This is a genomic window from Streptomyces sp. P1-3 (assembly GCF_050613155.1).
Classification (GTDB): Bacteria; Actinomycetota; Actinomycetes; order Streptomycetales; family Streptomycetaceae; genus Streptomyces.
Genome location: NZ_CP192512.1, coordinates 6,262,644 through 6,318,919, shown reverse-complemented (window position 1 = coordinate 6,318,919; position 56,276 = coordinate 6,262,644). Strand labels below are relative to the sequence as shown.

Here is a 56,276-nt window from a genome sequence, read left to right as displayed (position 1 = left end):
GCCCGCCAGGTTCACGTGCAGCGGCAGCGGGTTGACGAAGTAGCCGTAGACGCCGGCGAACTCCTCCTGGGTGCGGCCGGTGACGGGACTGCCGACGATGATGTCGTCCTGTCCGGAGTACCGGTGGAGCAGCACGTAGTAGGCGCTGAGCAGGACCATGAACACGGTGACGTTGTGCTCGCGGGCCAGGGCGTGGACGCGGGCGCTGAGGTCGGTGTCGAGGACGAAGAACTCGGACGCGCCGTTGTGCGTCTGGACGGCGGGGCGGGGCTTGTCGGTGGGCAGGCTGAGGATCGGCACCTCGGCCGGCAGGTGGGACGTCCAGTAGTCGAGCATCCGGCGTGCGTCGCGTCCGGCGAGGAACTGGTTCTGCCAGTTGAGGAAGTCCAGGTAGCGGGCGGTCACCGGGGGCAGTTCGGCCTGCCGGCCCTGGCGCAGCCCCTCGTAGACGGCGAGGAGCTCCTCGATGAAGGTGAAGGTCGAGATGGCGTCGGAGACGATGTGGTGGACGGCCTTCATGATGATCCAGCGGTCCTTCGCCCGTTTGAACAGGCGGAACCGCACCAGCGGGTCCCGCTCCAGGTCGTAGGGCTTGCGGTACTCGCGGATGATCATCTGGTAGATGTCGTCCCAGGCGCGGTCCTGGACGTCGAACAGGGCGAGGTCCGGCTCTGTGGCGGAGGAGATCTTCTGCACCGCCTGGCCCTTGTCGAGGACGAAGTTGGCGCGCAGGCCGGGGTGCCGCTCGATGACGGTGCGCACCGCCTGGAACATCAGCTCCGGGTCGAGTTCGACCCGTACCTCCACGGCGCCGCCGATGTTGTACGCGAAGCCGTCCGGGTTGAGCTGTTTGAGGAACCACAGGGCCTTCTGGTTCTGGGTGAGCGGGTAGTGCCGCTCGTCGGTGTACAGCTCGACGGCCGCCGTGTCGACACCGTCGTCGCCGGCGGCCGAGACCAGCTCCGTCAGCAGGTCGTGGAGCTGGGCGGTCAGCTCCTGGACGGGGGCGTTGCCGAGCAGTGCCACCACTGGGAGCGCGACGCCCAGTTCGGTGTGGATACGGGCGCGCAGTTCCATCGCCAGGAGGGAGTCCAGGCCGAGCGCGCCCAGCCCGGCGGCGGGGTCGACCTGTTCGCGGGTGACGCTCATGACGCCCGCGACGAGGCCGGTGAAGTGCTCGGCGAGGAGTGCCCGGCGCCGTTCGTCGTCCGCGGTGCGGAAGGCGTCGAGGAAGCTGCTGGTCTCGCCCGTCCCGGTGCTGTCCCCCGCGGCGGCGAGGTCGGCGACCAGCGGCGGCGGCGAGGCGTACCAGGAGAGGAAGACCGGCCAGTCCACGACCGTGGCGACCATCAGCTGGGCCCGGTCCTGACCGATGACGCGCTCCAGTACGGCCATGCCGGCGTCGGGGGACAGCGAGCTCATGCCGCGGCTGTTGCGGTAGTGGTCGATGAGCCCGAGTTCCTCGATCATGCCGGTGGCCCAGGGGCCCCAGTCCAGGCTCAGCGCGGGCAGGCCGTGGGCGCGCCGGTGGTGTGCGAGGGCGTCCAGGAAGGCGTTTCCCGCGGCGTAGTTGGTCTGCCCGGCGGTGGTGAGCAGGGAGGCGATGGAGGCGAACAGGACGAAGTGGTCCAGCGGTTCGTCGCTCAGGTGGCGGTGGAGCAGATAGGCGCCGACGGCCTTCGGGTCGTACACGGCGTCGAAGACCTGGCGGTCCATCTCCGGCAGGAGGGTGTCGCGGACCTGGCCGGCGAGGTGGAAGACGCCGCGGATCGGCGGGGCGTCGGTGCGCCGGTACTCCGCCAGCCACGCGGTCAGGGCCGCCTCGTCGGTGATGTCGAGGGGGGCCGGGATCGGCTGGGCGCCCAGCGCTTCCAGTTCCTTGAGGAAGCGGACGCCGCGGCCGGCGGCGGTGTCGGGGTCGGTGTGCCGCCACTGGTCGCGCGCGGGCAGGGTGGTCCGTCCTACGAGGATCAGCCGGCGGGCGCCGCGTTTGACGAGGGTGCGGCACAGCAGTCGGCCGAGGGCGCCGAACGCGCCGGTGACCAGATAGCTGCCGTCGGGGCGCAGCCGCAGCGGCAGCGGGTGGGTGAGGCCGGTGGCCTGCGCGAGCCGGCTGGTGTAGCGGCGGTCGCCGCGCAGGGCGATCTCGTCCTCGGCGGCCTCGGTGATCTCGCGCAGCAGGTCCCGGGCCTCGGTGCGGCGGGCCTCGGGGTCCGTGCCGTGGGCGGGGTCGAGGTCGATCAGGGTGCCGCGGTGGTCGGTCAGCTCCTGGTACCGCAGCACCCGGCCGACGCCCCAGGCCGGGGCGGCGAGTGGAGCGGCGGTCTCGTCGGGGCGGAGGGCCTGGGCGCCGCGGGTGACGATGTGCAGTCGGCTGCCGGACCCGGTGGCCGCCAGGGCCTGGGCGAGGGCGATCAGGGAGTAGGTGCCGGTGCTGTTGTGGGCGTCGAGGGCGGCGCGGTCGGTCGCGTCGAGGGGCGGCAGATCGAGGTTCCACAGATGGACGACGGTGTCGAACGGGGCGCCGCCGTCCGCGCCGTCCGCGTCCGCGGCGGTGCCGAGTTCGGTGAGCAGCCGGGTGAGGTCGGCCGCCGAGCCCGGTTCGACGGTGGATTCGCGCCGGTCGTCGCCGAGGTGGTAGCCGGTGCCGGGGCGTACGAGGTGGCAGCGTCCGCCGTCCGCGGTGACCAGGGCCGCCAGTTCGTCGGCGAGGCCCTGGGCGTCGGCGAGGATCAGCCAGTGGCCTCCCCCGCGCGCGGGCGGTTCGGCGATGCGCGGGATGTCAGCGGATGCGGTCGCGGCGGTCTGGGCGGTCAGGGGCCGTTCGGTCCAGGCGACTTCGGTGAGCCACTTGTCGATGGTGCGGCGGGCGACGGTGGTGGACGCCTTTTCGACGTCGGCGGCGCGGAATCCGCTGATCCGGCCCAGTGGTGTGCCGTCGTCGGCGTACACGGCGATGTCGCCGAGGAGTTCGTCGCCGTCCCGGCGGGTGATCACGGCGTGCGCCCACAGCGGCTGGTCCCCGACGGCGTCGAAGCGCACCTCGCCGATGGACAGCGGCAGCCGGATGCCGGTGCCGCCGCCGGTGTCCGCCCGCAGGATCTGCGGCGTCAGCAGGGACTGGAAGCAGGCGTCCATCAGGACGGGGTGGACGTGGTGGCGGGCGGCGTCGTCGCCGATGGGCGCGGTGGGGCGGATTCTGGCCAGCGCCTCGTCCGCGCCGATCCACACCTCCTCGATGCCCTGGAACGCCGGTCCGTAGTGGTAGCCCAGGGACGCGAGGGCGGCGTAAACGCCGGGGCCCTTGAGGTGGCGGTCGGCGCGCTGCCGGATCGCGGCGGGCTCCAACGCGGCCGTGTCGCGGCGGCGCTGCCCCGCCCGTACGACGCCGCCCGCGTGCACCGTGCGGTCGTCCGGGTCGCCGGTGACGGTCGCGACGGTGAACGCGGCGCCTTCGGAGGAGAAGGACAGCTGGACGGTCCTGGCCTCGCCGTCGGGGAGGAACAGGGCCTTGCGCAGCTCGATGTCGGCGAGTGCCGCCCCGGTGCCGCCGGTCATGGCGCGTACGGCCTGGATCGCCATCTCCAGGTAGCCGGCGGCCGGGAAGAGCGCGTTGCCCTGGATGCGGTGGTCGTCGAGATAGGGCATCGCCTCGACGTCGAGCCGGGCCTCCCAGGTGGGTTCGGCGTTGGCCATGCGGCGGCCGAGCAGCGGGTGGTCCTGCTCGCCGAGCCGGATCTGCCGCACCGGGGCGGGCTCGACCCAGTAGCGGTCGCGTTTGAAGGGGTAGCGAGGCAGCGGTACGGGGCGGCCCGCGGGGTGCAGTACGTCCCACGCGATGTCGACGCCGGCGTTGTGCAGGGCGGCCAGCGACAGGGTGAAGCGGGTGGTCTCGTCCTCCTGGCGGCGGATCGAGGGCAGCGTCGTGGACTCGTCGGGTGCGCCGCCGGTGCCGCGGGCGGCGAAGCATTCGCGGATGACGTGGCCGAGGACGGGGTGCGGTCCGATCTCCAGGAAGAGGCGGAGGCCGTCGTCGGCGAGGCGGTCGACCGCGGCGCGGAAGTGGACGCTGTCGCGGACGTTCTTCCACCAGTAGGCGGCGTCCAGCTCGGTGCCGTGCGCGGTGTCCCGGACGCCGGTGAGGTACAGCGGCAGCCGGGCGGGGCGGGGCCGGATGTCGGCGAGGGAGGAGAGCAGTTCGTCCTTGATGAGGTCCATGCGGGCGCTGTGGTACGGCACGCGCACCTGGAGGAACTTGGCGAAGACCTGCTCGGCCTGGAGCTCGGCGGCCAGCCGGGCGAGGGCGTCTTGGTCCCCGGCGAGGGTGATCGCGGTCGGGCTGTTGACGGCGGCGATGGAGACGGCGTCGCCGTAGGGGCCCACCCGCCGTGCCGCTTCCTCCTCGGTCAGGCTGACGGCGAGCATGGTGCCGGTGTCGACCAGCTTCTGCTGGAGCCTGCTGCGGTGGACGACGACCGTGACCGCGTCCTGGAGGCTGTAGACCCCGGCCTCGTAGAAGGCGGCGACCTCGCCGGTGCTGTGCCCGACGACGGCGTCGGGCGTCACGCCGTACGACCGCCACAGCGCGGCGAGACCGGCCTGCACCGCGAAGTTGGCGGGCTGGGCCAGCCAGGTCTGGCTCATCTGGGAGTCGGCCTCGTCGGCGTGCATCTCCTCGATGAGGGACCAGCCGGTGAGCTTGCCCATCTCTCGGTCGATGCGCTCGACCGTCTCGCGGTAGACCGGTTCGCTCTCGAAGAGCTGGCGGCCCATGGCCCACCACTGCGGCCCCATGCCGGTGAAGACCCAGGCCAGGCGGCGTCGCGCCGGGTCCATCGTCTGACCGAGGACCACATGGGGGTGGGTCTCGCCGCGCGCGTGGGCGGCCAGGGCCTCGTCGAGTGCGGCGCGCGATCCGTAGACCACCGACAGGCGGGCCTCGTGGTGCTGCCGGCGGTGGGCCAGGGTGTGGCCGAGGTCGGCGAGCGGCACGGGGGGCGCGCCGTGGGCGCCGGCGAGCTCCTGGCGGATGCCGTGGGCGACTTCGGGCAGGACGGCCGGGTCGCGCGCGGTCAGCGGGAGGATGGACAGCCCGGTGCGCTCCGCCGTCTCGGCCGCCCGCGACGGCTGGGCAGGCCGTGGTTGCGGGGCCTCTTCGAGCAGGACGTGGGCGTTGGTGCCGCCGAACCCGAAGGAGTTCACGCCTGCGCGCGCGGGCCCCTCGTGCTCGGGCCACGCGGTGGGCCGGGTGGGGATCCGGTACGGCAGCGAGTCGAGGTCGATCTCCGGGTTGATCCGGTCCAGGTTGATGTGCGGCGGGATCGTGCGGTGCTTCAGGCACAGGGCGGTCTTGATCAGCCCGGCGATGCCGGCGGCGGACTCGGTGTGCCCGATGTTGGTCTTGACCGAGCCGACGTAGGTGGTGCTGCCCGGCGTACGGCCGATGGACAGGGCGCGGCCGAGCGCGGCCGCCTCGACCGGGTCGCCGACGGGGGTGGATGTGCCGTGCGCCTCGACGTACTGGAGGCTGCCGGGCGCGATGCCCGCTTCGGCGCAGACGCGCTCGATCAGGGAGACCTGGGCGTCGGCGCTGGGGACGGTGATGCCGTTGGTGTGCCCGTCCTGGTTGACACCGCTGCCGATGATCACCGCGTGGACGGGGTCGCCGTCGCGCAGGGCGTCGTCCAGCCGCTTGAGCGCGACGACGCCGACTCCCTCGGCGCGGACGTAGCCGTCGGCGGCGGCGTCGAAGGTGCGCGACCGGCCGTCCGGTGACAGGAACCCGCCCTTGGTCTCGGCGATGGTGTACTGCGGTGCCATGTGCAGCAGCGTGCCGCCCGCGAGCGCGAGGCCGATCTCGCCGCGGGCCAGGCTCTGGCAGGCGAGATGCACGGCCACTAGGGAGGAGCTGCACGCGGTGTCGATGGAGAGGCTGGGGCCGCGGAAGTCGAAGCAGTACGAGATGCGGTTCGACACCATCGTCATCATGGTGCCGGTGGCGGTGTGGGCGGCGAGGGTGTCGAAGCTGAGGTCCGAGAACTGAAGGATCTTGTAGTCGAGGGTGAACGCGCCGACGTAGACGCCGATGTCGGCGCCCGCGAGCTCGGCGGGCTTCTGTCCGCCGTCCTCCAGCGCTTCCCAGGCCACCTCCAGCAGCTTGCGCTGCTGCGGGTCCATGTGGTGGGCCTCGCGCGGGCTGATGCCGAAGAAGGCCGGGTCGAACTCGTCGAATCCGTCGATGTAGCCGCCGCGGCCGCCGACCAGCCGGCCGGGCTTGGCCTTGTCCCGGCTGCCCAGCGTCGCCACGTCGTAGCGGTCGGCGGGTGCCGGGGTGATGCAGTCCTTGCCATCGATCAGGTTCTGCCAGAACGTCCGGTGGTCGGACGCGCTTCCGGGCAGTCGGCAGCCGATTCCGATGATCGCTATCTTGTCGCGAAGTACTGCATTGCGTGGGTCCGTCACCGTCAAGTCCTTGAGTCTGGCGCTGCGGCGCGAAGCATGGGATGGGCGATCGCCAATTGCTAGGTCATGCGTGCCAATTGATAGCCGCAGCGACTTGAGGGGCACTCAAAATGAACGGCGGACGGCGCTCCGTTTGGACGGAGATCCGGCACGACTGGGGATGGGCGCCGGACCTCCGCCATTCGGCGGTCCCGCTGGGGTCAGGGCACGCCGAAGGGAACCGGTTCGCGGGGTGAGGTGCGGAACCCGATTCCGTGTCATGTCTATCCAGGCCGCCGAACGCCCGCAACGAACCCTTCAGGAAGCTGCCAGTGGCCTGTGCGGAACCGTCATCTCTTCGGATCCGACAACGCGGGGAACGGCCGGTGCGGTACGGCGGGCGCCGGCCCGTTGCCGCAGCCCGCCGGCCCGTGGGCGGCGGTGCGGTCGTACAGCGCCATGAGGCGGTGGGCGGTGCGCTGGATCGCGTAGCGCTCGACCGCCGGGGGAACGGGGAGCCGGCGCGGCCCCGTCGCGGCGTGGTCGCGCAACGCGGCGGCCAGGGCGGCCGGGTCGGCGGCGATCCGGCGGGCACCGGGGGCGGCGTCGGGCGGCAGTTCGTCGACGGCGGGGCAGACGGTGTACAGGACGGGCAGCCCGGTGGCGAGGGCCTCGACCACGGCGAGCCCGAACGCCTCGTCGGAGGAAGGCGAGACGAAGACGTCCATGGCGGCCAGGAGTGCGGGGATGTCGGCGGGCGGGTCCCCCGCCGTCTCGACCGCTCCGTCGCGCTCGCCGAGCAGCCGCACCCGGTCGGCGGCGCCGAGCCGGACGGCCAGGGCGCGCAGCCGGTGGCGTTCGGGTCCGTCGCCGACGAGCAGCAGCCGCGCCTCGGGCACGTCGGCGACCGCGCGCAGCAGCAGGTCGTAGCGCTTGCGGGGCACCAGGCGGCCGACTCCGCCGACGACGAAGTCGCCCGGCTGGAGCCCGAGCCGGGCGCGGGCGGCGGCGCGGGCACCGGGTTCGAAGCGGAAGTGGCGGGCGTCGATGCCGTGCGGGATGAGGTGGACCCGGCTGCTGGGCACTCCCCATGCGCGCAACCGGTCGGCGACGGCCGCGGAGACGGCCACGGTGGCCGAGCCCAGCCGCTCGGTGGCGCGGTAGAGGCCGCGGGTGGCGGCGGTCGGCGGGCGGCTCGTGCCACGGGCGCCGCCCAGGGTGTGCTCGGTGGCGATGACGGCGGTCACGCCCGCGAGGCGGGCGGCGATCCGGCCGTGGACGCAGGCGCGGGTCAGGTGGGTGTGCACCAGGTCGTAGCCGCCGGCCCGAATCGTCCGCACCAGGCGGGGCAGGGCGGTCGGATCGCGGTCGCCCCCCATGCCCAGGTGGGTGACGGGCGTGCCGTCGGCGCGGATGCCGTGGGCGACCGCACCGGGGTCGGTGAGGGTGACGACGTCGCAGCGTACGGGCAGGTGGCGTAGCAGGAGCCGCAGTTGCTGCTCGGCGGCGCCCGCGCCGAGGCCGGTGATGATGTGCAGGACCCTCATCTGGCCGCTCCGGTCGGTTCGGTGTAGCCACCCGGCGTACGGACGGCGTGGGTGCACCCCGTGCGGTACATCCGTCGCATCATCCGTACGCCGGGTTCCCTGTGCTCATTACCGGCGCCTCCGCTTTGCGCGTCCGCCTGAGCGGGCGGCGGCGCCGGTCGTCGACGCGCCTCATCATCAGACCCCTGCGGTGGCCTGGGGTGGGGCACGGGGCCGACGCCCGGGTACGGCGGCCGGCACCGGCTCGCGGACGGGTTCGGTGGCCGCCATGTCAGCTCCTGCCGCGCCGGAGCACGAAGCGCGCGGTGCGCAGCAGAACGCGCACGTCGCCCCAGAGTGTCCAGGTGTCGATGTAGTGGTTGTCGAAGCGCGCCCGGTCCTCGATGGAGGTGTCGCCGCGCAGCCCGTGCAGTTGGGCCAGGCCGGTGATGCCGACGGGCATCCGGTGCCGGAACGCGTAGCCGGGGTGCGTCTGGCTGAACTGCCGTACGAAGTGGGGGCGCTCGGGGCGGGGGCCGACCAGGCTCATGTCGCCGCGCAGAACGTTCCACAGTTGCGGCAGGTCGTCCAGCCAGGAGCGGCGCAGCAGGCGCCCGACGGCGCCGACCCGCTGTTCGGCGGCGGCGTTCCACACGGTCGCGGACGCCTCGGCGTCGGTGTCGGCGTCGGTGCCGGCGGGCAGGGTGCGGAACTTCAGCATGACGAAGGTGCGGCCGTGGCGGCCGACCCGTTCCTGGCGGAAGATCACACCGCGGCCGACGGCGAACCGTACGGCGACGGCGCACAGCAGCATCAGGGGCAGCGCGGCCAGCAGCATGGGCAGGGCGATGGCGATGTCCAGGGCGCGTTTGCCGAGGACGGCCAGGCGGCGGGCGCGCGGGGGGTCCAGACGGCGGTAGGTGTAGCCCCAGATGTGGTCGGTTCCGCCGCCGGGGAGCCATACGGTGCAGCCCTGCCCGGTGAGCAGGCGGACGAGGGTGGCGCGAGAGGGGGCGCTTTCGGGTCCGCGGGTGAACACCGCGTGCCGTACGGCGTTGCGGGTGACGGTGCGGGCGATGTCCTCGGCCGAGTTCAGGACGGGCAGCGGGTGCGGGGCCGGCTCCGGCCCGGCAGCGGTAGGGCCGGTGGCGGGGGCGGCAGGGCCGACGGTGGGGGCGGCAGGGCCGGTGGCGATGAGGCCGACCGGCCGCATGCCGTACTCGGGGAGCCCCTGCAGCGCCTCGGCCAGCCGCCACGCGGCCGGTCCCCCGCCGACGATCAGCGTGGGTCGCGGATGGCGGCGGCGGTCCCGGCGCAGCGCCCGGTAGACCACGCCGCGCCCGACGCAGACCAGTAGCCAATGGGTGGTCACGAGGATGCCCAGAAGCAGCCATCCGAGGGCTCGGGCCGGATCGACACTCGCGACGACAGCGGCCGCCAGCAGCCAGGCGAGCACGCAGTGGCGCAGCAGGCGCGGCGCCTCGTCCAGGGCGGAGACCTGCCGTCCGGGCCGGTGGAGGCCGCCGCGCGCGGCCAGGCATACGGCGGCGACCATGGCCGGGCCGAGCGCGACGGCCGCCCGGCGGGGATCGCCGAGCAGTGGCGCGGCGGAGGCGACGGCGGCGGCGCAGTCGACGGTGACGAGCCGGGCGGTGGCGCGGACCACCCGGGTGGGCGTGCCGCGGCGGGCGGGGGCGGGACCGGGACCGGAATCGGGGTCAGGACGGCGCGGGGCGTGCACGGCGGCCGCCTGCCGGGGCGCCGTGGCGTGCGGTGAGCGGAGCTGCCCGGGCGGAGGGGCGCCCGCGTTGCCGGTGGTCATGGCGCGTCCGCCTCCCCTCGCTCGGCGAAGGGGCGCGCGACGGCGAGCGGGAGGGCATCGGCACGTGGGCGCGCGGCGGCCGGTGGCAGGGCGACACGTGGGCGCGCGGCGACACGGCAGGGGCCATCGGCCGACTGGGCGCGCACCAGGCCGGTGATCAGCGGACCGGTGCCACCGCCCCCGGACCGGCTGACGTGCGGCACGGTCAGCGTCCGTTCGGGGTGGCGACGGTCGGCCGAGGACCGGGCCCCGCGCGCGGCCCGGAAGGAAACACGCATCAGTCGTCCTCCGATTTCCGCACGCCAAATTGCCCTAGATCGTTACATGTGCAGAGATGTAAATCGGGCAGGACGCGCCCGCACGACCGCCGGAGTGATCACCCGTTCGGCACCACCACAGGGCGCGCCGCAAGTCCGATTTACGCAGATAAGCCCGTTGTGATTGTTAAATTCTCGTCTTGGGCGATCAGCGGATGGTATCGCCCGTCCGGCTTATCGCCCGTGCGACATCGCGTGCGTCGGCTCGTGCGTCACCACGAGCGCCGTCACGTCGGTCACCCGGGCGGTTCCGACCCTGACAGCCCTGCGGGAGTGGCCTGATGACATCGCCGAGCCCAGTCCGTGCCGACGGCGCGGCGGGCATGGAGGACGCGCCGGACAGACCGGCGTACGCGTACGACCGCTACAGCAAACTGGCCGGGCCGCTCGTGGACCCGGAGCCGGGCCGGCCGTACCGCGTGCGCTACCGGAGCCTGCTGGCGAAGCAGCCGCACCGCTTACGCGCGGCACTGCTGCTCTGCGCGGCGCCGCTGTGCTCGGGCGTGCTGCTCCTCTGGCTGCTCCAGCCCGCGCACTGGGTGCAGCGCCCGGACGTGCCCAGTTGGGAGCGGACGGCGGACCTGGTGATGGTCATCTCGATCGGCCTGATCGAGTTCTTCCGCCTGTTCACCGTCATCTCCAACGCCCACGCCACGCTCATGGCCCGCGACCCGGTGCCGGTGCCCGCCGAGCCCGGCACCCGGGTCGCCTTCCTGACCAGCTTCGTGCCGGGCAAGGAGCCGCTGGCGATGGTCCGGGCCACGCTGGAGGGCGCGGTACGGCTGCGGCACCGGGGCACCGTCCACGTCTGGCTGCTGGACGAGGGTGACGATCCGGCGGCCAAGGAGCTGTGCGCGCGGCTGGGGGTGCGCCACTTCTCCCGCAAGGGGGTGGCGAAGTGGAACCAGCCCGCGGGCACGTTCCGGGCGAAGACCAAGCACGGCAACTACAACGCCTGGCTGGACGCGCACGGCGACGGCTACGACTTCATGGCCTGCGTGGACACCGACCACGTCCCGCTGCCCAACTTCCTGGAACGCATGCTCGGCTACTTCCGCGACCCCGATGTCGCGTTCGTCGTGGGCCCGCAGGTCTACGGCAACTACGACGCGCCCGTGACCAAGGCGGCCGAGAGCCAGCAGTTCCTCTTCCACGCCCTGATCCAGCGGGCCGGGAACGCCTACGGCGGGGCGATGTTCGTCGGCACCAACAACGCCGTACGGGTCAGCGCGCTGAAGGGGATCGGCGGGCTCTACGACTCGATCACCGAGGACATGGCCACCGGATTCGAACTGCACCGCCACCGCAACCCCGCGACCGGCCGGAAGTGGTCCTCGGTCTACACCCCCGACGTCCTCGCCGTCGGCGAGGGCCCGTCGTCCTGGACGGACTTCTTCACCCAGCAGCTGCGCTGGTCGCGCGGTACCTACGAAACGGTGTTCAAGCAGTTCTGGAAGGGCGCGTGGCGGCTGCCGCCCGGCAAGTTCCTCAATTACGGGCTGATGGTCGCCTACTACCCGATGACAGCACTCAACTGGCTGCTCTCGGCACTCTCCTGCACGCTCTTCCTCGCCGTCGGCGCCGCCGGGGTGCGCATCTCCCCCGAGGTGTGGCTCATGCTCTACGGCGACGCGGCCGCGCTCCAGATCGGGCTCTACGTGTGGAACCGCCGGCACAACGTCAGCCCCCATGAGCCGGAGGGCTCCTCGGGAGCGGCCGGCATGGTGCTCTCCGCGCTCTCCGCGCCGATCTACGCCAAGTCGCTGTACGACGCGGTGCTGCGGCGCAAGAGCCGCTTCGTGGTGACGCCCAAGGGCAACTCCGCCAGCCCGGACCGCCTGGCCACCTTCCGCATCCACCTCCTGTGGTGCGCCGTCTTCGGCGGGTCGGTCATCGCCTCCTTCATTCTTGGCCACACCCACACGACCATGATCGTGTGGGCGCTGCTCGCCGTGGTGCTGTCACTGGCGCCCGTCGCGGTGTGGGTGGCCGGGCTGCGCAAGGGCCGAGTGCGGGCCACGGCGTTAGCCGTACCGACCGCGCGGAGCGACAAGGCCGGCGCACGGAGCACCGTGCCGGAGCCGCCCACCGGTCCGCCCGACGACCGCAGGCCCGCTCCCCCCTGGGCCCCGGAAGAGGACCCGCTGTGCCGGATCTGAGCGAGCGGCACCGGGCACCCGCCCGGGCTCCGCCGACGGGGCACCCACCCCCTTCGATGATGCGATCGGGTGATAACGCGCATCCATGGACGATTCCGTTCGTTGAGAAGATTGCCCCATTCACGGCAAGTGAGAGGAATATGGCGATGAAGCGATTCGTCAAGGCGGCGGGCATGACGGCTGCCAGCTGTGCCCTGGTCGTCAGTGGCGCGGGTGTCGCCGCGGCAACCCCGGACGAGGGCCAGACGAAAGGCCGGTACGTCGTCACGTACAAGAAGGCCCCGAAGAAGGCCAAGAAGCGTCACCACCACCACGACCACGGGAAGGGGGCTTCCGCCAGTGGCGTGGCCGTGGGCTCGCCCGGCTTCCTGAGCGGCAACGTCATCCAGGTGCCGATCAACGTGCCGATCAACGCGTGCGGCAACCAGGTTCCCGTCATCGCGCTGCTCAACTTCGCGCACTCCGGCAAGTGCATCAACAAGTGACCTGACACTCCATCGCGACCGGGCCGCCGGAGCACCCTCCGGCGGCCCGGTCCGTCATCCGGCCTGCTGCGCGGGCCCGGTTCGGGGAGCCTCGGGGCAGGGATCTAGGATCACGCCGGTGACCAGCCATTCCACCGCCCCCTGCCGAGTGACGGTCTGCCGCGGCTGCTGCTGCGGCGACCCGCGCAAGATCCCCGGCGTCGACCACTCCGCCCAGATACCGCGGCTGCGCGCCGCCCTCGGGGATGCCGCACAGGTCCGCGCCTCGGACTGCCTGGACGTCTGCGACCAGGCCAACGTCGTGGTGGTCCAGCCGTCGGCGGCGGGCAGGGCGGCCGGCGGGCGGCCGGTATGGCTGGGTCTGGTCAACGACGACGACGCGCTGGACGACATCGCGGCCTGGCTCCGCGCGGGCGGCCCCGGGCTCGCCGAGCCGCCCGGCGTACTCGACCTCTACACCATCACCGTCTCGCGCAGGGTGCGCGCCGCGGTGGAGGACTGACGCGGCGTCAGCCTCCCCCGGCGACGGTGCTCAGCCCACCGCCTTCGCCGCCGCGCGGCCCGCCGTCCGCCCGGAGAACAGGCAGCCGCCGAGGAAGGTTCCCTCCAAAGAGCGGTAGCCATGCATACCGCCGCCCCCGAACCCGGCCGCCTCTCCCGCCGCGTAGACACCGGGCAGCGGCGTACCGCCGTCGGCGAGCACCCGCGCGGACAGGTCGGTCTCCAGGCCGCCGAGCGTCTTGCGGGTGAGGATGTGCAGCCGTACGGCGATCAGCGGGCCCGCCGCGGGGTCGAGGAGGCGATGCGGGGCCGCGGTGCGGATCAGCCGGTCGCCGAGGTATCTGCGGGCGCCGCGCAACGCCGTGACCTGGAGGTCCTTGGTGTAGGGGTTGGTGATCTCGCGGTCGCGCGCGGCGATCTGCCGGTGCAACTCGGCCTCGTCGATGAGCGGTTCCCCGGTGAGTTCGTTCATCCGGCGCACCAGGGCGGTCAGCGACCGCTCCACGACGAAGTCCGCGCCGCGGTCCATGAACGCCTGGACCGGGCCGGGGATGCCGGATCGCGCGCGCCCCAGCACCTCGCGCCAGCTCTTCCCCGTCAGGTCGGGGTTCTGCTCGGAGCCGGAGAGCGTGAACTCCTTCTCGATCATCTTCCGGGTGAGGACGAACCAGGTGTGGTCGTGGCCGGTGTGCATGATGTGTTCGAGGGTGCCGAGGGTGTCGAAGCCGGGGAAGAGCGGCACCGGAAGGCGTCTGCCGCGCGCGTCGAACCACAGCGGCGAGGGGCCGGACAGAATGCGGATGCCGTGCTGGGGCCAGATCGGGTCCCAGTTCTGGACGCCCTCGGTGTAGTGCCACATCCGGTCGCGGTTGATCAGCCGGGCGCCGGCCGCCTCGGCGACGCCGAGCATCGCCCCGTCCACATGCGCGGGCACGCCGGAGACCATGGTCTCGGGCGGTGTGCCGAGCCGCCGCGGCCAGTTGCGGCGCACCAGGTCGTGGTTGCCGCCCATGCCGCCGGAGGTGATGATCACCGCCTGGGCGCGCAGCTCGAAGGCGCCGGAGACCTCGCGGCTGCTGGGCGTGCCCCGTTCGGCGTCGCTGGGTTCCAGGATCTCGCCGCTGACGGTGTCCACGACGCCCGCGGTGCGCGACAGCCGGGTGACCCGGTGCCGGAAGCGCAGGCTGACCAGGCCACGGGCGGCCCCGGCGCGCACCCGCCGCTCGAACGGGGCGACCAGGCCGGGCCCGGTGCCCCAGGTGATGTGGAAGCGGGGTACGGAGTTGCCGTGCCCGGTGGCGTCGTAGCCGCCGCGCTCCGCCCAGCCGACGACGGGGAACAGCCGTACGCCCTGGCGGCGCAGCCATGACCGCTTCTCGCCCGCCGCGAAGTCGACGTACGCCTCGGCCCAGCGGCGCGGCCAGTGGTCCTCGGGGCGGTCGAACCCCGCCGTGCCCAGCCAGTCCTGCCAGGCCAGCTCGTGACTGTCGCGGATGCGCATCCGGCGCTGCTCGGGCGAGTCGACGAGGAACAGGCCGCCGAAGGACCAGTGCGCCTGGCCGCCGAGGGACTGCTCCGGCTCCTGGTCCAGCAGGATCACGCTGCGTCCGGCCTCGGCCAGTTCGGCTGCGGCCGCGAGCCCCGCGAGCCCCGCACCCACCACGATCACATCCGCGTCGTACGCCATGCTGCGATCTTGCATACCGACCGGTAGGGCGTCAACCGTCTGGCAGTACCCGTCTGATCTGCTTGTATGGCGCCATGTCCGCATCACAGCAGCAGCCGCGCTCCGCCGACGAACTCCTGGACATCGTGGACGAGCGGGACCGCGTGGTGGGCCAGGCGCCGCGCGGCGAGGCGATGGCCCGGAGGCTGCGGCACCGCTGCGTCTTCGTGCTGGCCCGGGACGCGGCGGACCGGATCTTCGTCCACCGCCGCACCGCGCAGAAGCTGGTCTTCCCCTCCCTGTACGACGTGTTCGTGGGCGGGGTCGTCGGCGCGGGCGAGTCCTACGACGAGGCGGCGCTGCGCGAGGCGGAGGAAGAACTGGGGGTCTGTGGGCTGCCCGCGCCCGTACCGCTGTTCACCTTTCTGTACGAGACGCCCGAGCACACCTGGTTCAGCCGGGTCTACGAGGTGCGCTGCGACCTGCCGGTGGCGCCGCAGGCCGAAGAGATCGCCTGGCACGCCTTCCTGACCGAGGAGGAGCTGGCGCTGCGGTTGGCCGAATGGGAGTGGGTGCCGGACGGCAGGGAGGCGTACCGGCGGCTGCTGACGCACCGCCGCACGTAGGCTCGTCCTATGATCCGCGTCCCTCGGTCCGGCACCCGGTCCGACACTCGGCCCGAGCCCCGGTCCGAGACCCGGTCCGGCGCCGTCCGCGGCAGACTGGCCGCCGCCGTCGCGGGCGTGCGGCTGTGGTTCGCGCCCGCGCGGGTGCGGGCCGAGGGCGCCACCCCCGACTACCGCTTCTCGCTGGCCAACGAGCGCACCTTCCTGGCCTGGCTGCGGACCTCGCTGGCGCTGGTGGGCGGCGGTATCGCGGTGGACCAGTTCCTGCCCGACATGGCCCGGCCGTGGCGGCTGGCGCTGGCCGCCGCCCTGCTGGCAGGCGGTGCGGTCTGCGCCGTACGGGCGGTCAACCACTGGGTGCGCTGCGAACGGGCGATGCGGCGCGGCGAGGACCTGCCGGCCTCCCGGTTCCCGGCGGTGCTGGGGGTGACGGTCGGTGTGCTCGCGGCGGGGATGGTGCTGGTCGCGGCGTTCGGCTGGGCCCGCTGATGACGCGGGCGGCGCGGGATCCGGGACTCCAGCCGGAGCGCACCCGGCTGGCCTGGCGGCGTACGACCTTGGCGTGTGCGGTGGTGTGCGTACTCGGCGTACGGCACGCGCTGCGGGCCGCGCCGGGGCCGGTGCCGCTGCTCGCCACGGCGTTGACCGCGCTGGTCTGGCTGGTCTTCCTGCGTGCGGCGCACCGGCGCATCCGGGCGATGGCCGCGCCGCGGCCGCCCGCGCTGTCCGCGCGGGCGGCCGTGGTCGCGGCAGGGTGCGCGGTCGCGCTGGCGGTGCTCGGCGCGACCGTGCTGATCTGACCCGTCAGACCCCGGCCCGTTCGGCCGACTCGGCCTTCTCGGCCTGGTCGGCGGCGGGCTGCTGATCGGCGGCCGCGTGACCGCGGATCCGGCGCAGCCCCACCGCCGCGACCACGGCGACCAGGGCGAACGCGGCTCCGGCGAGGACGAAGCTCAGGGTGAACTGCGACTCGGCGGGCAGCTGCGGGACACCGGGCGGCAGGTTCTCCACGCTCTTGGAGGCGAGCACCGTAGTGATCATGGCGCTGCCGATCGCGCTGCCGGTGGACCGGGCGATGGAGTTGATGCCGTTGGCGATACCGGTCTGCCGCGGCGGGACGCTGGCGACGATCACCGCGGGCATCGCGGCGTAGCCGAGGCTGATGCCCGCGCCGACCAGCATGCCGGCGCCGATGACCGAGGCGGTGTGGGAGTGGTCCAGGGAGATCCACACGAATCCCGCGGTGCCGATGACCGAGGCGAGGATCAGCACCAGGCGCGGCCCGTGGCGCCGTACGAGCTGGCCGCCGATCGGGGCGGACAGCAGCGAGACGATCGTGCTGGGCAGCAGGAACTGCACGGAGGCGCGGAGGATGGAGGCGTCGAAGCCGTACCCGACGAGCGCGGACGGCATCTGCGCCAGGTACGAGACGCCGATGAACAGGGCGAACATGCCGAAGCCGACGAGCAGGCCGGCGATGTTGGCGAACAGCACCGGGGGGTGCGCGAACATGCGCATGTCGACGAGCGGCTCGCGGACCTTGCGTTCCACGAGGACCCAGACGACGGCCATGATCACCGCTCCGGCGAAGCCACCGAGCGTACGGGCGCTCGTCCAGCCCCACTCGTGACCCTGGGTGATCGGAAGCAGCAGCAGAACGAGGGTCGCGCCGAGAGTGAGGGCGCCGAGCACGTCCGTGCGGCCACCGGTGGTCTCGCGGGTGGCGGGCACCAGGAAGACGACGGCGAGCAGGGCGGCGACGGCGAGCCCGGTCGCCAGCCAGAAGGCGCTGCGGTAGTCGGCGTCGTCACCGGAGGTGAGCAGGCCGGTGGCGACCAGGGCGAGGCCACTACCGAAGGCGAGGGTGCCGCTGACCAGGGCCATCGCCCCGGGAAGCTTGGCGGGCCGGACCTCCTCGCGCAGTACGGACAGCGCGAGCGGGAAGATCGCCGTGGCGGCGCCCTGGAGCACCCGGCCGACGAGCAGCCAGGCCAGGGAGTGGGTGGTCGCGGCGAGCACGGAGCCCGCGACCATGACGATCAGGACCCCGACCAGGGTGGACTTCTTGCCGTGCTGGTCGCCGAAGCGGCCCAGCAGCGGGGTGAAGACGGCAGCGGAGAGCAGGGTGGCGGTGGTGACCCAGCTGACCTGGGCCGAGGTGATGTCGAGGTCGTTCTGGATGCGGCCGAGGATCGGCACCACCAGGGTCTGCATCATCGACACGACCATGGCGGCCAGGCTGAGCGCGAAGACGATCACCGTCTCGCTGCGCCGCCCCTCGGCCGCGTCGGTGGCTGGTGCGTGGCTCATGGAGGTCCTTCTTGCTACTTCGCGACCTTGTTGCTTCGCGACTCGTTACTTGGCGACATGGATGCTTGAAGTCATCAAGCAACTAGGAGAAGGTAGACCTCGATGTTTGAGGTAGTCAAGTTAATGGTTGAACTTCTTAATTACCTTGAGTTACAGTCGGTGCATGAGCGCCAGCGCCAGCACCCCGCACGCCCCCTCGAAGATCGAGCTCCTGGAGCTCCTCGCGGCGATCGGCACCGCCCAGTGGCGGGACTTCGCCGCCGCCGCGGCACGCCACGGCCTCACCGGGAACCAGGCCAAGGTGCTCGATCACCTGCGGAGCGACCCGCTGCCCATGCGCGGCCTCGCCGAGCGGCTGATCTGCGACGCCTCCAACATCACCGGCATCGTGGACCGGCTGGAGGACCACGGCCTGGTGCGCCGCGAGCCCTCGCCCACCGACCGCCGCGTCAAGAACGTCACGATCACCGACGAGGGCCTGGAGACGATCCGCCGGGTGCGCGCCGAGATGCAGGCCACGCACAGCGCGCTGGACACCCTCGACACCGAGGAGAGCGCGACGCTCTACGCCCTGCTGGACCGGCTGCGCCCCAGCATGGAGCGGTCCGTCTGACACCGCGCGCGACCCCGGTCGACCCCCGGCCGGATTCCCGCGCGCTCTGGACTCCATACCGACCGGTCGGCATGATGGCCCTCATGAGCCAAGGAACTCCCCCCGGACTCGACCTGGAGCGCCTGCGCGCGCACCTGGACCGTGAGCGCCCCGGCCTGGTGCACGGCCCCCTGAGCGCCGAGCTGATCGAGGGCGGGCGGTCCAATCTCACCTACCGGGTCACCGACGGCAGCGCCCGCTGGGTGGTCCGCAGGCCGCCACTCGGGCACGTCCTGGCGACCGCTCACGACATGGCGCGCGAACACCGGGTGATCAGCGCGCTGCACCCGACGGCCGTGCCCGTGCCGGAGCCGGTGCTGCTGTGCGAGGACGCGACCGTCATCGGATCGCCCTTCTACGTCATGGAGTTGGTTGCCGGCACCCCGTACCGTACCGCCGGGCAGCTGGCCGCCCTCGGCCCGGGGCGCACCCGTGAGGTCGTACTGTCCCTGGTGGACGCCCTGGTCGCCCTGCACTCCGTCGATCCGGCCGCCGCCGGACTGGAGGGTTTCGGGCGGCCCGACGGCTTCCTGGAACGGCAACTGCGCCGCTGGGGCAAGCAGCTGGCGGCGTCGCGCGACCGCGAGCTGCCGGGCATCGACACCCTCCACGAGGGGCTGGCCAAGGCGCTGCCCCGCTCCCCCGCGCCCACCGTCGTACACGGCGACTACCGCCTGGACAACGTGCTGGTGGGCGCCGACGACCGGATCACCGCGATCCTCGACTGGGAGATGTCGACCCTCGGTGATCCGCTGACCGACCTCGGACTGCTGGTGATGTACAGCAGGCCGCTGGACCTGGCCGACTCGCCGGTCAGCACCACCGCGGGCGCGCCCGGCCACCCCGACCCGGCCGAGCTGATCGAGCGGTACGCGGCCGGATCCGGCCGCGACGTCTCGGACATCGCCTGGTACACCGCCTTCGCCTGGTTCAAGCTCGCGGTGATCCTCGAAGGCATCCACTACCGCTTCACGCTCGGCCAGACCGTCGGCGCGGGCTTCGACCGCATCGGCGACCTCGTCCCGGTGTTCATCCGCAACGGCCTCACCACCCTTCAGGAGAGCTGACGCCCCATGGACTTCTCATACGACGCCCGGACCGAGGAGCTGCGGGCCGCTCTGCTCTCCTTCATGGCCGAGCACGTCCACCCGGCCGAGCAGGTCGCCGAGGAGCAGCGGGCGGCGCTGGCCTCCCCGTGGGACACCCCGCCGGTGGTCGAGGAGCTGAAGGCCGAGGCCCGCAAGCGGGGCCTGTGGAACCTCTTCCTCCCCGACAGCGAGTACGGTGCCGGCCTGACCAACGCGCAGTACGCGCCGCTCGCCGAGATCACCGGCCGCAGCCCGCAACTGGCCCCGACCGCGCTGAACTGCGCCGCGCCGGACACCGGCAACATGGAGGTGCTCGCGCAGTTCGGCTCCGCTGCGCAGCGCGAACGGTGGCTGAAGCCGCTGCTGGCGGGCGAGATCCGCTCCGCGTTCGCGATGACCGAACCCGAGGTCGCCTCGTCCGACGCCACCAACATCGAGACCCGGATCGAACGCGACGGCGACGAATACGTCATCACCGGCCGCAAGTGGTACATCTCCGGTGCGATGAACCCCGACTGCGCGATCTTCATCGTGATGGGCAAGACCGACCCCGAGGGCGCGGACATCCGCCGCCAGCAGTCGATGGTCCTGGTCCCCCGGGACACCCCGGGCCTCGAAGTGCGCCGCGCCATGCGGGTCTTCGGCTACGAGGACCACTACCACGGCGGCCACGCGGAGGTCCTCTTCGACCGGGTGCGGGTCCCGGTGACCAACCTCATCGGCGAGGAGGGCGGCGGCTTCGCCATCGCGCAGGCCCGGCTCGGCCCCGGCCGCATCCACCACTGCATGCGGCTGATCGGAATGGCCGAGCGGGCGATCGAGCTGATGTGCCGCCGCGCCACCTCCCGTACGGCCTTCGGCAAGCCGCTCGCGGCGCAGGGCGTGGTCCAGGAGTGGATCGCCGACGCCCGGGTCGCCGTGGAGCAGCTGCGGCTGCTGGTCCTCAAGACCGCCTGGCTGATGGACGCCGTGGGCAACCGCGCCGCGCACACCGAGATCCAGGCCATCAAGATCGCCACGCCGCGTACGGTCGTGGGCATCCTGGACCGCGCGATCCAGCTGCACGGCGCGGGCGGCCTCAGCCAGGACCTCCCGCTGGCGGAGCTGTGGGCGGCGGCGCGGACGCTGCAACTCGCGGACGGCCCGGACGAGGTGCACCAGAGGTCGCTGGCGCGACGTGAGCTGAAGAAGTACGCCTGACGCGCACGCACGCCTGTCCTTCCGGCTCACTCTGGTGGCGGCTGCTCGCCGGGGATCACCAACGGCGTACGCGTGCCGTTGCTCCCCGGCGGCGTAGGTGTGCCGTTGCTCTCCGCCGGCGTGCGCGTGCCGTTGCTCCCCGGCGGCGTGCGCGCGCCGGGGGGCGGCGGATAGAACTGCTGAGCCCAGTGCCGGAACGGGCCGATCGGCCCGTCGCCCTTGGCCAGCCCGGGCGGCATCCGGTACTCCTTGGTGTCCCAGATCGGAAAGTCCACGGCGGTGAACTCGCAGCTGAACCGGAACATCGGACGGGCCAGCAACCGGGCCAGCGAGCGGCTCACGAGCCGCGCCAGGCGCGGTGGCAGCCGGGAGGGCTCCGTCACGGCGAACCGCGTGGACTGCCGGAACTGCATCCGATTGGGCGCGATCATGGTGGCCATGATCTTCGTGCACAGCTCAAGGCCCATCCCAGGGGTGCGGATATCGGTGTGCAGACAGCTCAGGCCGTATCCGTCGACCTCGATCTCGATCTGATGCCGACCCAGTACGGAGAACTCCCCCAAGGCCCGCATCGACACATGGAACGTCACGCCGTCATAGGCGACCGGAGCCCCCAGTTCGGCATTGGTCAGGTCGTGCAGTACGGCGAAATGCCCCAGGTCCACGGAGTTCTCGATGACCTCCTGGGCATGACCGGCCATCTCCCAGGTGGCACTGTGCGGACGCAGGTGTCCCAGTGAGTGGAAGGCCGGGATCTCCCAGTCCGGCTGCCGTCCGTCGTGATGCCGCCAGACGAAGATCGCACCGTTGACCTCCCGCACCGGCAGCTGGGTCAACGACACCTTGGGCGGCGGCGCGTCGTACGCGGTGCGCACACAGGAGCCGTCCGGGCCGAAGGCGAAGTTGTGGAACGGGCACACGAGGTCGTTCCCCTCGACCGAGCCCAGACCGAGATGCGCGCCCAGGTGCGGGCAGAACGGCCGGATGGCCCGGACCTCGCCGGTGCGCGGCCGGTACAGCACCACGTCCTGGCCCATCAGCGGCCGGGTCAGAACGGCTCCGGTGCCCAGTTCCTCGGAGAAGGCGACCGCGGACCAGCCCGCCGGATACGGCAGACGAGGTTCCAGCGCCACGTCGGCGGAGGTGAGGCCTTGGCTGATACGTCGTCCGTATTCACGCGTGATTCTCATCAGTCCTCCGGACCCTGCGTCGAGGAGACAGCGCGCGCGTGTCCCGGTCCTAGGGCCTACAGCTCCGTGCTTGAGGGCAGCTGGGAACTCTCCGGAGGACGGTCAGGACCAGCCACGGCGAGCCCGATGCGCTCACGGACCGGGCCGCAGCGCGCGCAGCAGCAGGTCCGCCAGATGGTCGGCGACCTGCTGCGGCGAGAGCGGGCCGTCCGGCCGGTACCAGGCGCCCAGGTGGTGGACCGAGCCGAAGTGGTAGTCGACCACCAGGTCGGCCGGGGTGGCGTCGCTGAACACCCCGCTGCGCTGGCCCTCCTCGATCAGTTCCCGGAAGCGCTCGTGGTAGCGGCGCCGCTCGGCCCGTACCTGCTTCAGCTTCTCGGGGCCCAGGTGGTGCATCGACCGGAAGAAGATCGTCGCGTCGTCGAGGTTCTCGATGGTGGTGACCACGACGTCGGCGGCGGCGTCGCGCAGCCGCTTCTCCACCGGGGCGTCGGCGTCCGCGAAGGCGTCCAGGCGCTCCTGCTGGAGGCGCAGCACCCGGCCGTACACCTCGTGCAGCAGGTCGTCCTTGGAGCCGAAGTAGTGGTACAGAGCCCCCTTGGTGACCCCGGCGGCCTCCACGATCTCCTGGACCGACGTCCGGTCGTAGCCGCGCTCGGCGAAGAGGCGGGTGGCGGCGGCCAGGAGCCGCTGCGGAACCGGTTTCGCATCGCCGTCCGTCGTTCTGGCCATCGTCGCCACCTGCCTCTCGTGCGTGTGCTCACTGACGGGAACGCAGTTCCCGCCGGAGGATCTTCCCACTGGTGGTCTTCGGCAGCTCCGGGAGGACCTCCACCTCGCGCGGGTACTTGTACGCGGCGAGCCGCTCCCGGCAGTACCCGGACAGCTCCTCCCCTGCCGCCCGCGCGCCCGGCCGCAGGCTGACGTAGGCCTTGACCGTCTCGCCCCGATAGGGGTGGGGGACGCCCACGACGGCGGCCTCACGGACCGCCGGATGGGTGTACAGCACGTCTTCCACCTCGCGGGGCCACACCTTGAAGCCGGACGCGTTGATCATGTCTTTCTTGCGGTCGACGACATACAGCCAGCCGTCCTCGTCCATGAAGCCGATGTCGCCGGTGCGCAGCTCGCCGCCGGGCAGGGCCGCCGCGGTGGCCTCTGGGGCACGCCAGTAGCCGGGGACGACCATGGGGCCGCGTACGGCGATCTCGCCGTGCTCCCCGAAGGGCACGTCCCGGCCGCTGTCGTCGATGATCCGCACCACCGTGTCCGGGCCCGGGACGCCGACCGCGAGGGTGCCGGAGACCGGGTCGACGGGTGCCTCGGTGCCGCGCGGCACGCTGGCGCAGGGCGCGGAGCACTCGGTCAGGCCGTAGCCGTTGTGCAGATACGGGCCGTACTCCGACCGGAACCGCCGGACCAGGGCGGGCGGCAGCGGCGCGCCGCCGGAGGACATCATCTGGAAGGAGCTGAAGTGGTCCCGGTCGGCCTGGGGGTGGGCCATGAGCGCCATGAAGGCGGTGGACGGGCCGACGGTGTAGACGGGGCGGTGCTCGGCGAAGGCGTCGAGGACGACGCCGGGCTCGAAGCGGTAGGCCAGCGCCAGGGTGCCGCTACCTGCGAAGCAGGCGGAGAGCTGGCAGACCATGCCGGTGATGTGGAACAGCGGGGCCAGCGCGAAGAAGGTCGCACCGTCGGGCAGCGCGTGGCCGACGCGCTGCCGGTCGGCGTTGTAGACGAGGTTCCCGTGGGTGTTCATGGCGCCCTTGGGCAGGCCGCTGGTTCCGGAGGTGTAGCTGATCAGGGCGATGTCGTCTGGGGCGACGTCGACGGCGGCGGGCGGCCGGGCGCCGCCGCGCGCGACGGCGAGGAGGTCCTCGGCGCCGTCCGCCGGGTCCTCGGTGGCGCCCTCGGTGTTCAGCACCCGCCGGTCGTCGCGGGTCTGGAAGTCGCCGTCGCGGGCTGTGAAGGACCAGGTCACCGGGGAGTCGGCGGCCGTCTCGCGGACGTAGGCGCGCCAGGCGCGGTCGCCGCAGACCAGCGCGGTGACGTCGGCGTCCCGCAGGATGTGGGCCAGTTCGCCCGCCTTGTACATCGGGTTCACCGGGACGACCGCGCCGCCCGCCTTCCACGCGCCGAGCAGCGCGAGGACGAAGTGCGGGGTGTTCTGCAGCATGACCGCGAGCCGGTCGCCGGGCCGGAACCCGCGCCCGGCCAGGTGCCCGGCCACCGCGTCGGTGAGGGCGTCGACCTCCCGGTAGCTCAGCCGGCCGTCGAAGTAGGCGATCGCCGGGTGGTCCGGCGTCGCCCGCACGGCGTCGCGGAAGGCGTGCAGCACACTGGGGCGCGCCCGCACGGGCGCCCGCTGCGCCGGGTTGAGTCGCGCGAGCCACGGCTGGTCCTGGTACGAGGTCACTGGGTACGGCCCCTGTCTGCCGGAGGGTGTGCCGAGTGCGGGCCGTCCCTGGCCGACGTCGGCGCCTGGCGGTGCGATGGTACGTAAGGACCCGGAGGGCGTCGTTCAGCCGGTGGTCTCCTCGAGCCTCCGCTGGATGTGGTTCATCTTCTCCAGCCAGCGGTCGGTCTCGGTGGCGCGCGCCGCGTAGAACCGGCCCACCTCGGGGTGCGGGAGGATCAGGAACCGCTCGGCGGCCATGCCGGCGAAGACGGCTTCGGCGACCTCCTCGGGCTCGATCGCGGTGGGCGCGAGCACCAGGTCGCCGGTGGGGCCGGTGGAGCGCAGCATGTCGGTGCGGACGCCCTGCGGGCACACGGCGTGCACCCGGACGCCGCGGTGCCGGTAGGTCGCGGAGAGCCATTCGGCGAAGGCCAGCGCGGCATGCTTGGAGACGCTGTAGGGCGCGGAGCCGACCATGGTGAGCAGTCCGGCGGCCGAGACGGTGGCGATGAAGCGTCCTTCGCCGCGCTCCAGCCAGTCCGGCAGCAGTTCGCGGGCGGCCCGTACATGTGCCATGACGTTGACGTCCCAGGCTCCGGCCCACACCTCCTCGAGGGCCTCGGGGCCGCCGGTGGGGGCGATCCCGGCGTTGGCGCAGTAGATGTCGACGGTGCCGCCCAGCGCCTCGCGGGCGGCGGGGACGACGCCGGAGGCGTCGCCGGGTACGGCCGTGCCACCGATCTCGTCGGCGACCGCCGCGGCCTTGGCGGCGTCGATGTCGTTCACCACGACCCGGGCGCCTTCGGCGGCGAATCGGCGGGCGAGGGCGGCGCCGATGCCACCGCCCGCCCCGGTGACGACGACACCCTTGCCGTGAACGGTCTCCACGTCTGGCTCTCCCTCACGTCCGGCTCGACCGGCCTCGCATACTAACCAGTCGGTTTGCCAGAGTGGAAGGGGTCCGACCGGATGACGGTGGTGCTGGCCCTACCTGAAGACGGGTACATACCGGATGGTCCCGCCCGCCGTCCCCCAAGGACCCTTGAGCCATGAAACGGCATCGATCCATGAAGCGACATCAGCCCGCCTTCGTCACGACACTGATGGTCTGTCTGGGAGTTTTCATGACCGCAGGGTTACCGGCGTCGGCGGCCTCTGCGAGCCGGGAGGACGCCGCCTCACCGCCCCGAGAGGGCGAGGGCGGTGCCATCGCGGCCATCGAGCGCGCGGCCCATCCCCTGCGGTCCACCAAGCCGTCCGGCCCGCTGGACGATCTGCGGCCGCTCGGGTCCATGGTGGGAGACGCGAAGATCGCGGGGGTCGGCGAGGCCACCCACAGCTCGCACGAGTTCTTCACCATGAAGCATCGCGTCTTCCGGTATCTCGTCGCGGAGAAGGGCTTCCGCACCTTCTCGCTGGAAGCGCCCTGGAGCACCGGGCTGCGGCTCAACGACTACGTGCTGCACGGCAAGGGCGACCCGCGGCGCATCATGAGCGAGGACTTCCAGGAGTCCTACCTCTTCTGGAACACCCGCGAATACCTGTCCCTCGTCAAGTGGATGCGCGCGTACAACCGGGCCCACCCGCACGACCCGGTCCGGTTCATGGGGAACGACGCCGCGTACGCCGGGCCAGAGCTCTACGACAGAGTGACCGCCTACGTCCGCCAGGCCCGCCCCGAGCTGCTTCCCGAGTTCACCAGGCTCTACCGCGGTCTGCGCCCGACCACGGACACGTACACGTATATGAGGGCCTATGTGGCCAAGCCCCCGGCCGAGCGGCGCGAGATGGCATCGCGGACGGGGCAGGCGCTGGAGCTGCTGCGGCGCGCCCGTCCCGCGTCCGGCGGAGCGGCCCATGACGGGTACGCGTGGGCGCTGCGGCACGCGACGGCCCTCGACCAGACCGCCCGGTTGTACGCCTTCGACCCCAAGGATCCGGGCGAACTCGCGAAGGCGATGGTCTTCCGCGACCGGACCATGGCCGAGAACACGGCCTGGTGGCAGGAGCGGACCGGGGACAAGGTCATGCTGTCCGCGCACAACGGGCACGTCGGCTACGAGTCGGTCTACCCGGACCGGTATCCCAAGACGCAAGGCGGCTTCCTGCGCGACCGGCTCGGCCCGGACTACGTCACCGTCGGGCTCTCCTTCCACCACGGCTCGTTCAACGCCACGGAGGCGGATGACCCGCTGATCGACGAGGAGGTCCGGAAGGTCACCCTGGGGGCCGCCGCGCCCGGGAACAACGAGCCCACCCTGGACCGGGTGCGCTACGACGACTACCTGCTGGACATGCGCACCGCTCCCGCCGAGGCGCGCGACTGGCTCGGCGTCTCCCGCCCGACGCGCGAGATCGGCACCGCCTACCCCTGGCCGGACGCCCCGGTGGCGCTGGCGCGCTCGTACGACGTGCTCATCCATCTGCACGAGGTCCGGGCGGCGGACCGGTTGCCGCACTGACCCCGGCCCGGCGGTGGCGGGCGTGCTCCCGCAGCAGGCCCTCCCAGAGGAGGTTGAGCGGATGGGCCGCCGCGCACCCGGCGCGCTCACCTCGGCGGGTGAACGCCCCCACCAGGACCTCGAGTCCCGGACCTCCCGCGTCGTCCACGACCTCCACGACCCGCAGCGGCGGCGTTGTCTCGGCCTCCGGCATCCGGCGGTCGGCGATCGCCTCACCGATCCCCCGGGTGACGAGCAGAGCACCCCGCACCACCCGGGAGGTCAGCAGTTGCAGGCCGTAGTGCAGGGTGTCGATCTCGGCGGCGGTGCGCAGCCGCTGCCGGTAGCGGCCGCCGAACCAGCCGCGCAGGACATCGGCGATGAGCCCGGACGAGGGGACGGCGAGCGGCAGCCGGGGCAGTTCGCGGACGGCGAGCCGGGGACCGGACAGGGCGCCGACGGGGAGATTGGTGACCAGGGACAGTCCGCTGCGCCGCCACTCCAGCACCTCGTAGCCGTCCAGCCGGGGGTCCGGGCCCGGGGTGGTGAGCACGCTGCCGCAGACGAGGTCGAGTCCACCGGTGTCCAGGGAGCGGAGCAGATCGGCGGTGCGCACATGGGCGACCTTGAGCCGTACGCCCTGCTGGGCGAAGGCGTCGGTGACGTGGTCGACCGCGTTCAGCAGATAGCCGAGCGTGTAGCGGGTGGAGCCCACCGCGAACCGGATGTCCTGCCGGCGGCGGCAGCCGTCGATCCCGGCCAGCCAGTCGGCCAGCGTGGACCGTGCCAGCTCGGCGAGTGACGCGCCGGTGGGGGTGAACCTCACCTTCTCGCCGCGCCCCTGTCCGACCACCAGCGGCTCACCGCACAGCGCGCCGTACGTCCGGTTCATCGTGTCGAGCTGCTTCTGCACACTGGCCTGGCCGCGGCCGAGCAGGCGCGCGGCACCCAGCGCGGTCCCGGCCTCGCGCACCGCCAGCAGGGTGCGGAGCTGGTCCATGGTGGTGTCCAGCAGCGCCGCGGGGTACCGCGCCCGGCCGGGCGCGGGCGTGCGGTGTCCCTGTACCGGCTGCATTCGCGCCATCATGTGCGGCGAGGACGGCGCCGGTCAACCACACGCCCCCGCAGGCGAGTTCAGCGGTGCGCGGGGAACTCCACGACCTGCTGGTAGGTGGGCCGGTTCTGCCAGTGGACGGCATGCTGGGTGATGCCGCCCAGAGCACGGTGGATGATCGCGTCCGCGCACCACTGGTCGCCCGCCGCGCAGTGCGCGTCGCCGGGGTAGACCTCGGTGGCGGGCTTGTCCAGCGCCCGCTTGAAGGTCTCCAGCAGGGTGTCGCGGCAGGCCGCCAGGTCGCCCGCGCCGCAGTACGAGCGGGCCAGGCCGCCCTTGACGTCCTCGCCGAGGACCGCGCGCAGGTCCTTGTCGACGTAGGACCACCAGCCGTACTGGAAGGAGGACCCCGCGTGGGAACCGGTGGGCCCGTGCCCGGCCGACGGCGACTCGTCGACGGGGAGGCTCGCGCGCAGCCGGTCGTACAGGTCCTGGCCGAGTCCGGGCGCGAAGGCGGCGTCCACCAGCAGCGGCCACCAGGCGTCCATGACGCGGACGGCGTCGGCGTGCCCGTAGGCGTGCGAACCCGGCGAGGTCTCGCGCCGCTGGGACCCCGCGGCCTGCCAGGAGTCCAGCTGCCCGACGGCGGTGGCCAGCCGGGGGTCGTCGACCGGTTTGGCGCGCAGCACCCTCAGCAGCTCGGGCAGCACGTCCTCGCCGCGCAGATCGGTGACGGCGGCCTCGGCCATGGCCCGGGTGAGCGAGGCGCGGGTGACACCGCCCCGCCCGACCAGCTCGCGCACGCGGTCGTCGAGGAGGTTGCCGCGGTGCACCGAGCCGTTGCCGAAGCCCGCGGAGGCGTAGCCCCGGGCCTGTTTGTTGTTCCAGCTGATGTAGTAGTCCTGGTCGACGGACTGGGGGTGCTCGGCGGGCGGGGTGTAGGCGGCGGTGTTGGCCGTCGGGTCGAAGTCCCGCCACTCGTAAGGCGTGTCGGCCTCGATCGGCAGGGACGGGTCGACGTCCGCGGGGCGCACCGGGTTCATGCCGCTGTTGTAGTAGGCGGTCTGGCGGGAGTCGGCGTAGAACCAGTTGAAGGCGTAGTCGATGTGGTGCACGGCGCTCTGGAAACTCTTGGCGTCGTGGACGTGGCCGGGGTCGTTGAGCATCTGGAAGCCGATGATGGAGTCGGCCTCGTGGCGGTAGGTGGAGCGCAGCGCGGTGTAGGCGACGGGCTTGCCGCCGACGGCCGCGCGGTGCGTCACCGTGCCGTACTTGGTGCGGTACGCCTGGAGGCGGTAGGACCCGGCGGCGGTGGAGTCGGCGAGCGTCGGCTTCCAGGCGTTGCGGCGCTCGATCTTCTCCATCGGCAGGCACCGGCCGTGGTAGCGGTAGTGGGTGGCGTCCTTCTCCGGCGTGCCGCCGTCCGGGGAGCACAGCTCGACCGCGTAGGTGTCGGTGATGTCCTGGGAGGCGGAGGTGGCGCTCCACGCGTAGTCCTGGCCGCGGCCGAGCTGGACGTACATCCCGACGCCGGCGAAGGAGGCACCGCGGGCGCTGATGCCCGGTCCCTGGAGCTCCTGGAGCATGAGCAGTTGCGGGGCGAAGTAGCCGGTCTGCGGGCCGAAGACGGCGACCGGGTGGCCGCTGGCGGTGTGCGCGCCGGAGACCAGTAGGGCGTTGGACATGCCGTGCTTGCGGCGCAGCAGGTCGCCGGGGAGCACGCCGTCGTCGAAGACGCCGCGCGCGCTGGCGAGTTTCTTCGGGGCCTTGACCGTGGTGCGGGCGCCGCCGGCTGCGCCGCCTTCACGGTCGAAGACCAGGGGCTCGGGGGTGACCGAGCCGGGGTCGGGCAGCGCCGTGCCCTTGGCGTCGCGCGGCTTCCCGGCGTACGGGAAGCTGCTGCCGTCGTGCAGGGTCAGCGCGGCCTCGGGGTCGTCGCGCTGGCGGAAGGACTCCCACACCCCGGTGCCCTCGACGACGCCGTACTTGCGCTGCGCGGCCAGCAGGGAGAGGGCGGACTCCACCTCTCCGCCGCCGCCGTTGCCGAAGAGGGCGCCGACGACGGTGGCCAGGGCGATCAGGTCGGTGAGCTTGAAGGGCTTGATCTCGCCGGCGTTGGTGAGGGCGTCGACATGGCCGGTCAGGACGTACTCGCCGGGGAAGTAGCGGCCGTTCTTGGCCTGTTCGCGGTAGGCGTTGATGCCGTCGACGTACGCCTGGGCGTCGGCCATGGCCTGCCTGCCGCGCTCGCCCTCGGTGGCGAGGATCCGGTCGACCTGCGCCTGGAGGTCCTCCTCGGTGTACGGGGCTTGGCGGAAGAAGTCCTGCTCCAGCGACTGGTTGGCGGCGGCGCCGCCCGCGAACGGGGTCAGGTCACCGCGCCCCACATGCCGGAAGAGGTCCATCAGCCACAGCCGGTCCTGCGCGGCGGCGTATCCGGCGCCGAACTCGGTGCCCTCACGCGTGGTGCCCTGGATGTGCGGGACGCCGGTCTTCTTGTCCCGGGTGATCGTGACGTCGTCCCGCGGCTTGGTGACCGAGGCCACCTGGTCGGCGGGCACGCCGAAGGACGCGTCGTTGAAGAACTCGGTCAGCGACGCGTCGGTGAGGGCGGGGTGGCCGCCGACGAGCTTGTCGTACGGCGCGAGCTGGTCGTCGCTGTGTGCGGGGCGCGTGCCGAACACCTTGTGGGCGAGGATGTCCGCCAGCGTGGCGTTGCCGTTCTCGCCGGGCGGCAGGATGTCCGAACAGCGGCCCTGGCAGTAGTCGGTGACGGGGTCGGCCGCCTGCGCCGCCGGTGGCAGCGGGGTGGCGAGGGTCGCGCCCAGGGCCAGCAGGGCGGCGCCGGCGATGCTCCTGAGCGTACGGGTTGGTCGTCGCATTCCCGCTCCTCACGCCACTCGCGCGGATGCCGAACCCGACGGAGGTTACCGGCGGTACGCCGCGACCGGAAGATGAGCCGACGTCATCTCTTGCATACGACTTCGGCCAATCCCGTCGTGCGGGGGTTTCTCGGGATCCTGAGCGCGGCGCCATACGTCTCACCGACGACGAGTCGGGTTCCGCACCAGCGGAGGTGGGAAGCAGTGGCCGGTTTCAGAGCGCTCGCACGTGAGGTCCGCGATCCGGAGAGACACATCGCCCAGCGACGTACCGCGTTGCGCAAGTGCCTCGAGAGGTTCGCACCCTACGGCCACCGGGCGACATGGCACCATCTGTGCGCCCGGGCCGGGATCGTCCCGGAGGACCGGGCCCCCGACCCGGCGCGACTGGTCCGCGCGCTGGAGGAGTTGGAGGAGGCCCGCGCCCTGTGGCTCGCCTACGAGGCCGAGTTCGCCGAGCGGCGCAGGCAGGAGAAGCACGAGGGAATCCGGCAGCCGAGCGCTGTCGACGACTGGCATCTGCGCACCTGGGGCGGTTGTGACATCGTCCCGTGCGAGAGCCCCACAACCCATCCGCGCGGCCGGCTGGCCGCCGTACTGCGCCGGATGATCGAGGCGATGGAGGGCGGGCCGGCCGGAGCCTGCCCGGTCTGCGCCGAGGAACGCCTCGTATGGCGCGAGGACCTCGACCACTCCCCGTGGGCGGGTCCGGTGTGCACCGGGTGCGGCATCGTGGTGCCGACACCGATCCTCACGGCCGCGGCCCTGACGGAGGCCAGGCGGCCGGCGGGGAGCCGGCGGTACGCGACCGTGTGAGCACGGCCGCCGGGCCCCGCCGCGCACGGGCCGGGGGAACGGCGCGGCGGGGCCCGGGGCACCGGGCGTTGACACGCGGCGATCACGTGAGCATGCTGAGCAAGCGCTTAGTGAGTGACGCCGAGGAGGCACCGGATGGCAGCGCCCAGGATCTTCCCTTCCCTCGACGAACTGCGGGCCGCGGTCGGCGAGGAGATCGGCCCCGGCGAGTGGCTGGAGGTCGACCAGCGGCGGATCGACCTGTTCGCGGAGGCGACCGGCGACCACCAGTGGATCCATGTCGATCCGGAGCGGGCGGCCTCCGGCCCGTTCGGCACGACGATCGCCCACGGCTATCTGACCCTGTCGCTGCTGCCGTGGTTCACCGCGCGGCTGCTGCGCGTCGAGGGGGTACGGATGGGCGTGAACTACGGCGTGAACAAGGTCCGCTTCCCCTCCCCCGTCCCGGTCGGCTCCCGGCTGCGCGCGACGGCGCGGATCGCGGAGGTGGCCGAGGTGAGGGACGGCGTCCAGCTGACGGCCGTGGTGACCGTGGAGCGCGAGGGTGGCGAGAAGCCGGTGTGCGTGGCGGAGTCCGTCAGCCGCTTCTACCTCTGAGCCGCCGTCCTGCTACCGCTGCCACCTCTGAGCCGCGGTCCCGCTACCGCTTCCACCTCTGAGCCGCGGTCCCGCTGCCGCCGTCCCTGACGTTGCGGCCGGCCCGCGCATTCCCGTTCGTTACGCCCGCACGGCGCCGTCCGCGCCGACCATGCGCAGGACCAGGTCCGCGTACAGCTCTCCGACCTCGTCGGGGGTCCGCCGCCCCTCCGGGTTGAACCAGCGCGCCACGTCGATGCACAGCGACAGCACGGCGACCGTGGTGCCCGAGACGTCCGGCACGTCGAACACCCCCGCCGCGACCCCGTCCTCCAGAATCGAGCGCACCGCACCGTCGATCTCCCGCCGCAGGGCGACGACCTCCGCGTAGTGCTCCTCGCCGAGCGCTCCCAGCTCGTACTGGACCACGCGCGCGGTGGTGTGGTGCTCGGCGTGCCAGCGGACGAAGGACCGTACGGCGTGCGTGAGCCGCTCGGACGGGCCGCCACCGCCGTTCGCCGCCTCCTGGACGATGCCGAGGGCGAGCCGGTGGCCGACGCTGCTGATCCGGTAGAGCAGCTCTTCCTTGGTCTTGTAGTGGATGTAGAGAGCGGCGGGGCTCATGCCCGCCCGGCCCGCGATGTCGCGGGTGGTGGTGGCGTGGTAGCCGCGCTCGGCGAAGGCGTGGACGGCGGCGATCACCAGCCGCCGGGCCGCGTCCGGCGTGATGCCGGCCCACTGCTCGGCCCCGTTCGCCCCGGTCCCGTCCACCTCGGCCCTGTTCGCCTCGGTCCCGCCAGCCTCCGTGTCCATGGCGGACACCCTACATGGCGGGTGAGCAAGCGCTCAGAACGTCGAGACGCCGGTCAGCGCGCGCCCGATGAGGAGCTTGTGGATCTGGCTGGTGCCCTCGTACAGGGTCATCACGCGGGCGTCCCGCAGCAGCTTCCCCACCGGGCACTCGTCGATGTAGCCGTAGCCGCCGAAGACCTGCAGGGCGTTGTTGGCGCAGCGTACGGCGGCCTCGCTCGCGTAGAGCTTGGCCACCGAGGACTCGTCGGCGACCCGCGCGGCGGCGGGGACGCGGACGCCGTCCAGCACCAGCTCGGCGGTGGCCTGGCCGCGCAGCCCGAGCTTGCCGCGCACGGTGCGCCGGGTCAGGCCCGGGGCGTCGGCGGGGACGAGGAAGGCGCTGACGCCCCGGCGTCCCGGCTCGGCTCCGGTGCGGGCGAAGAGCAGCACCACGTCCGCCCAGGTCCCGTTCGTGATGAACATCTTGCTGCCGGTGATGACGTAGTCGTCCCCGCCACGGACCGCGCGCGTGGTGAGGTTCGCCGCGCCCGAGCCGGTGCCCGGCTCGGTCAGGCCGAAGCAGCCGACCGCCTCGCCCGAGCACAGCCGCGGCAGCCACTCCCGCTTCTGCTCCTCGCTTCCCCACGCGACGATCGCCTTGGCGACCAGCCCGAGGGAGACCGACACGATGCCGCGTACGGAGGAGTCCCCGCGGCCGAGTTCCTCGGTGACCAGGACGTAGGCGAGATGGTCGCCCGCCGAAGCGCCGTACTCCTCGGGGATCGTCAGTCCCAGGAAGCCCAGCGCGCCGAGCTTGCCCACGATGCGGCGGTCCACGCTCTCGGCACGGTCCCACCGGGCGGCGTGCGGGGCGACCTCGCGGGCCACGAACTCCCTGGCGAGCTCGCGGACCGCGGTCTGCTCCTCGCTGAGCGCGAGATCCATGGCGCACTTCCGGCAGGACTCCCGCGCCCATAAATTAGCAGCGCTAGTTTTCCAGCGGAAGCCTCTACCATGTGGCGCATGGCCCGTCCCCGGAAGCCCCTGCTCAGCCGCGGCCGCATCGTCGCGGCGGCGCTGGCGCTCGTGGACACGGAGGGGCTCCAGGCGGTCTCGACCCGCCGGCTCGCGGCCGAACTCGGCGTCAGCGGCCCTTCCCTGTACAACCACTTCACGACCAAGGACGAGATCCTCGACGCGGTCGCGGACACCGTCGTGGCGCAGGTCGACATCTCGATGTTCGACGGGCGGACGGACTGGCGTACCGCGCTGCTGGAGTGGGCCCGCTCCTATCGTTCGGCGCTCACGGACCACCCGCACATCGTGCCGTTCCTCGCCCAGGGGCCCGGCCGCCGCCCGGCCGGGCTGCGGATGGCCGACGCCGTCTTCGGCTGCATGGTCCAGGCGGGCTGGCCGCCCGCCCAGGCGACCCGGATCGGCGCGCTGATGCGCTACTTCGTCGCCGGGTCGGCGCTGGGCTCGTTCGCGCGCGGCTTCGTCGACGACGCCACCGCCTACGATCCGGCCGACTACCCGCACCTCGGCCAGGCCCATCTGCTGGCCGACCATCAGCAGCAGGTGGACCAAGGGGCCTTCGAGACGGGGCTGACGGCGCTGCTGGACGGACTCGCCCTCCAGTACGCGCGCCTGACGCGCGCGGACCCGCCGTGAGGGGCGGCGCTCAGAAGACCACCAGGGCCCGGCCGCCGCGACCTTGGAGCATCGCGTCGAACGCGGCGGGGATGCCGTCCAGGCCGATCCGCTCGGTGACCATCGCCCCGAGGTCGAGCCGTCCGGCGCGGACATGCTCGGCGATCACCGGCAGGTCCCGGGCGGGGTCGCTGTCACCGTAGACGCAGCCGGAGAGCGTGCGGCCGAAGTAGAACAGCTCCAGCGCGGAGAACGACACCTGCTGGTCCTTTCCGCCGATGCCGACGACGGTGGTGCGGCCGCCCCTGCGGGTGCACGACCACGCCGTACGGATCGTCTCGGCGCGCCCGACGCACTCCACGGCGACGTCCGCGCCCAGGCCGCCGGTCAGCTCGCGGATCCGCTTGGCGGTGTCGTCGCCCGCGAAGACGAACTCGGTGGCTCCGGCCGCGCGGGCCAGTTCCTCCTTGGCCGGGGAGACGTCGACCGCGACGACGGTGCCCGCGCCCGCGATCCGGGCGGACTGCAGCACGGCCAGGCCCACCCCGCCGACCCCGAAGACGGCGACCGACTCGCCGGGGCGCACCCGGGCCGAATGGTGGATCGCGCCGTATCCGGTGAGCACCGCGCAGCCGAGCAGGGCGGCGTCGGTGAGCGGCACCCCGGCGGGCAGCGGCAGCACGGCCCGCTCGGGCACCACGGTCTCCTCGGCGAAGACGGCGGTGCCCAGCCCCGGGTAGAGCGCGCTGCCGTCGGCGGCGAGGGTGGCGTACGGGGCCTCGGCGGCGGCGCCCGCGTGGGCGCACAGCCACGGCTCGTCCAGCCCGCAGAAGTGGCAGGTGCCGCAGGCGGGGGCCCAGTTGAGGACGACGGGGTCGCCCGGGGCCACGGCGGTGACGCCCGCGCCGACGGCGACGACGGTGCCCGCGCCCTCGTGGCCGAGGACGGCGGGCACGGGCTGCCGCAGGGTGCCGTTGGACAGCGACAGGTCGGAGTGGCAGACCCCGGCGGCGGCGAGCCGGATCCGCACCTGGCCGGGGGCGGGGTCGGGGAGGTCGATCTCGGCGACCTTGAGCGGGGCGCCTATGGCGGGCAGGACGGCGGCGCGAACCATGGTGTGTCTCCTCGAGCGGGGCCCCGAACCCGGACCCGGGCAGGGCGATTCGGGGCCGGGGCCGGGGCCGGGGAACAGGCGGTGTCAGAGCTGGAGCGACTTCGTCTGGAGGTACTCGGTCAGGCCGTGGACACCCAGCTCCCGCCCGACGCCCGACTGCTTGTAGCCCCCGAACGGGGCCAGCAGGTTGAAGCGGCCCCCGTTGATGTCGACCTGGCCCGCGTGCAGGCGGCGCGCGAACGCCACGGCCGCCGACTCGTCGGCCGACCAGACCGCGCCCGCCAGCCCGTACACGGTCCCGTTCGCGATCCGTACGGCGTCGTCCTCGTCGGTGTACTTCATGATCGCGACGACCGGCCCGAAGATCTCCTCCTGGGCGATGGCCATGTCCTCGGTGACGTCCGCGAAGACCGTCGGCCGCACGTAGTAGCCGCTCTTGAGCCCCTCGGGGGCCTCCGGTCCGCCCGCCACGAGCCGCGCTCCCTCGGCGATTCCGCGCTCGATGAAGCCGCGCACCCGGTCCCGCTGCGCGGCGTTGACGACGGGGCCGAGCCGGACCTCCGGGTCGTGCGGGTCGCCGGGCACGTACGCGGCGGCCGCCCGCTCGGCGAGCGCGACGGCCTCGTCGTACCGGTCGGCGTCCACCAGCATCCGGGTCCACGCGTTGCAGGACTGGCCGGAGTTGCGGAAGACATTGGCGACACCGGTGGCGACGGCGCGGGCGAGGTCCCCGTCCGGGAGGATCACGTTCGCCGACTTGCCGCCCAGTTCGAGGGCCACGCGCTTGACCGCGCCGCCGGCGATCGCGCCGATCCGCCGTCCGACGGCGGTGGAGCCGGTGAAGGAGACCAGGTCGACCTCCGGGTGCTCGGCCAGCGCCTGGCCCGCGACCGGGCCGAGGCCCGTGACGAGGTTGAACACCCCGGCCGGGATGCCCGCCGCGTCGACGGCCTCGGCGAAGAGCCGGGCCACCAGCGGGGTGTCCTCGGCCGGCTTGAGGACGACCGTGCAGCCCGCCGCGAGCGCCGGGGCGACCTTGGCGACGATCTGGTGCAGCGGGTAGTTCCACGGGGTGATGGCCGCGACCACGCCGACCGGCTCGTGCAGCACGGTGGAGTTGCCGATCCGCTCCTCGAAGGAGTGCTCGGCGGCGAGCCGCGCGTACGACCCGGTGACCGCGATCGGCAGGTCCGCCTGGACGGCCTGGGCGAAGGCGAGCGTCGCGCCGAGTTCGGCGGTGATCGTCTCCGCGATCTCGTCGCGGCGGGCGGCGAGTTCGTCGCGCAGTGCGCCGAGCCGGGCGGCGCGCTCGGCGGGCGGGGTGGCGGCCCAGCCGGGGAACGCGGCGCGGGCGGCCCGTACGGCGGCGTCGACGTCCTCGGCGGTCCCGGCCGGGACGCTGCCGATGACCTGTTCGTCGGCCGGGTTCACGACCTCGATCGTGTCCGGGCCCGCGGCGGGCCGCCAGCGGCCGCCGATGTACATCCCGTCGTCGACGCTCATGGGGTCCCTCCCGCGCGGCAGTTCGTCACCCCGTCAAACTAACGCCGGTAGTTTTGCGGTGCCAGAGGGCGTTCCCGTGCCGTCGATCACGCCCCGGCGGCCGTCGGCCTGACCCCGGTCAGATGAGAGAAGACGACGATGTTCGCGGCGTAGCCGCGCCGCCGGTCGAAGGTGCCGCCGCAGGTGAGCAGCCGCAGCTCGGGGCGCCCGCGCGGGCCGTACACCCGGTCGTCGGGAAAGGCCTGTTTGCCGATGGTGCGGACCGCGTCGACGGTGAAGACCGCGGTGCGCCGGTCCTCCCGGATGATGTCGATCACATCGCCCGGGCGCAGGTCGTCCAGGTTCAGGAAGACCGCGGGCCCGGTACGGGTGTCGCGGTGGCCGACGACCACGGCGGTGCCCATCTCGCCGGGCGCCGGGCCGTACTCGTACCAGCCCGCCAGCCGCGGCTCGTCCACCGACGGGGTGGCGATCCGGCCCTGTACGTCCAGCCCGAGGCGGGTGACCGGCGCGTCCAGCGCGAGCGAGGGAATGGAGATCCCGGTCGCGGGCGACCGGGGCAGCGGCGCGTGCCGCGGGGCCGCCGGTGCGGTGTCGGCGACGGGCCCCCGGGACGACACCCGGTGCAACGCCCAGACACCCGCCACCAGCGCCAGGATCGCGCCCGCCAGTACCAGGACGAGGCGGACGCGACCCTTGAAACGCGGCGTCGGCCGCGACTCAGACGACACCATTGGGGCGACGCCGGGCGCGGCGCAGCAGGAACAGTCCGGCAGCACCGGCCGTCCCGGCGCCCGCCACTCCGACGATCAGGCCCGCGGACAGGCCGGAGCCGGAGTCGCCCGACTCGCCGCCGCCGCCGGCGCCCACCGGGCCGCGCGGCGCTACGTTGGCCGAGTCGTCGCGGGTGTCGGCCGCGTCATCGGAGGAGAGCTCGGCCTTGGTGTCGGCGCCGGCCGCGATGCTGTCGTCGGCGTTGCGCTCGGCACCGGCGGCGCCCTCTTCCGTGGCGCCCTCCTCGGTGGTGCCCTCCTCGGTGGCACCCTCTTCGGTCGCCCCTTCCTCGGTGGTGCCCTCCTCGGCGGCCGTGCCGGTGGCATCGGTGGCGGTGTCGTCCGCGGCCCCCTCACCGGCGGGCTGCCCCGATGCCGGGTCGGCGGGGTCGGCGGCCTCGGCGTCCCGGCTCAGGACGTCGTTCTCACTGCCCGCGGCGGGCCGCGGGGCGGCCTTGCCCTGCGAGGCGCAGTCGACGTTGAACACCTTCTGCTTGCCGGCCCTGGTCTGGCCCTCGATGTTCCAGGTGAGCCGGTAGGTGCCGTCGGCCAGCGACAGCTCGTCGGTGCGGCCCATGCCGCCCGCCAGGCTGATGCCGCCGGAGAGGCCGCGCGACCGGGCGTCCTCGCCCTGCGGGACGATCGCCCAGTTGACCTCCTGGACGGTGTCGAAGTCGAGTCCGGCCAGGTAGAACCCGCAGACTCGGGTCTCGTTGCGCTGATCGGTGACGGGGGTCCCGGCGCTGTGCACCTTGACGTCGCCGTTGTCACCGGGCGCCGCGACCGCGGCCGGTGCGGCCATCAGGGTGGCGGCTCCGCAGGCGAGGGCGGCGAGAGCGGCGGCGCTGCGGCGGGTTCCGAGAGGGGGAAGGGGTACTGAAGTGGACACGCGTGCGCTCCTTCAAGCCTGGGATTTCGTACACATCGATCGAGTGAGTACCTGTCACGCAGGCTTGGAAGAGAAACGATAAAGCGCCAATAGATACCTGATAATCCCTCAATCAGCGCATAGCATTCGCGTCAGGCGATCCTGACGCGTGTCAGATGATGCCGAACAGGACTCCCGCGGCCAGGACCACCAGAGAGGTGAGCGCCGCCCACTTCACGACGAAGCGGGTGTGGTCGCCGAACTCGACCTTGGCCATGCCGACGAGGACGTAGACGGCGGGTACCAGCGGGCTGGACATGTGCAGGGCCTGCCCGACCAGCGAGGCGCGGGCGATCTCCATGGAGTCCACCCCGTGCGCGGCGCCCGCCTCGGCGAGGATCGGCACGATGCCGAAGTAGAAGCCGTCGTTGGACATGAAGTACGTCAGCGGAATGCTGAGGACGCCGGTGACGATGCCCATGTGCGGGCCCAGGCCGTCGGGGATGCCGTCGACCAGCCAGCGTGCCATGTGCTCGACCATGCCGGTGCCGGAGAGCACCCCGGTGAAGACGGCGGCGGCGAAGACCATGCCGGAGACGTTGACGACGTTCTCCGCGTGGGCGGCGATCCGCGCCCGCTGGTCGGGCATGTGGGGGTAGTTGACGGTGAGCGCGATGGCGGCGCCGAGCAGGAAGAGCACCGGGATCGGCAGCGTCTCCATGATCATCATGGTGAGCAGGGCGACGGTGAGCGCGGCGTTGAACCAGTAGAGCTTGGGGCGCAGGGTGGGCCGGTGCGGGTCCAGGCCCTGGAAGCCCTCGTCGGCCGCCTCGTCCGCGTCCGCCTTCGGGTCCGTGGCCGTCTCGTCGGCGTCGGCGTCGGTGCCGGTCCCGGCACCGCCGGTGGGCCGCTTCGTACGGGCCGCTCCACCGGGGGTCTCGCCGGCCGGCACCAGCAGCTGCTCCGCCTGTTCGGCCTGCTCCGCGACGTCGTCGAGGGTCAGCAGGCCCAGCCGCCGCCGCTCGCGGAGGCCGAGGAAGTAGGCGAGGACGAAGACGAAGAGCAGACCGACGGCGAGCGCGGGGATCATCGGCACGAAGATGTCGTTGGCGTCGAGCTTGAGGGCGGTGGCGGCGCGGGCGGTGGGGCCGCCCCACGGCAGGGTGTTCATGACGCCGTTGGCCATGGCGGCGACACCGGTCATCACCACCAGGCTCATCTTCAGGCGCCGGTAGAGCGGATACATCGCGGACACCGTGATCATGAAGGTGGTGGAGCCGTCGCCGTCCAGGGAGACGATCGCGGCGAGTACGGCGGTGCCGACCACGACGCGCATCGGGTCCGCCTTGCAGAACCGCAGGATGCCGCGGACGATCGGGTCGAAGAGCCCGACGTCGATCATGACGCCGAAGTAGATGATGGCGAACATCAGCATCGCGGCGGTGGGCGCGAGGCTGCCCAGACCGTCGAGCGCGTAGTCCCCGAGGTGGGCCCCCTTCCCGACCAGGACGCAGAACAGCGCGGGGATGAGCACCAGCGCCGCCAGAGGGGACATCTTCTTCAACATGATCAGCACCAGGAAGGTGGCGATCATGCCGAATCCGAGGATTGTCAGCATGCGGTTACCTCACGTTCACCGTCGAACCCGCCCGGGGATGGCGGTGAGGTGACGGTAGGGGCCGCAACTTTGCGTTAACAAGGTCTTGACGCGTGAGCAATAAGCGCAGAACCCCAGGTCAGGTGAGGGGTGTGGACTGGATCAAGTGAGGGGCGTCAGCTGGACCGGGTAGCCGTTGAGGACCGCGGTGCCCGACAGCGGGTCCAGCCGCGAGCCGTCCAGCAGCTGGTTGACGTTCACGCCCGCGTGGTCCGCCGCCACCGCCGTCCGGGTGCCGGGCCGGTCGTGGCCCCAGCCGTGCGGCAGGCTCACCACTCCGGCCCGTACCGTGTCGGTGATCTCGACCGGCACCTCCAGCTCGCCACCGTCGCCCTTGATCCGGGCCCGCCCGCCGTCGGCCAGACCGAGCCGGGCCGCGTCCTGCGGATGCACCTGGAGGGTGCAGCGGTTGCTGCCGCCGACGAGCGCGGGGACGTTGTGCATCCAGCTGTTGTTGGAGCGCAGATGGCGGCGGCCGATCAGGACCAGTTGGCCGGCGGTCCGGCCGGCGAGCGCGCGGCGCAGCCGCGGGACATCGGCGGCGATCGGTTCCGGGCAGAGTTCGACCGTTCCGCTGCGGGTCCTGAGCAGGGCGGGGATACGGGGGCGCAGCGGCCCCAGGTCGATGCCGTGCGGGTGGGCGAGGAGCCGGTCCAGGCTCAGGCCCTGCGGGTCGGCGCCGAAGCCGTCCCCGTACGGGCCGAGCCGCAGCATCATGTCCAACCGCCGCTCGGCGCCGGACTCCCCGGTGAGCTCGGCGCTCAGCTCCGCGGGAACGCGGCCGTGGACGGGCGAGAGCGGGTCGGCGACGGTCTTGCCGAGGGCGGCGTCGACGACCATCGCGTCGACCGGTGCCGGGTCCCCGTCCCGGCCGCTCGCGCACAGCACCAGCCGCGCGAGGATCTCGGCCTCGCTCAGCGCGCCCTCGGCGAGCGGGACGGCGGGGCGGGAGTAGCGGACCTGGTTGCGGACGGCCAGGGCGTTGAAGGCGTAGTCGAAGTGCGGGCTCTGGCTGGGCGGGGGCGGCGGCAGCACGACATGCGCGTGCCGCGAGGTCTCGTTGAGGTACGGGTCGACGCTGACCATGAAGTCCAGCCCGGCCAGCGCCCGGTCCAGCCGGTCCCCGTCCGGGGCGGACAGCACGGGGTTGGCACCGGCCACGACCACCGCCCGGACCTGGCCGTCCCCCGGCGTCTCGATCTCCTCCGCGAGCGCGACCGCGGGCAGCTCGGACTTGGCCTCGGGGTGGCCGCCGACCCGGCTGTGCCAGCGGCCGAGTGCGAAGCCCTTGCCCGGCCCGGGCGGGCGCTCGGCGCGGGCGGTGGCCGCGAGCGGGAACATGAGGCCGCCGGGCCGGTCGAGATTGCCGGTGAGGATGTTCAGCACGTCCACCAGCCAGCTGGTGAGCGTGCCGAATTCGACCGTGCAGCTGCCCAGCCGCCCGTAGACCGCGGCCCGTTCAGCCGCGGCGAGTTCGCGGGCGAGCGTGCGGATCTCGCCGGCGGGCACGTCGCATGCCTCGGCGACGGCCTCGGGGGTGAAGTCCGCCGCCAGCCCGCGGACCTCCTCGACTCCGGTGACGTGGCCGGCCAGATCGCCGAGGTCCACCAGGTCCTCGGCGAAGAGCACCTGCACCATGGCGAAGAGCAGCAGCGCGTCCGCGCCGGGGCGTACGGGCACGTGCCTGTCAGCCATCTTGGCGGTACGGGTGCGCCGCGGGTCGAGCACGGTGATCCGCCCGCCGCGCCGCCGGATCGCCTTGAGCTTGCCGGGGAAGTCGGGGGCGGTGCACAGGCTGCCGTTGGAGTCGACCGGGTTGGCGCCGATGATCAGCAGGTGGTCGGTGCGGTCCAGATCGGGGACGGGCAGGGCGTTCGCGTCCCCGTAGAGCAGCCCGCTGGAGACGTGCTTGGGCATCTGGTCGAGGGTGCTGGCGGTGAAGACGTTGCGGGTGCCCAGCGCCCCGATCAGCAGGGGTGGGTAGAGGCCGCCGGCCACGGTGTGCACCATGGGGTTGCCGAGCATCACGGCGGTCGCCTGCGGACCGTACGCCCGCGACACCGCGCGCAGCCCGGTGCGCACGGCCGCGAACGCCTCGTCCCAGGTCGCCTCCGCCAGCCGCCCTGCGCGCCGCACCAGGGGCCGCCGCAGCCGGTCCGGGTCCGCGTCCAGGGCGCCGAAGGCGGCGCCCTTGGGGCAGATGAAGCCCCGGCTGAACACGTCGTCGCGGTCCCCGCGCGCCGCTGTGACCCTGCTGCCCTCGACGGTCAGGCTGAGTCCGCAGGTGGCCTCGCAGAGCGGGCAGACGCGCAGGGCGGTACGGCTCATCGGTCCCTCCCGGGGACGTGGCGGCAGCGGTGACGCGGCTTTGACCATACCGGTCGGTATGCACCGCGGGAACCTGCGCCCCGGATTCCCGTCCGGTGATCAGTCCAACACCCGGGCCAGGTAGGCGCGCAGCAGCTCCTTGGTCTCGGCCACGATGACGGGGTCGCCTTCCGGGTCGGCCCGGAAGGCGAGCCTCAGCAGCGCGTCCGCCGCCTCGACCGCCAGCAGGACGGCGACCCTCAGCCGCTCGCCCTGCTCGCCGGACTCGTCCAGGCCCAGCCGCCGGGTGAGCAGTGCGCGCAGCCGGTCCGCGACCAGATGGTTGGGCTGGTCCGCCGGCGCGGTGGCGGGCACCGACGTACCGAACTCGATCAGCGCGAAGCCGGGCGCCCCGCGCTTCATCGCCAGGTACTCGTCGACCACCACCTCGATGGCCTGGCGCCAGTCGCCGCCGCCGGCGACGCCCGAGGCGGCCAGCGCGGCGTCGATCCGGGCCGCGTACCGGTCCAGGTTGCGCTGTGCGAGCGCCTCGGCCAGCGCGCGTTTGTTGTCGAAGAAGCGGTAGACCGAGCCGATGGGGACACCGGCGCGGGCGGCGACGGCGCGGGTGCTCAGCTCTTCGTAGCCGGTCTCGTCGAGGAGCTCGGCGCAGGCGTCGAGGATCCTGCCGAGGCGTTCTGCGCTGCGCCGTTGAACGGGCGCGCGGCGGAGGTGCGAGGTGGACACCGTCCCATCCTGCCCGCCCCCGGCCCCCGTGGCGCCCCCCTCGTACGGCTTGATCCGATCGGGCGTCGTTGACGCGCACCCCAACGATTCCTATGGTCTGACATAGGAATCGTTGAGCGGCGGGAGCGGGCGATGAGCGGTACGGACACGGGCAGTGACCGGGCGAGGAAGACGGCGGAGGCGCTGACGTACTCCCCGGGATTCGGCAACGAGCACAGCAGCGAGGCCGTTCCCGGCGCGCTGCCCATCGGGCGGAACTCCCCCCAGCGCGCGCCGCTGGGGCTGTACGCCGAGCAGCTGAGCGGCAGCGCGTTCACCGAGCCGCGCGGCCACAACCGCCGCTCCTGGCTGTACCGCGTCCGGCCCTCGGCGGCGCACCCGCCCTTCGTGCGGATCGACAACGGCGGGCTGAGCGGCGCGCCCTTCACCGAGGGCGTCGCCGACCCCAACCGGCTGCGCTGGGACCCGCTGCCGGAGCCCGCCGCGGGCACCGACTTCCTGGCCGGGCTGTGGACCCTGGGCGGCAACGGTGACGCGGCCCAGCGCGGCGGGATGGCCATCCATCTGTACGCCGCCAACGCGTCCATGACCGACCGGGTCTTCAGCGACGCCGACGGCGAACTGCTGATCGTCCCCGAGCGCGGCGGGCTGCTGCTGCGCACCGAATTCGGCCTGCTGCGCGCCGAGCCGGGGCATGTGGCGCTGATCCCGCGCGGGGTGCGGTTCCGCGTCGAACTGCTCGACGCCGACGCGCGCGGGTACGTCTGCGAGAACTACGGCCGGCCGTTCACCCTCCCCGACCTCGGCCCGATCGGCGCCAACGGGCTGGCCAACGCACGGGACTTCCTCGCCCCGGTCGCCGCCTACGAGGACGTCGAGGGCCCGGTCCAGGTGGTCAACAAGTTCTGCAACAACCTTTGGTCGGCCACCTACGACCACTCCCCGCTGGACGTCGTCGCCTGGCACGGCAACCACGTGCCGTACGTGTACGACCTGCGCCGCTTCAACGTCATCGGCAGCATCAGCTACGACCACCCGGACCCGTCCATCTTCACGGTGCTCACCTCGCCGTCGGACACCCCCGGGCTCGCGGGCGTGGACTTCGTGGTCTTCGCGCCGCGCTGGCTGGTGGGCGAGGACACCTTCCGGCCGCCGTACTTCCATCGCAACGTCATGAGCGAGTACATGGGCCTGATCGAGGGCGCGTACGACGCCAAGCAGGCCGGTAAGGGGGGTTTCGTCCCCGGCGGCGGGTCACTGCACAACATGATGTCGGCGCACGGCCCGGACCGGGAGACCTTCGACCGGGCGAGCGTGGCCGAGCTCCACCCGCAGCGGATCGACGACGGGCTGGCCTTCATGTTCGAGACGCGGTGGCCCGTCACGCTCACCCGGCAGGCGTCCGGGGCCGACCACCTCCAGACGCGTTACGACGACGTGTGGCAGGGTCTGGAGCGCCATTTCCGCCCGTGACCGTGACCGGAGGCCGCCGCCATGACCACCTTCGCCCCCGACTCACTCGCCCTGAACCGCAAGCTCCCGCTCTGGTACCAGGTCTCGCAGTCCCTGCGCGCCTCGATACTGGGCCGCCGCCCGGACGAGCCGCTGCGGCTGCCGACCGAGGACCGGCTCGCCGAGCACTACGGCGTGAGCGTGCTCACCATGCGGCAGGCGCTGAAGGAGCTGGAGGCGGAGGGGCTCATCAGCCGGCACCGGCGGCGGGGCACGTTCATCGAGCCGAACGCCCGGCGCGGCGCGCCGGTGCGGCTGCTCGGCTCGGTGGACGCGATCGTGGCGCAGCAGTCGGGCGACCGCACGGTGGTGCTGGGGCACGGTCCGGAGCCGGTCCCCGCCGAACTGGCCGAGCACTTCCCCGACCTGGCGGAGGCGATGGCCTACCGGCGGCTGCGCTCGGACGGGCAGAGCGGTGAGCCGACCAACTGGGCGGAGAACCTGGTCCGTCCCGAACTCGCCGAGCGCATCGACCTGGCCGACCTCGCCCGGTGGCCGATGACCAAGGTGCTGCGGGACGCGGTGGGGGTGCGGATCAGCCGGATCACGGACACGGTGGAGGCGCGGCTGGCGGATCCGGAGACGGCCCGGCTGCTGGACGTCCCCCTCCTCAGCCCGATCCTGCACTACACGGGGGTGACGTACGACGAGGACGGGCGGGTGGTGGACGTGGCGCGGATCCGGTACCGGGGGGACCGGTTCTCCTTCACCGTGACGGTCGACGCACACTGAATGCTTCGGGGCCATCGATACCATGCGCCGCGTGACAGGGAACCCGCCGCTGCTGGCCGATCTCATGCCCTGGTCCGTCGCGCCCCTGCGGCTCGGACGCGCGTGGGTCATGGGCCCCGACGCCGCCTCGCTGACTCGGCGGTGGGACCGGCTGATGGCCGCCGACGGGGCCGGGCGCGCGGCACTGTTCCGGCCGAGCCGGGCCCGTACGCCGCACGTCACCGTCCCCCAACTGCCGGGGCAGCGCACGTCCACGGTCCCGCTGGCGGCCGAGGACGGCCGGTGCCCGGAGCCGGTGCGGGTCGCGCACGGGCCGTTCGACCGGCTGTGGCTGATACCGGATCACCGGCTGATCGACGCGGCCCGCCCGGAGCTGTGGCGGGTCACCGACGCGCACCAGTTGTTCGCCGTCGAGACGGGTGCCGCCGCCGGCGGCGGCAGCGGTCCGCTGGACCCGGGCCTGTCCTTCTCCGCGCTGCTGCCCGACGGCCATGCCCCCGCCGGTCGCCCCGGGCGGATCCGCCCGCTGTACCGGCGCCCCGGCGGCCGCGAGCCCAATCTGGCGCCCGGGCTGCTGGAGCGTCTCGGCCGGCGGCTGGGCTGCCCGGTCACCGCCGAGCAGGTTCTCGCGTGGGTCGCCGCGGCCGCCGGGCCCGCCCGGGGCGCCCCGGGGTGCGCCGTTCCGCTCACCGCCGACCCCGGGGTGTGGGAGTCGGGGGTGGCACTGGGCCGGCGGATGCTGTGGCTGTACACGCGAGGGCACGGCGGTGAGCGGCCGCGGCTGCCGGGCGGACAGCGGCCGTACGTACGGGCGGCGCTCCCGGCCCGGCCGCTCCCCGGCGAGCTGGCCTACGACCCCGAGGAGCGGATGCTGCGTATGGGGACCGGCCTCATCGGGCCGGTGGCGCACGGCGCGTGGGAGGCGCACGCGAGCGGTGCGCGGGTGCTGGAGACCTGGTTCGAGCGGCGTACGCGGCCGGCCGAGCCGGACATGCTGGAGGCCATCGGCCCGCCGGGGTGGCCTCAGGAGTGGACCTCGGAGCTGCTGGAGCTGATCACCGTGGTGACGCTGCTGGCCGAACTGGCCCCGCGGCGGCGGGAACTGGCAGAGCGGCTCGCGGACGGGCCGCGGCTGAGCGCGGCGGAACTCCGGGAGGCGGGGGTGCTGCCGGTCCCGCACCGGGCACGTCGGCCCGCGTCCGTGCTGGACCATCACGAGGAGGGTCCGGGCGGGCAGTTCGCGCTGCTCTGATCGGCACTGTTCCGCCGTGATCGGCGCCGCGGTGGGGATCCGCGTCGCCCCGCACGGCCAGCACCGTGGGCTGTCCCGCACGGGCGGCACCGTGTTACGTGCGCGCGAGTGCCCGCGCGCACGTACGGCGTGGTATCCGGGCGGACAGCTCGGAACAACCGGCTGGGAGCGGAACCGGCTTCCCCCTGTGCCCGGGATGGTCGGCGGACGCCGGCGGGGTCGGCCCCGCCGGGGTTCAGCCGCGGTTGCCGAACAGGGAACGCCGCAGCCGCCGCAACGGGGCGAACAGCGAGACCCGGGCGCTCCGGCTCTCCCTCCTGCGCACGTGGTCGCGGGTGGTCAGCTCCTGCATCAGCACCGTGGCGCCTTCCGCCTTCTGCCGCGGCACGGCAGGGCCGCCGAGCACGGCGAGATGGCGGTCCAGGCGCGCACTCGACGCACCGCTCCCGCAGTTGATGGCAGGCACCCGTGGCCTGCTGCGAACCGTTATCTGCTCCATGACACTCCCCACCCGTACGAAGGCACCCGCCCCGGGCAGAGTAACCCTACCTCCCCGAATCGTCACCCGCGCATCCCAGGCTGTGGATTCACCGCGACGTCAAGGGTGTTGACATACGTAGCACGGACACACGTACCACGAAGGAGGCCCCGGTGCCGACGTACGGGGCCTCCTCGCTCATGTGCAAGGGCGCACCGGGGTCAGGCCGCCGCGTTGAACACCGGGAGGTAGGCGCCGGACTGGCCGGCCGCCGTCGGGTGGTAGGAGTCGGTGATGTTGAGCCATTCCAGGCTGTGCAGCCACGAGTCGCCGGAGCAGATCTCGTGTCCGCCGAACGCCGAGGCGACCCCGGCGTAGGTGAAGCCGTGGTCCGCGGCGCGCTTGGCGGTAACGGAGTTGAGGTAGTCGGCCGCGTCGTTGATCGCGGCCCGCTTGGTCTCGCTCAGCCCCGCCGCGCAACTGCCGCCCAGCTTGTAGAAGCGGGGGTAGCCGAGGACCACGACCTCGGCGTTGGGTGCCTTGGCGCGGATCGCGTCGTAGGTGGTGTCGAGCTTGCCCGGCAGCGTGTTGGTGGCATACGCGCGCGCCTGGGCGATGCGGTCGAGGCAGCCGCTGTCGGAGCTGAGGACACAGGTCGTCATCACGTCGGCGAAGCCCGCGTCGTTGCCGCCGATGCTGATGCTGACCAGGCCGGTACCGCTGTTCAGCGGGCCGAGTTGCCTGGCGACGACGTCGTCGGTGCGGGCGCCGGAGCAGGCGGTGAAGTGGAAGCTGGCGGGGGCGTGGGCGTTGGCCCAGAGCACGGGGTACGCCTTGGTGCTGCGCCGGCAGTCGCCGCTGGCGCTGTCGTAGCTGCCCGCGCCGACGCCGGATGAGTAGGAGTCACCGAGCGCGACATAGGCGGGTCCCGCCGCCGTCTCCGACGCGTGCGCCGCGTTCGCCCCGGTGAGGGCGAGGACGGAACCGAGGATGAGGGAACACGCCGCGGCCATGAAGCGGGGCAGTTTCATCGAACCTCCCTGAGCTGGGTCTCCGCTGTCTCCGTTCATTGCGGATTGATGACATGGATATGTCATCCCGCAGATCTCTTTGTTCTATGCGCATCGACGGGGAAACTTTGAACTTGAACGAGGCCGGGTCCACCGGCCTCCGACATGCGCACGCTCCGTGCGCAGCCCCCCACTTGCGCGCGCACCACGGCGCGCCACCGATGAGGAGGACCCCTCGCGATGGCAGTGATGCGTACCACCACGGGCACCACAGGCACCACTGGCACCACGCGCACCACACACCCCACACGGAAGCTGTCGGCGGCGCTCGTCGCAGCGGCGGCCGCCACCGTCCTCGGCGCGGTCACCGCGCTCCCCGCGGACGCGGCACCCGCGGAAGGCGTCGTCATCGGCGCCGACTCCCCCGACGCGGTCAAGGGCAGCTACATCGTCACGCTGGACAAGAGCACCGGCCTCAAGGCCGCCTCGGCAGAAGGAAAGAGCCTGATATCCGGGTACGGCGGCAAGGTGGAGCGCACGTACCGGGCCGCGCTGAACGGCTACGCGGCCAGACTGACGGAGCGCCAGGCACGCAGACTCGCCGCCGATCCGGCGGTCGACCAGGTGATCCAGGACACCCGGGTCTCCATCGACGCGACCCAGACCAACCCGCCGTCCTGGGGCCTGGACCGGATCGACCAGACCAGCCTGCCGCTGGACAGGAAGTACACGTACCCGGACAGCGCGGGCAGCGGTGCCACCATCTACGTCATCGACACCGGCGTCCGCGTCAGCCACAGCGACTTCGGCGGCCGGGCCGTCAACGGCTATGACGCCGTGGACAACGACAACGTCGCCCAGGACGGCAACGGCCATGGCACGCACGTCGCCTCGACCTCCGCCGGCACCGGCTACGGCGTCGCCAAGAAGGCCAGGATCGTCGCCGTCCGGGTGCTGAACAACAGCGGCTCGGGCACCACGGCCCAGGTGGTCGCGGGCATCGACTGGGTCACCCGGAACCACAGCGGCCCGTCGGTGGCCAACATGTCCCTGGGCGGCGGCGCCAGCACCGCCCTGGACAACGCGGTCAAGAACTCCGTCGCCAGCGGCGTCACCTACGCGGTGGCCGCCGGCAATTCGGGAGCGGACGCGAACGGCTACTCCCCCGCCCGCGTCCCCGAGGCCATCACCGTCGGCGCCACCACCAGCGGCGACGCCCGCGCCGGCTACTCCAACTACGGCTCACGGCTGGACATCTTCGCCCCCGGCTCCGGCATCACGGCGGCCTGGCGCACCTCGGACACGGCGACCAACACCATCTCCGGCACCTCGATGGCCACCCCGCACGTCGCGGGCGCGGCCGCCGTCTACCTGTCCGGGCACACCGGCGCCAGCCCCGCCCAGGTGGCCTCGGCGCTGGTGAACGGCGCGACCTCGGGCAAGGTCACCAGTCCCGGCACGGGCTCGCCCAACAAGCTCCTCAAGATCGTGCAGTAACGGTTCACCACGCCGCCTGAACGCCTCGGCGAGCGTGCGTACGGAGCAGTGGGCGCCCACTGCTCCGTACGGCCCCCGGGACCGTAAAAAGATGTACGCGGACGGGCTGATTGCCGGATCATGGCGTGCATGTGCCCCGAGAAGTCCCTGCCGATCCGGCTGAACATGGACGACAGCGATTCGCCGTCGGATGTCGTCGACGCCCTGTTCCTGGGGCGGTTCGCCAACGGCGAGCAGCCGTTCGCCCGCAGCCACTCGGTGGACCGGGTGCGGTCCGGCGCCAGCCTGCTGCCGCCCGGTGCGGCGGTGCTGCGCTCGGCGCGGGACGACGACCGCAGCGCGACCCTCGCGGAGGGCGACGGCTGGACGGTGCTGGTCTCGCGGTGGAACCGGGGCGCCGACGTGACCGTGACCGCGGTCGGCGAGGAGCTGGCCGAGCGGGTGCTGCGCCAGGCGGTGGACGGCGCCGAGGACGAGCCGGAACCGCAGCCCGAGAACGTCACCATGGGGTTCTGGTACGTCTCGCCGCGCCGCGGCCCGTACCGCACCACCCGGCAGATCTCCGCCGGCACCTGGGAGGAGATCCGCGGCAACTACACGGCGCCGGTCGCGGACGCCATGGACGCGCTGATGAAGGTCACCCCGGACGACATCGCGGGCCGGCTGCTGCTCCTGCACGGGCCGCCCGGCACCGGCAAGACCTCGGCGCTGCGCACACTGGCCCGCTCCTGGCGGGACTGGTGCCAGGTGGACTGCGTGCTGGACCCGGAGCGGCTCTTCAACGACGTCGGTTATCTGATGGACATCGCCATCGGCGAGGACGAGGGCACCGGCGGCGGGCGCTGGCGGCTGCTGCTGCTCGAGGACTGCGACGAGCTGATCCGCGGCGAGGCCCGGCACGCGGCGGGGCAGGCGCTGTCCCGGCTGCTCAACCTCACCGACGGGCTGCTGGGGCAGGGCCGCAACGTGCTCGTGGGCGTGACGACCAACGAGGACCTGGAGCGGCTGCACCCGGCCGTGGTGCGCCCCGGCCGCTGCCTGGCCCGGATCGAGGTGGGCGCTCTCACCCGGGCGGAGGCGGTGCGCTGGCTCGGCCGCGCGGACGGGGTCGGCCGCGACGGGGCGACGCTGGCCGAGCTGTTCGCGCTGCGCAGGGGCACGGGTCCGGCATCGGTGCCGCCCCAGCCCGGGCAGGCGGACGCCGGACTCTATCTCTGAGCCGAGACGGTCTCCGCGGGGCCGGTACGCGCAACGGCCTAGCCCGGCGTGCGGGGCGCCCCCGCCCTGTACAGGCTGCTCCTGATCGCCCCTTCACCGGTTCACCGCATGCACCGAACAGGAGCCGCACCATGCGCGTACGCCCTCTGGCCGCCTCGCTCCCTCTGGCCGCTCTCACCGCGATGGCGCTCGCCACGGGCCCGGGCGCCCACGCCACCCAGGACCCGCAACGCCACCCCAGGCACCCCGGCGACCAGTTCAAACACGACGTGGCCGTGGCGCGCAAGGCCACCGCGAGGTTCCGCGACGAGAAGAAGGCCGTCGCCGCGGGCTACAAGCACACCGACATCTGCATCAAGTCGGATGAGGGCGCGATGGGCTACCACTACGTCAAGGACGAGTACATCGGGTCCACCGATCCCGCGAAGCCCGCCATGCTCGTCTACCTGCCCGCCAAGGGCAAGCACGCGAAGCGCAAGCTCGGTGCTGTGGAGTGGGTCGTCTGGGACAAGGACAACAACGTCAACACCGACGACGACCGTCCGCGCATCCTGGGCCGCGGGCTGGACGGCCCGATGCCCGGCCACAACCCCGCCATGCCGGTCCACTACGACCTGCACGCCTGGATCTGGCACAAGAACCCGAACGGGATGACGGCGATGTGGCACCCCAAGGTGCGCTGCCCGAAGGCCAAGAAGCCCGGCGACCCCGGGCACTACTGATCCGGCCCCCCTGCCGGCGCTACTCGTAGAGCTCCCGCAGCCGCACGGACAGACACGTCACGCAGCCTTCGAGCTTCTCGAACTCGCTGATGTCCACGAGCACCGGCGTGTAGCCGAGATCGGTGAACATCCGGGCGCTGCGCGGCGCGCTGGCGGCCATCAGCAGCCTGCCGCCGTCCAGCAGCACCACATGGGCGCCGGACTCCTCGGGCACCGCCAGGAACCGCGGAAACGCGCCGGGGTCGTCGACCAGCGCCGGGTGGCCGATGACCGTGCCGTCCGGGAGCGCGGTGACCGCCGACTTCAGATGCAGGACCTTGGTGACGGGGACGGCGACGACGCGCGCGCCGAGTGGTTCGAAGGCCGCGCGCAGTTGCCGTACCCCATCGGCGTTGGTGCGTCCGCCACGTCCGACGTAGACCGTGTCGCCGATCTTGAGGATGTCGCCGCCGTCGAGGGTGCCCGGTTCCCGGATCCGGTTGACCGAGCAGCCCAGCGCGGTCGCGGTCGCCTCCGCGTCGGCCGTCTCGGGCCTGCGGGAGTCCGCGCCGGGGCGGGCGATCAGCGCGACGTTCCTGTACACGACCATGGTGTCCTCGACGAAGACGCCGTCGGGGCAGTCGTCGGCCGAGGGTACCTCGACGGTCTCCCAGCCGTACGCTTCGAGTGCCGCCACGTACGCCTGCCACTGACGCAGCGCCAGCGCGGCGTCGACCGGTGTGCGGTCGATGTGCGTGACCAGTCCTTCGGCGAGGCGCGGACTCGGCCGCCGGACGAGAGCTTTCCTGCTGGTCATGAGGCTCCTTGCGCGACTGGGGTCCGTCAGTGCTGTGCCGTCGGTGCGTGCCGTCAGTGCTGTTCGTAGACCGCCCGCACCGCGTCCGCCGCGGCGGCGAGCGCGGCGTCCCGGTCCAGGCCGAGCCGGTGTGCCCGCTGCGCGTAGGCCGCGGCGGCGTGAGCCGCCTCGCGCACGGCGGCGTCACCGGCGGCCGCGACGAAGGTGCCGTGCCGGCCGCGGGTCTCGATCACCCCGTCGCCCTCCAGCGCGCGGTACGCCTTGGCGACCGTGTTCGCGGCCAGCCCGAGGTCCTCGGCGAAGCCGCGTACGGTCGGGAGCTTGTAGCCCACCGGCAGCGCGCCGGACCGGGCCTGCTCGGAGATCTGCGCGCGGATCTGCTCGAACGGGGCGGTCGCGGAGTCCGGGTCGACGGTGATGTGCAGGTCCACGGTGGTACTCCCGGGAGGTGTGGGGGGTGGTCGCGACCATTGTGCCGCCGCTCGGCGCTCGCCCGGGTGGCCGCCGGTCAGCGCTCGCCCAGGTAGTGGAAGCCCGGCGCGGGGTGCATCAGGAACTCGTGGTGCGAGATGTTCCACGCGTAGGCCCCCGCGAGGCCGAACGCGACCCGGTCGCCGGCGCGCAGGCGGGTGACGGGCACCCGGCGCGCGAGGATGTCCTTGGGGGTGCACAGCTGGCCGGCCAGGGTCACCGGTTCGTCCCGGACGCCGGGGCGCGGCCAGGTGTGGTCCCACCCGTCGTGCGGCAGGACGCGGAAGGGGTGGTCGTGCTGCTTGGCGGCCGGGGTGCGCAGATGGTGGGTGCCGCCGCGCAGGACGGCGAACGCCTCGCCCCCGCTGTGCCGCACGTCCAGTACCTCGGTGACGTACCAGCCGCAGTAGGCGGTCAGCGAGCGGCCGGGCTCGATCCGCAGCGTCAGTCCGGGGTGCCGGTCGGCGAGGGCGGCCAGGCCCTTGCCGTACGCCGCCCAGTCGAAGCGCTCCGTCGGGCGGGCGTAGTCGACGTGCATGCCGCCGCCGATGTTCACCTCCGTGAGGCCGAGGCCGTGCCGGTCGGACAGGTCCTGGGCCCAGCCGGCGATCCGCTCGGCCAGGGCGAGCTGGGCGGGGGCGTCGAGGCCGCTGGCGAGGTGGGCGTGGATGCCGCGCAGCCGCAGCGGCCGGCCGGCGAGCAGCGGCAGGCAGGCGGTGAGGCGGTCCGGGTCGAGGCCGAAGGGGCTGGGCCGCCCGCCCATGGCGAGGGCGGCACCGTCCAGCGCGCCTTCCCCGGCGGGCAGGTTGACGCGCAGCAGCACATCGACGGCACGACCGGTGCGCCCGTACGGCAGGGCGTCCGCCAGGTCGGCCAGCAGCCGCAGCTCGGACTCGCTCTCCACGTGGACGCGGTGAACGCCGAGTTCCAGGGCGTGCCGCAGTTCGGCCGGGGTCTTGCCGGGGCCGCCGAAGGCCAGGGGCAGTCCGGGCACGGCGCGGTGGACGTGGGCCAGTTCGCCGCCGGAGGCGATCTCGTAGCCGGTGACGTGGGGGGCGAGGGTCCGCAGGATCTCGGGTGCCGGGTTGGCCTTGACCGCGTAGTACAGCTCGACGGCGGGCGGCAGGGCGGCCCGTACCGCCTCGGCGTGCGCGTCCAGTTCCGCCAGGTCGTAGACGTAGGCGGGCAGGGCGTCGGCGGCGAGGCGGGCGGCGAGCGCGCCGACCGGTTCGGTGATCACATCAGGCTCCATGGGCGGGGGCGGCGTCCGTGCCGTACCGGGCGGCTTCGGACAGCAGGTCCGGTGCGAGGGGGTTGCCGATCCGTACGTATCCGGCGTCGCGGTCGGCCTTGCGGACCCAGCGGGTGAGCAGGTTGGCCTTGGCGGGCAGGGGCGCGCCCGCGAGCAGCGCGGTGAGGACGGGCGGGTGGCCGTGTGCCTCGGCGCGCTCGGCCAGTACCCGGCGGACCGCGGTCCACAGCGCGGGTTCGGCCCGCGGATGGGTGTCGGCGAGCGCGGCGAGCACTTCGGCGATGTGGTTGACCAGCAGGCAGTACACGACCCGGTCCCAGCCGCGCTCGGGCTCGTAGGTGAGCGGCCGGGCCACACGCGCGGGCAGTGCGGCCAGGGCGGCGGCGTGGTGCGTGGGCAGCAGCTTGGTGCCTTCGAGGTCGCGGAAGAGGACCTGGCGGGGGGTGCCGGAGGGGTCGACGCCGACGACGACGTTCTGCAGATGGGGTTCGAGGACGACGCCGTGGTCGAGATAGGCGGCCAGCACGGGCGGGACGAGGAGGCCGAGGTAGGCGTTCCACCAGGCGAGGGCGGCTTCGGGGCCCGCGCCGGCCAGCAGCCGGGAGACGTGGGCCGGGCCGGTGGGGTACTCGTCGGCGACGGCCGCCGCGAGCAGTCCGGTCAGACCGGGCCGCAGCCGGGCGGTGAGCCCTTCGCGCACGATGACGCCGAATCCCTCCAGCAGGGCGCGGTCGTCCAGGTCGAGGGCGCGGTAGCCGGGTTCGCGCAGCAGCTCGCAGCCGTCGAAGCGGGCGGCGAGGTCGGTGGCGACGGGTTCCAGCAGCCGGGTGAGGGCGACGGCGCCGGAGAGTTCGTAGTCGGCGTTCTTGCGCAGGCAGTTGGTGATGCGCACCTGGAGGCTGAACTTGAGGAAGTCCCGGCCGTCGTACAGGGTGCGGACCGAGGCGGTCGCCGCGAACTCCCGGCCGCCGGGACCCAGGTCGAGGACGTCGCCGCGGGCGAGCGCGGCGCGCAGCACGGGGTGGTCGCGCAGCATGGCGTACTGCCAGGGGTGGGCGGGCAGCAGCCGGTAGCCGTCGGGGACGTGCCCCTGCCGGTCGAGGACGGTGAGCGCGTCGCGGGTGGCGGCCTCCTCCCGTACCCGGTCGGCGCGTACGGCGAGGTGGTGCAGGGGGAAGCGGGCGCCGGACTCGGGGGCGTAGGCCCGCCACTGCTCGGGGCTTCCGGTGCGGGCCTTGGGGGTGGGATGGAAGCGGTGGCCGAAGACCAGGGACTGCTCGGACTCCAGATACGGGTCGGCGGGCCCGGGGCGGGGCGCCGGGCGGTCCAGGGCGGCACTGACCCCCTGGTGGCTGGCGGCGACCTGCGCCAGGAACTCGTCGTTGGCCACCCCGGTGCGCTGCCGCAGCTCGCGGTGGATGCGGGCGGCGAGGGCATGCCAGGGCAGTTCGGCCCAGCCGTCCGTGCGCTGTTCGGTGACCGGTCCGGTGAACCGGTGGGCGCCGATCAGGGAGGTGCGGCGCAGCGCGACGCGCAGCAGGACGCCGGTGTGCGGCAGGCGCAGCAGCAGGTGGCCGTCGGTCACGGCCGTCTGGCGTTCCCGTCCCGACACCTCGCGCAGCAGGCAGTTGAGGAGGGTGTGGGCGACGGCGTCGTCGGCACCGGCGATCGCCGTGATGGACGAGGTGAGAGGCATCGGGGGCTCCTGCGGGGGCGGGCTGGGAGGGCGGTCATCGGGCGGCTGCCCGCAGGTAGTTCGGTCCGCTGGTGTAGTG

At 72.8% G+C, this 56,276-nt stretch carries 47 protein-coding genes (2 of these 47 cut by a window edge); 19 read left to right on the top strand and 28 right to left on the bottom strand.

What is annotated here, in order from left to right; genetic code table 11:
* The 4 genes from ACQUSR_RS26990 to ACQUSR_RS26975 form a co-directional block, all read right to left on the bottom strand.
* Window positions 1-6,462 carry the 5' portion of an amino acid adenylation domain-containing protein gene (locus ACQUSR_RS26990; RefSeq protein WP_431045209.1) on the bottom strand. Its footprint begins 3,000 nt before the window's first position, so only the first 6,462 of its 9,462 coding nucleotides appear in the window; it begins with the start codon at window positions 6,460-6,462; its stop codon lies off the left edge, out of view.
* Window positions 6,463-6,791: 329 nt separating this feature from the next.
* Window positions 6,792-7,988, bottom strand: coding sequence for a glycosyltransferase (locus ACQUSR_RS26985; protein ID WP_431045208.1), 1,197 nt, complete (start codon window positions 7,986-7,988; stop codon window positions 6,792-6,794).
* 271 nt (window positions 7,989-8,259) lie between these two features.
* A complete protein-coding gene (locus tag ACQUSR_RS26980) occupies window positions 8,260-9,789 on the bottom strand; it encodes an exopolysaccharide biosynthesis polyprenyl glycosylphosphotransferase (protein WP_431045207.1) in 1,530 nt (509 codons plus the stop codon).
* The gene (locus tag ACQUSR_RS26975; protein WP_431045206.1) at window positions 9,786-10,067 is read right to left on the bottom strand and encodes a hypothetical protein; all 282 of its coding nucleotides are present in this window, start codon (window positions 10,065-10,067) and stop codon (window positions 9,786-9,788) included. Before ACQUSR_RS26975 ends, ACQUSR_RS26980 begins: the two co-directional genes overlap by 4 nt.
* Window positions 10,068-10,429: 362 nt before the next feature.
* Between ACQUSR_RS26975 and ACQUSR_RS26970 the strand changes: the two genes are divergently transcribed.
* From ACQUSR_RS26970 to ACQUSR_RS26960, 3 genes are all read left to right on the top strand, one after another.
* Window positions 10,430-12,265, top strand: coding sequence for a glycosyltransferase family 2 protein (locus ACQUSR_RS26970; RefSeq protein ID WP_431047871.1), 1,836 nt, complete (start codon window positions 10,430-10,432; stop codon window positions 12,263-12,265).
* Between the two features lie 146 nt (window positions 12,266-12,411).
* Window positions 12,412-12,750: a chaplin gene (locus ACQUSR_RS26965; RefSeq protein WP_431045205.1), complete on the top strand. Its 339-nt coding sequence runs from the start codon at window positions 12,412-12,414 to the stop codon at window positions 12,748-12,750.
* Window positions 12,751-12,868: 118 nt separating this feature from the next.
* Window positions 12,869-13,252 carry a (2Fe-2S) ferredoxin domain-containing protein gene (locus ACQUSR_RS26960; RefSeq protein ID WP_431045204.1) on the top strand — a complete coding sequence of 128 codons (384 nt, stop codon included), beginning with the start codon at window positions 12,869-12,871 and terminating at the stop codon, window positions 13,250-13,252.
* 30 nt (window positions 13,253-13,282) lie between these two features.
* Here ACQUSR_RS26960 and ACQUSR_RS26955 read toward each other — a convergent pair whose 3' ends face one another.
* Window positions 13,283-14,938: an FAD-binding dehydrogenase gene (locus ACQUSR_RS26955; protein WP_431045203.1), complete on the bottom strand. Its 1,656-nt coding sequence runs from the start codon at window positions 14,936-14,938 to the stop codon at window positions 13,283-13,285.
* A 74-nt stretch (window positions 14,939-15,012) separates the two neighbouring features.
* Between ACQUSR_RS26955 and ACQUSR_RS26950 the strand changes: the two genes are divergently transcribed.
* From ACQUSR_RS26950 to ACQUSR_RS26940, 3 genes are all read left to right on the top strand, one after another.
* On the top strand, window positions 15,013-15,543 hold the full coding sequence (locus tag ACQUSR_RS26950) for an NUDIX domain-containing protein (protein ID WP_431045202.1): 531 nt from the start codon (window positions 15,013-15,015) through the stop codon (window positions 15,541-15,543).
* Window positions 15,544-15,639: 96 nt separating this feature from the next.
* Window positions 15,640-16,032, top strand: a complete 393-nt coding sequence (locus ACQUSR_RS26945; RefSeq protein ID WP_431047869.1) for a YidH family protein — start codon at window positions 15,640-15,642, stop codon at window positions 16,030-16,032.
* The gene (locus ACQUSR_RS26940) at window positions 16,032-16,343 is read left to right on the top strand and encodes a DUF202 domain-containing protein (protein WP_431045201.1); all 312 of its coding nucleotides are present in this window, start codon (window positions 16,032-16,034) and stop codon (window positions 16,341-16,343) included. The genes ACQUSR_RS26945 and ACQUSR_RS26940 overlap by 1 nt, the downstream gene beginning before the upstream one ends.
* A gap of 4 nt (window positions 16,344-16,347) precedes the next feature.
* Here the strand turns inward: ACQUSR_RS26940 and ACQUSR_RS26935 are convergent, their stop codons facing one another.
* Entirely contained in the window at window positions 16,348-17,853 is a 1,506-nt protein-coding gene (locus tag ACQUSR_RS26935; protein ID WP_431045200.1) for an MFS transporter, read from the bottom strand.
* Window positions 17,854-18,016: 163 nt separating this feature from the next.
* Between ACQUSR_RS26935 and ACQUSR_RS26930 the strand changes: the two genes are divergently transcribed.
* From ACQUSR_RS26930 to ACQUSR_RS26920, 3 genes are all read left to right on the top strand, one after another.
* Window positions 18,017-18,466, top strand: a complete 450-nt coding sequence (locus ACQUSR_RS26930) for a MarR family winged helix-turn-helix transcriptional regulator (RefSeq protein ID WP_431045199.1) — start codon at window positions 18,017-18,019, stop codon at window positions 18,464-18,466.
* A gap of 83 nt (window positions 18,467-18,549) precedes the next feature.
* On the top strand, window positions 18,550-19,572 hold the full coding sequence (locus tag ACQUSR_RS26925) for a phosphotransferase family protein (protein WP_431045198.1): 1,023 nt from the start codon (window positions 18,550-18,552) through the stop codon (window positions 19,570-19,572).
* Between the two features lie 6 nt (window positions 19,573-19,578).
* On the top strand, window positions 19,579-20,793 hold the full coding sequence (locus ACQUSR_RS26920) for an acyl-CoA dehydrogenase family protein (RefSeq protein WP_431045197.1): 1,215 nt from the start codon (window positions 19,579-19,581) through the stop codon (window positions 20,791-20,793).
* Between the two features lie 26 nt (window positions 20,794-20,819).
* Here the strand turns inward: ACQUSR_RS26920 and ACQUSR_RS26915 are convergent, their stop codons facing one another.
* The 4 genes from ACQUSR_RS26915 to ACQUSR_RS26900 form a co-directional block, all read right to left on the bottom strand.
* Window positions 20,820-21,983, bottom strand: coding sequence for a Rieske 2Fe-2S domain-containing protein (locus tag ACQUSR_RS26915; RefSeq protein ID WP_431045196.1), 1,164 nt, complete (start codon window positions 21,981-21,983; stop codon window positions 20,820-20,822).
* Between the two features lie 132 nt (window positions 21,984-22,115).
* A complete protein-coding gene (locus ACQUSR_RS26910) occupies window positions 22,116-22,715 on the bottom strand; it encodes a TetR/AcrR family transcriptional regulator (RefSeq protein WP_431045195.1) in 600 nt (199 codons plus the stop codon).
* Window positions 22,716-22,743: 28 nt separating this feature from the next.
* On the bottom strand, window positions 22,744-24,399 hold the full coding sequence (locus ACQUSR_RS26905; RefSeq protein ID WP_431045194.1) for an AMP-binding protein: 1,656 nt from the start codon (window positions 24,397-24,399) through the stop codon (window positions 22,744-22,746).
* 105 nt (window positions 24,400-24,504) lie between these two features.
* The gene (locus tag ACQUSR_RS26900) at window positions 24,505-25,269 is read right to left on the bottom strand and encodes an SDR family oxidoreductase (protein WP_431045193.1); all 765 of its coding nucleotides are present in this window, start codon (window positions 25,267-25,269) and stop codon (window positions 24,505-24,507) included.
* Window positions 25,270-25,448: 179 nt separating this feature from the next.
* On the opposite strand from ACQUSR_RS26900, the gene ACQUSR_RS26895 reads away from it, so the two are divergent.
* Window positions 25,449-26,843 (top strand): erythromycin esterase family protein, encoded by a 1,395-nt coding sequence (locus tag ACQUSR_RS26895; protein WP_431045192.1) that lies wholly within the window; start codon window positions 25,449-25,451, stop codon window positions 26,841-26,843.
* Here ACQUSR_RS26895 and ACQUSR_RS26890 read toward each other — a convergent pair.
* Both ACQUSR_RS26890 and ACQUSR_RS26885 read right to left on the bottom strand, forming a co-directional pair.
* Window positions 26,797-27,897, bottom strand: coding sequence for a LysR family transcriptional regulator (locus tag ACQUSR_RS26890; RefSeq protein ID WP_431045191.1), 1,101 nt, complete (start codon window positions 27,895-27,897; stop codon window positions 26,797-26,799). The genes ACQUSR_RS26895 and ACQUSR_RS26890 overlap by 47 nt on opposite strands.
* Before the next feature lie 59 nt (window positions 27,898-27,956).
* Entirely contained in the window at window positions 27,957-30,758 is a 2,802-nt protein-coding gene (locus tag ACQUSR_RS26885; RefSeq protein WP_431045190.1) for a penicillin acylase family protein, read from the bottom strand.
* 204 nt (window positions 30,759-30,962) lie between these two features.
* On the opposite strand from ACQUSR_RS26885, the gene ACQUSR_RS26880 reads away from it, so the two are divergent.
* Window positions 30,963-31,574, top strand: coding sequence for a hypothetical protein (locus tag ACQUSR_RS26880; RefSeq protein WP_431045189.1), 612 nt, complete (start codon window positions 30,963-30,965; stop codon window positions 31,572-31,574).
* 135 nt (window positions 31,575-31,709) lie between these two features.
* Window positions 31,710-32,171, top strand: a complete 462-nt coding sequence (locus tag ACQUSR_RS26875; protein ID WP_431045188.1) for a MaoC family dehydratase — start codon at window positions 31,710-31,712, stop codon at window positions 32,169-32,171.
* A gap of 120 nt (window positions 32,172-32,291) precedes the next feature.
* Here the strand turns inward: ACQUSR_RS26875 and ACQUSR_RS26870 are convergent, their stop codons facing one another.
* Both ACQUSR_RS26870 and ACQUSR_RS26865 read right to left on the bottom strand, forming a co-directional pair.
* A complete protein-coding gene (locus ACQUSR_RS26870; RefSeq protein ID WP_431045187.1) occupies window positions 32,292-32,963 on the bottom strand; it encodes a TetR/AcrR family transcriptional regulator in 672 nt (223 codons plus the stop codon).
* 33 nt (window positions 32,964-32,996) lie between these two features.
* Complete coding sequence (locus ACQUSR_RS26865; RefSeq protein WP_431045186.1) at window positions 32,997-33,887, bottom strand: acyl-CoA dehydrogenase family protein; 891 nt, start codon at window positions 33,885-33,887, stop codon at window positions 32,997-32,999.
* A 78-nt stretch (window positions 33,888-33,965) separates the two neighbouring features.
* Between ACQUSR_RS26865 and ACQUSR_RS26860 the strand changes: the two genes are divergently transcribed.
* Window positions 33,966-34,613 carry a TetR/AcrR family transcriptional regulator gene (locus tag ACQUSR_RS26860; RefSeq protein WP_431045185.1) on the top strand — a complete coding sequence of 216 codons (648 nt, stop codon included), beginning with the start codon at window positions 33,966-33,968 and terminating at the stop codon, window positions 34,611-34,613.
* 10 nt (window positions 34,614-34,623) lie between these two features.
* Here ACQUSR_RS26860 and ACQUSR_RS26855 read toward each other — a convergent pair whose 3' ends face one another.
* The 7 genes from ACQUSR_RS26855 to ACQUSR_RS26825 form a co-directional block, all read right to left on the bottom strand.
* A complete protein-coding gene (locus ACQUSR_RS26855; protein ID WP_431045184.1) occupies window positions 34,624-35,706 on the bottom strand; it encodes a zinc-binding dehydrogenase in 1,083 nt (360 codons plus the stop codon).
* A gap of 84 nt (window positions 35,707-35,790) precedes the next feature.
* Window positions 35,791-37,209, bottom strand: coding sequence for an aldehyde dehydrogenase family protein (locus ACQUSR_RS26850; RefSeq protein ID WP_431045183.1), 1,419 nt, complete (start codon window positions 37,207-37,209; stop codon window positions 35,791-35,793).
* 86 nt (window positions 37,210-37,295) lie between these two features.
* Complete coding sequence (locus tag ACQUSR_RS26845) at window positions 37,296-37,943, bottom strand: class F sortase (RefSeq protein WP_431045182.1); 648 nt, start codon at window positions 37,941-37,943, stop codon at window positions 37,296-37,298.
* Window positions 37,930-38,871 carry a hypothetical protein gene (locus ACQUSR_RS26840; RefSeq protein WP_431045181.1) on the bottom strand — a complete coding sequence of 314 codons (942 nt, stop codon included), beginning with the start codon at window positions 38,869-38,871 and terminating at the stop codon, window positions 37,930-37,932. Before ACQUSR_RS26840 ends, ACQUSR_RS26845 begins: the two co-directional genes overlap by 14 nt.
* A 151-nt stretch (window positions 38,872-39,022) precedes the next feature.
* Window positions 39,023-40,468 (bottom strand): CitMHS family transporter, encoded by a 1,446-nt coding sequence (locus ACQUSR_RS26835; protein ID WP_431045180.1) that lies wholly within the window; start codon window positions 40,466-40,468, stop codon window positions 39,023-39,025.
* A 141-nt stretch (window positions 40,469-40,609) separates the two neighbouring features.
* The gene (locus tag ACQUSR_RS26830; protein ID WP_431045179.1) at window positions 40,610-42,835 is read right to left on the bottom strand and encodes a molybdopterin oxidoreductase family protein; all 2,226 of its coding nucleotides are present in this window, start codon (window positions 42,833-42,835) and stop codon (window positions 40,610-40,612) included.
* 99 nt (window positions 42,836-42,934) lie between these two features.
* Entirely contained in the window at window positions 42,935-43,561 is a 627-nt protein-coding gene (locus ACQUSR_RS26825; protein WP_431045178.1) for a TetR/AcrR family transcriptional regulator, read from the bottom strand.
* Between the two features lie 132 nt (window positions 43,562-43,693).
* Here ACQUSR_RS26825 and hmgA point away from each other — a divergent pair, with 132 nt between their 5' ends.
* From hmgA to ACQUSR_RS26810, 3 genes are read left to right on the top strand one after another with little or no spacing between them, the layout of a single operon-like run.
* Window positions 43,694-45,034 carry a homogentisate 1,2-dioxygenase gene (gene hmgA, locus ACQUSR_RS26820; RefSeq protein WP_431045177.1) on the top strand — a complete coding sequence of 447 codons (1,341 nt, stop codon included), beginning with the start codon at window positions 43,694-43,696 and terminating at the stop codon, window positions 45,032-45,034.
* Window positions 45,035-45,055: 21 nt separating this feature from the next.
* Complete coding sequence (locus tag ACQUSR_RS26815; RefSeq protein WP_431045176.1) at window positions 45,056-45,805, top strand: GntR family transcriptional regulator; 750 nt, start codon at window positions 45,056-45,058, stop codon at window positions 45,803-45,805.
* Window positions 45,806-45,827: 22 nt separating this feature from the next.
* Window positions 45,828-47,057: a type ISP restriction/modification enzyme gene (locus ACQUSR_RS26810; RefSeq protein ID WP_431045175.1), complete on the top strand. Its 1,230-nt coding sequence runs from the start codon at window positions 45,828-45,830 to the stop codon at window positions 47,055-47,057.
* Window positions 47,058-47,292: 235 nt separating this feature from the next.
* Here the strand turns inward: ACQUSR_RS26810 and ACQUSR_RS26805 are convergent, their stop codons facing one another.
* Both ACQUSR_RS26805 and ACQUSR_RS26800 read right to left on the bottom strand, forming a co-directional pair.
* On the bottom strand, window positions 47,293-47,556 hold the full coding sequence (locus tag ACQUSR_RS26805; protein WP_431045174.1) for a hypothetical protein: 264 nt from the start codon (window positions 47,554-47,556) through the stop codon (window positions 47,293-47,295).
* 200 nt (window positions 47,557-47,756) lie between these two features.
* Window positions 47,757-48,566 (bottom strand): SGNH/GDSL hydrolase family protein, encoded by an 810-nt coding sequence (locus tag ACQUSR_RS26800; RefSeq protein ID WP_431045173.1) that lies wholly within the window; start codon window positions 48,564-48,566, stop codon window positions 47,757-47,759.
* A 219-nt stretch (window positions 48,567-48,785) separates the two neighbouring features.
* On the opposite strand from ACQUSR_RS26800, the gene ACQUSR_RS26795 reads away from it, so the two are divergent.
* The 3 genes from ACQUSR_RS26795 to ACQUSR_RS26785 all read left to right on the top strand — a co-directional run bounded on the left by ACQUSR_RS26795 (window position 48,786) and on the right by ACQUSR_RS26785 (window position 51,982).
* The gene (locus ACQUSR_RS26795; RefSeq protein ID WP_431045172.1) at window positions 48,786-50,042 is read left to right on the top strand and encodes a S8 family peptidase; all 1,257 of its coding nucleotides are present in this window, start codon (window positions 48,786-48,788) and stop codon (window positions 50,040-50,042) included.
* Between the two features lie 129 nt (window positions 50,043-50,171).
* Complete coding sequence (locus tag ACQUSR_RS26790) at window positions 50,172-51,260, top strand: DUF5925 domain-containing protein (protein WP_431045171.1); 1,089 nt, start codon at window positions 50,172-50,174, stop codon at window positions 51,258-51,260.
* Between the two features lie 131 nt (window positions 51,261-51,391).
* Window positions 51,392-51,982, top strand: coding sequence for a hypothetical protein (locus ACQUSR_RS26785; RefSeq protein ID WP_431045170.1), 591 nt, complete (start codon window positions 51,392-51,394; stop codon window positions 51,980-51,982).
* A gap of 19 nt (window positions 51,983-52,001) precedes the next feature.
* Here the strand turns inward: ACQUSR_RS26785 and ddaH are convergent, their stop codons facing one another.
* From ddaH to ACQUSR_RS26760, 5 genes are all read right to left on the bottom strand, one after another.
* Window positions 52,002-52,778 (bottom strand): dimethylargininase, encoded by a 777-nt coding sequence (ddaH, locus tag ACQUSR_RS26780; protein ID WP_431045169.1) that lies wholly within the window; start codon window positions 52,776-52,778, stop codon window positions 52,002-52,004.
* 53 nt (window positions 52,779-52,831) lie between these two features.
* On the bottom strand, window positions 52,832-53,209 hold the full coding sequence (locus ACQUSR_RS26775; protein ID WP_431045168.1) for a GntR family transcriptional regulator: 378 nt from the start codon (window positions 53,207-53,209) through the stop codon (window positions 52,832-52,834).
* Between the two features lie 77 nt (window positions 53,210-53,286).
* Window positions 53,287-54,501: a type III PLP-dependent enzyme gene (locus ACQUSR_RS26770; protein ID WP_431045167.1), complete on the bottom strand. Its 1,215-nt coding sequence runs from the start codon at window positions 54,499-54,501 to the stop codon at window positions 53,287-53,289.
* Window positions 54,491-56,197: an IucA/IucC family protein gene (locus ACQUSR_RS26765; protein WP_431045166.1), complete on the bottom strand. Its 1,707-nt coding sequence runs from the start codon at window positions 56,195-56,197 to the stop codon at window positions 54,491-54,493. Before ACQUSR_RS26765 ends, ACQUSR_RS26770 begins: the two co-directional genes overlap by 11 nt.
* Before the next feature lie 34 nt (window positions 56,198-56,231).
* On the bottom strand, window positions 56,232-56,276 hold the end of the coding sequence (locus ACQUSR_RS26760) for an IucA/IucC family protein (RefSeq protein ID WP_431045165.1). Its footprint extends 1,878 nt past the window's final position; 45 of the gene's 1,923 nt are visible here — the last part of the coding sequence; its start codon lies beyond the right edge, outside the window — the gene reads right to left on this strand; the stop codon is at window positions 56,232-56,234.

What these genes read in the sequence shown, in the direction of transcription:
- ACQUSR_RS26985 (WP_431045208.1), bottom strand. Translation starts at nt 7,988, where the DNA reads ATGAGGGTCCTGCACATCATCACCGGCCTCGGCGCGGGCGCCGCCGAG.
- ACQUSR_RS26980 (WP_431045207.1), bottom strand. Translation starts at nt 9,789, where the DNA reads ATGACCACCGGCAACGCGGGCGCCCCTCCGCCCGGGCAGCTCCGCTCA.
- ACQUSR_RS26975 (WP_431045206.1), bottom strand. Translation starts at nt 10,067, where the DNA reads ATGCGTGTTTCCTTCCGGGCCGCGCGCGGGGCCCGGTCCTCGGCCGAC.
- ACQUSR_RS26970 (WP_431047871.1), top strand. Translation starts at nt 10,430, where the DNA reads ATGGAGGACGCGCCGGACAGACCGGCGTACGCGTACGACCGCTACAGC.
- ACQUSR_RS26965 (WP_431045205.1), top strand. Translation starts at nt 12,412, where the DNA reads ATGAAGCGATTCGTCAAGGCGGCGGGCATGACGGCTGCCAGCTGTGCC.
- ACQUSR_RS26955 (WP_431045203.1), bottom strand. Translation starts at nt 14,938, where the DNA reads ATGGCGTACGACGCGGATGTGATCGTGGTGGGTGCGGGGCTCGCGGGG.
- ACQUSR_RS26950 (WP_431045202.1), top strand. Translation starts at nt 15,013, where the DNA reads ATGTCCGCATCACAGCAGCAGCCGCGCTCCGCCGACGAACTCCTGGAC.
- ACQUSR_RS26940 (WP_431045201.1), top strand. Translation starts at nt 16,032, where the DNA reads ATGACGCGGGCGGCGCGGGATCCGGGACTCCAGCCGGAGCGCACCCGG.
- ACQUSR_RS26935 (WP_431045200.1), bottom strand. Translation starts at nt 17,853, where the DNA reads ATGAGCCACGCACCAGCCACCGACGCGGCCGAGGGGCGGCGCAGCGAG.
- ACQUSR_RS26930 (WP_431045199.1), top strand. Translation starts at nt 18,017, where the DNA reads ATGAGCGCCAGCGCCAGCACCCCGCACGCCCCCTCGAAGATCGAGCTC.
- ACQUSR_RS26925 (WP_431045198.1), top strand. Translation starts at nt 18,550, where the DNA reads ATGAGCCAAGGAACTCCCCCCGGACTCGACCTGGAGCGCCTGCGCGCG.
- ACQUSR_RS26920 (WP_431045197.1), top strand. Translation starts at nt 19,579, where the DNA reads ATGGACTTCTCATACGACGCCCGGACCGAGGAGCTGCGGGCCGCTCTG.
- ACQUSR_RS26915 (WP_431045196.1), bottom strand. Translation starts at nt 21,983, where the DNA reads ATGAGAATCACGCGTGAATACGGACGACGTATCAGCCAAGGCCTCACC.
- ACQUSR_RS26910 (WP_431045195.1), bottom strand. Translation starts at nt 22,715, where the DNA reads ATGGCCAGAACGACGGACGGCGATGCGAAACCGGTTCCGCAGCGGCTC.
- ACQUSR_RS26895 (WP_431045192.1), top strand. Translation starts at nt 25,449, where the DNA reads ATGAAGCGACATCAGCCCGCCTTCGTCACGACACTGATGGTCTGTCTG.
- ACQUSR_RS26890 (WP_431045191.1), bottom strand. Translation starts at nt 27,897, where the DNA reads ATGCAGCCGGTACAGGGACACCGCACGCCCGCGCCCGGCCGGGCGCGG.
- ACQUSR_RS26885 (WP_431045190.1), bottom strand. Translation starts at nt 30,758, where the DNA reads ATGCGACGACCAACCCGTACGCTCAGGAGCATCGCCGGCGCCGCCCTG.
- ACQUSR_RS26875 (WP_431045188.1), top strand. Translation starts at nt 31,710, where the DNA reads ATGGCAGCGCCCAGGATCTTCCCTTCCCTCGACGAACTGCGGGCCGCG.
- ACQUSR_RS26870 (WP_431045187.1), bottom strand. Translation starts at nt 32,963, where the DNA reads ATGGACACGGAGGCTGGCGGGACCGAGGCGAACAGGGCCGAGGTGGAC.
- ACQUSR_RS26865 (WP_431045186.1), bottom strand. Translation starts at nt 33,887, where the DNA reads ATGGATCTCGCGCTCAGCGAGGAGCAGACCGCGGTCCGCGAGCTCGCC.
- ACQUSR_RS26860 (WP_431045185.1), top strand. Translation starts at nt 33,966, where the DNA reads ATGGCCCGTCCCCGGAAGCCCCTGCTCAGCCGCGGCCGCATCGTCGCG.
- ACQUSR_RS26855 (WP_431045184.1), bottom strand. Translation starts at nt 35,706, where the DNA reads ATGGTTCGCGCCGCCGTCCTGCCCGCCATAGGCGCCCCGCTCAAGGTC.
- ACQUSR_RS26850 (WP_431045183.1), bottom strand. Translation starts at nt 37,209, where the DNA reads ATGAGCGTCGACGACGGGATGTACATCGGCGGCCGCTGGCGGCCCGCC.
- ACQUSR_RS26845 (WP_431045182.1), bottom strand. Translation starts at nt 37,943, where the DNA reads ATGGTGTCGTCTGAGTCGCGGCCGACGCCGCGTTTCAAGGGTCGCGTC.
- ACQUSR_RS26835 (WP_431045180.1), bottom strand. Translation starts at nt 40,468, where the DNA reads ATGCTGACAATCCTCGGATTCGGCATGATCGCCACCTTCCTGGTGCTG.
- ACQUSR_RS26830 (WP_431045179.1), bottom strand. Translation starts at nt 42,835, where the DNA reads ATGAGCCGTACCGCCCTGCGCGTCTGCCCGCTCTGCGAGGCCACCTGC.
- hmgA (WP_431045177.1), top strand. Translation starts at nt 43,694, where the DNA reads ATGAGCGGTACGGACACGGGCAGTGACCGGGCGAGGAAGACGGCGGAG.
- ACQUSR_RS26815 (WP_431045176.1), top strand. Translation starts at nt 45,056, where the DNA reads ATGACCACCTTCGCCCCCGACTCACTCGCCCTGAACCGCAAGCTCCCG.
- ACQUSR_RS26810 (WP_431045175.1), top strand. Translation starts at nt 45,828, where the DNA reads ATGCGCCGCGTGACAGGGAACCCGCCGCTGCTGGCCGATCTCATGCCC.
- ACQUSR_RS26805 (WP_431045174.1), bottom strand. Translation starts at nt 47,556, where the DNA reads ATGGAGCAGATAACGGTTCGCAGCAGGCCACGGGTGCCTGCCATCAAC.
- ACQUSR_RS26800 (WP_431045173.1), bottom strand. Translation starts at nt 48,566, where the DNA reads ATGAAACTGCCCCGCTTCATGGCCGCGGCGTGTTCCCTCATCCTCGGT.
- ACQUSR_RS26795 (WP_431045172.1), top strand. Translation starts at nt 48,786, where the DNA reads ATGGCAGTGATGCGTACCACCACGGGCACCACAGGCACCACTGGCACC.
- ACQUSR_RS26790 (WP_431045171.1), top strand. Translation starts at nt 50,172, where the DNA reads ATGTGCCCCGAGAAGTCCCTGCCGATCCGGCTGAACATGGACGACAGC.
- ACQUSR_RS26785 (WP_431045170.1), top strand. Translation starts at nt 51,392, where the DNA reads ATGCGCGTACGCCCTCTGGCCGCCTCGCTCCCTCTGGCCGCTCTCACC.
- ddaH (WP_431045169.1), bottom strand. Translation starts at nt 52,778, where the DNA reads ATGACCAGCAGGAAAGCTCTCGTCCGGCGGCCGAGTCCGCGCCTCGCC.
- ACQUSR_RS26770 (WP_431045167.1), bottom strand. Translation starts at nt 54,501, where the DNA reads ATGGAGCCTGATGTGATCACCGAACCGGTCGGCGCGCTCGCCGCCCGC.
- ACQUSR_RS26765 (WP_431045166.1), bottom strand. Translation starts at nt 56,197, where the DNA reads ATGCCTCTCACCTCGTCCATCACGGCGATCGCCGGTGCCGACGACGCC.